Annotated in this window: 44 protein-coding genes and 6 pseudogenes (3 of these 50 running past the window's edge); 25 read left to right on the plus strand and 25 right to left on the minus strand. The window is 70.7% G+C overall.

Annotated features, from left to right (window positions below):
- Positions 1-6: the end of a thiazole synthase gene (locus ACZ5AJ_RS15300; protein WP_464135905.1), read on the plus strand. 837 nt of this gene lie to the left of the window's left edge; only the last 6 of its 843 coding nucleotides appear in the window; the start codon falls outside the window, past its left edge; its stop codon occupies positions 4-6.
- Positions 1-1,211, plus strand: the 3' portion of a protein-coding gene (locus ACZ5AJ_RS15305) for a ThiF family adenylyltransferase (RefSeq protein WP_464135906.1). Its footprint begins 1 nt before the window's first position; only the last 1,211 of its 1,212 coding nucleotides appear in the window; the start codon is cut by the window's left edge — 2 of its three bases fall inside, at positions 1-2; the stop codon is at positions 1,209-1,211. The genes ACZ5AJ_RS15300 and ACZ5AJ_RS15305 overlap by 7 nt, the downstream gene beginning before the upstream one ends.
- A 17-nt stretch (positions 1,212-1,228) precedes the next feature.
- Here the strand turns inward: ACZ5AJ_RS15305 and ACZ5AJ_RS15310 are convergent.
- Together ACZ5AJ_RS15310 and ACZ5AJ_RS15315 are read right to left on the minus strand one after the other, a co-directional pair.
- A pseudogene (locus ACZ5AJ_RS15310) lies at positions 1,229-1,593 on the minus strand (transposase); the annotation flags it as partial.
- Positions 1,594-1,648: 55 nt separating this feature from the next.
- Positions 1,649-2,933, minus strand: a pseudogene (locus ACZ5AJ_RS15315) (IS256 family transposase).
- A gap of 490 nt (positions 2,934-3,423) precedes the next feature.
- On the opposite strand from ACZ5AJ_RS15315, the gene ACZ5AJ_RS15320 reads away from it, so the two are divergent.
- Positions 3,424-3,897: a hypothetical protein gene (locus tag ACZ5AJ_RS15320; RefSeq protein WP_464135907.1), complete on the plus strand. Its 474-nt coding sequence runs from the start codon at positions 3,424-3,426 to the stop codon at positions 3,895-3,897.
- Between the two features lie 851 nt (positions 3,898-4,748).
- On the opposite strand, the pseudogene ACZ5AJ_RS15325 reads toward ACZ5AJ_RS15320, so the two are convergent.
- Positions 4,749-6,097, minus strand: a pseudogene (locus ACZ5AJ_RS15325) (IS1380 family transposase); the annotation flags it as partial.
- A gap of 160 nt (positions 6,098-6,257) precedes the next feature.
- Positions 6,258-7,220 (minus strand): NAD-dependent epimerase/dehydratase family protein, encoded by a 963-nt coding sequence (locus ACZ5AJ_RS15330; protein ID WP_464135908.1) that lies wholly within the window; start codon positions 7,218-7,220, stop codon positions 6,258-6,260.
- 145 nt (positions 7,221-7,365) lie between these two features.
- On the opposite strand from ACZ5AJ_RS15330, the gene ACZ5AJ_RS15335 reads away from it, so the two are divergent.
- Positions 7,366-8,250, plus strand: a complete 885-nt coding sequence (locus tag ACZ5AJ_RS15335) for a TetR/AcrR family transcriptional regulator (RefSeq protein ID WP_464135909.1) — start codon at positions 7,366-7,368, stop codon at positions 8,248-8,250.
- A 22-nt stretch (positions 8,251-8,272) separates the two neighbouring features.
- On the opposite strand, the gene ACZ5AJ_RS15340 is transcribed toward ACZ5AJ_RS15335, so the two are convergent.
- The gene (locus ACZ5AJ_RS15340; RefSeq protein WP_464135910.1) at positions 8,273-9,361 is read right to left on the minus strand and encodes a Sir2 family NAD-dependent protein deacetylase; all 1,089 of its coding nucleotides are present in this window, start codon (positions 9,359-9,361) and stop codon (positions 8,273-8,275) included.
- 509 nt (positions 9,362-9,870) lie between these two features.
- On the opposite strand from ACZ5AJ_RS15340, the gene ACZ5AJ_RS15345 reads away from it, so the two are divergent.
- From ACZ5AJ_RS15345 to ACZ5AJ_RS15380, 8 genes are all read left to right on the plus strand, one after another.
- Positions 9,871-11,172: an ABC transporter substrate-binding protein gene (locus ACZ5AJ_RS15345; RefSeq protein WP_464135911.1), complete on the plus strand. Its 1,302-nt coding sequence runs from the start codon at positions 9,871-9,873 to the stop codon at positions 11,170-11,172.
- 115 nt (positions 11,173-11,287) lie between these two features.
- Entirely contained in the window at positions 11,288-12,226 is a 939-nt protein-coding gene (locus ACZ5AJ_RS15350; protein ID WP_464135912.1) for a carbohydrate ABC transporter permease, read from the plus strand.
- Entirely contained in the window at positions 12,219-13,133 is a 915-nt protein-coding gene (locus tag ACZ5AJ_RS15355; RefSeq protein WP_464135913.1) for a carbohydrate ABC transporter permease, read from the plus strand. The genes ACZ5AJ_RS15350 and ACZ5AJ_RS15355 overlap by 8 nt, the downstream gene beginning before the upstream one ends.
- Before the next feature lie 40 nt (positions 13,134-13,173).
- Positions 13,174-14,538 (plus strand): Gfo/Idh/MocA family protein, encoded by a 1,365-nt coding sequence (locus ACZ5AJ_RS15360; RefSeq protein ID WP_464135914.1) that lies wholly within the window; start codon positions 13,174-13,176, stop codon positions 14,536-14,538.
- Positions 14,535-15,698 carry a Gfo/Idh/MocA family protein gene (locus ACZ5AJ_RS15365; protein ID WP_464135915.1) on the plus strand — a complete coding sequence of 388 codons (1,164 nt, stop codon included), beginning with the start codon at positions 14,535-14,537 and terminating at the stop codon, positions 15,696-15,698. The genes ACZ5AJ_RS15360 and ACZ5AJ_RS15365 overlap by 4 nt, the downstream gene beginning before the upstream one ends.
- Positions 15,695-18,373, plus strand: coding sequence for a glycosyl hydrolase (locus ACZ5AJ_RS15370; protein WP_464135916.1), 2,679 nt, complete (start codon positions 15,695-15,697; stop codon positions 18,371-18,373). The genes ACZ5AJ_RS15365 and ACZ5AJ_RS15370 overlap by 4 nt, the downstream gene beginning before the upstream one ends.
- A gap of 228 nt (positions 18,374-18,601) precedes the next feature.
- Positions 18,602-19,633, plus strand: a complete 1,032-nt coding sequence (locus tag ACZ5AJ_RS15375; protein WP_464135917.1) for a LacI family DNA-binding transcriptional regulator — start codon at positions 18,602-18,604, stop codon at positions 19,631-19,633.
- A gap of 30 nt (positions 19,634-19,663) precedes the next feature.
- Positions 19,664-20,653, plus strand: coding sequence for a LacI family DNA-binding transcriptional regulator (locus ACZ5AJ_RS15380; protein WP_464138787.1), 990 nt, complete (start codon positions 19,664-19,666; stop codon positions 20,651-20,653).
- A gap of 58 nt (positions 20,654-20,711) precedes the next feature.
- On the opposite strand, the gene ACZ5AJ_RS15385 is transcribed toward ACZ5AJ_RS15380, so the two are convergent.
- From ACZ5AJ_RS15385 to rhaI, 5 genes are all read right to left on the minus strand, one after another.
- Positions 20,712-22,268: an SLC13 family permease gene (locus ACZ5AJ_RS15385; protein WP_464135918.1), complete on the minus strand. Its 1,557-nt coding sequence runs from the start codon at positions 22,266-22,268 to the stop codon at positions 20,712-20,714.
- A gap of 139 nt (positions 22,269-22,407) precedes the next feature.
- On the minus strand, positions 22,408-22,575 hold the full coding sequence (locus ACZ5AJ_RS15390) for a hypothetical protein (RefSeq protein WP_464135919.1): 168 nt from the start codon (positions 22,573-22,575) through the stop codon (positions 22,408-22,410).
- 119 nt (positions 22,576-22,694) lie between these two features.
- Positions 22,695-24,191, minus strand: coding sequence for a rhamnulokinase (locus ACZ5AJ_RS15395; RefSeq protein ID WP_464135920.1), 1,497 nt, complete (start codon positions 24,189-24,191; stop codon positions 22,695-22,697).
- Positions 24,188-26,254, minus strand: coding sequence for a bifunctional aldolase/short-chain dehydrogenase (locus ACZ5AJ_RS15400; protein WP_464135921.1), 2,067 nt, complete (start codon positions 26,252-26,254; stop codon positions 24,188-24,190). The genes ACZ5AJ_RS15395 and ACZ5AJ_RS15400 overlap by 4 nt, the downstream gene beginning before the upstream one ends.
- 2 nt (positions 26,255-26,256) lie before the next feature.
- Positions 26,257-27,441: an L-rhamnose isomerase gene (gene rhaI, locus ACZ5AJ_RS15405; protein ID WP_464135922.1), complete on the minus strand. Its 1,185-nt coding sequence runs from the start codon at positions 27,439-27,441 to the stop codon at positions 26,257-26,259.
- Positions 27,442-27,973: 532 nt separating this feature from the next.
- Between rhaI and ACZ5AJ_RS15410 the strand changes: the two genes are divergently transcribed.
- Together ACZ5AJ_RS15410 and ACZ5AJ_RS15415 are read left to right on the plus strand one after the other, a co-directional pair.
- Positions 27,974-29,050 carry a hypothetical protein gene (locus tag ACZ5AJ_RS15410; RefSeq protein WP_464135923.1) on the plus strand — a complete coding sequence of 359 codons (1,077 nt, stop codon included), beginning with the start codon at positions 27,974-27,976 and terminating at the stop codon, positions 29,048-29,050.
- 70 nt (positions 29,051-29,120) lie between these two features.
- Positions 29,121-30,419, plus strand: coding sequence for an ROK family transcriptional regulator (locus ACZ5AJ_RS15415; RefSeq protein WP_464135924.1), 1,299 nt, complete (start codon positions 29,121-29,123; stop codon positions 30,417-30,419).
- Positions 30,420-30,445: 26 nt separating this feature from the next.
- Here the strand turns inward: ACZ5AJ_RS15415 and ACZ5AJ_RS15420 are convergent, their stop codons facing one another.
- Positions 30,446-30,706: an addiction module protein gene (locus tag ACZ5AJ_RS15420; RefSeq protein WP_464135925.1), complete on the minus strand. Its 261-nt coding sequence runs from the start codon at positions 30,704-30,706 to the stop codon at positions 30,446-30,448.
- 100 nt (positions 30,707-30,806) lie between these two features.
- Here ACZ5AJ_RS15420 and ACZ5AJ_RS15425 point away from each other — a divergent pair, with 100 nt between their 5' ends.
- Complete coding sequence (locus ACZ5AJ_RS15425) at positions 30,807-31,502, plus strand: metal-dependent transcriptional regulator (protein WP_464135926.1); 696 nt, start codon at positions 30,807-30,809, stop codon at positions 31,500-31,502.
- 40 nt (positions 31,503-31,542) lie between these two features.
- Here the strand turns inward: ACZ5AJ_RS15425 and ACZ5AJ_RS15430 are convergent, their stop codons facing one another.
- The 3 genes from ACZ5AJ_RS15430 to ACZ5AJ_RS15440 all read right to left on the minus strand — a co-directional run bounded on the left by ACZ5AJ_RS15430 (position 31,543) and on the right by ACZ5AJ_RS15440 (position 34,532).
- Positions 31,543-32,943, minus strand: a complete 1,401-nt coding sequence (locus tag ACZ5AJ_RS15430) for a sodium:proton exchanger (protein WP_464135927.1) — start codon at positions 32,941-32,943, stop codon at positions 31,543-31,545.
- 275 nt (positions 32,944-33,218) lie between these two features.
- Positions 33,219-34,241, minus strand: a complete 1,023-nt coding sequence (locus tag ACZ5AJ_RS15435) for an ABC transporter substrate-binding protein (protein WP_464135928.1) — start codon at positions 34,239-34,241, stop codon at positions 33,219-33,221.
- A gap of 54 nt (positions 34,242-34,295) precedes the next feature.
- A complete protein-coding gene (locus ACZ5AJ_RS15440; RefSeq protein WP_464135929.1) occupies positions 34,296-34,532 on the minus strand; it encodes a hypothetical protein in 237 nt (78 codons plus the stop codon).
- Positions 34,533-34,795: 263 nt separating this feature from the next.
- Here ACZ5AJ_RS15440 and ACZ5AJ_RS15445 point away from each other — a divergent pair, with 263 nt between their 5' ends.
- The gene (locus ACZ5AJ_RS15445; protein WP_464135930.1) at positions 34,796-36,292 is read left to right on the plus strand and encodes a BNR-4 repeat-containing protein; all 1,497 of its coding nucleotides are present in this window, start codon (positions 34,796-34,798) and stop codon (positions 36,290-36,292) included.
- Positions 36,293-36,356: 64 nt separating this feature from the next.
- Here ACZ5AJ_RS15445 and ACZ5AJ_RS15450 read toward each other — a convergent pair whose 3' ends face one another.
- From ACZ5AJ_RS15450 to ACZ5AJ_RS15480, 7 genes and pseudogenes are all read right to left on the minus strand, one after another.
- Positions 36,357-37,739 carry a glycoside hydrolase family 27 protein gene (locus ACZ5AJ_RS15450; RefSeq protein ID WP_464135931.1) on the minus strand — a complete coding sequence of 461 codons (1,383 nt, stop codon included), beginning with the start codon at positions 37,737-37,739 and terminating at the stop codon, positions 36,357-36,359.
- 7 nt (positions 37,740-37,746) lie between these two features.
- Positions 37,747-39,048, minus strand: a complete 1,302-nt coding sequence (locus ACZ5AJ_RS15455) for a D-arabinono-1,4-lactone oxidase (protein ID WP_464135932.1) — start codon at positions 39,046-39,048, stop codon at positions 37,747-37,749.
- 83 nt (positions 39,049-39,131) lie between these two features.
- The gene (gene araA / locus ACZ5AJ_RS15460) at positions 39,132-40,640 is read right to left on the minus strand and encodes an L-arabinose isomerase (protein ID WP_464135933.1); all 1,509 of its coding nucleotides are present in this window, start codon (positions 40,638-40,640) and stop codon (positions 39,132-39,134) included.
- Positions 40,641-40,672: 32 nt separating this feature from the next.
- Complete coding sequence (locus ACZ5AJ_RS15465; RefSeq protein ID WP_464135934.1) at positions 40,673-41,392, minus strand: L-ribulose-5-phosphate 4-epimerase; 720 nt, start codon at positions 41,390-41,392, stop codon at positions 40,673-40,675.
- 49 nt (positions 41,393-41,441) lie between these two features.
- Entirely contained in the window at positions 41,442-43,166 is a 1,725-nt protein-coding gene (locus tag ACZ5AJ_RS15470; RefSeq protein WP_464135935.1) for a xylulokinase, read from the minus strand.
- A 180-nt stretch (positions 43,167-43,346) separates the two neighbouring features.
- Positions 43,347-44,429 (minus strand): LacI family DNA-binding transcriptional regulator, encoded by a 1,083-nt coding sequence (locus ACZ5AJ_RS15475; RefSeq protein WP_464135936.1) that lies wholly within the window; start codon positions 44,427-44,429, stop codon positions 43,347-43,349.
- 330 nt (positions 44,430-44,759) lie between these two features.
- Positions 44,760-45,008: pseudogene (locus tag ACZ5AJ_RS15480) on the minus strand (AAA family ATPase); the annotation flags it as partial.
- An 86-nt stretch (positions 45,009-45,094) separates the two neighbouring features.
- Here ACZ5AJ_RS15480 and ACZ5AJ_RS15485 point away from each other — a divergent pair.
- The 4 genes and pseudogenes from ACZ5AJ_RS15485 (at position 45,095) to ACZ5AJ_RS15500 (ending at position 48,575) form a co-directional block, all read left to right on the plus strand.
- Positions 45,095-45,859, plus strand: a complete 765-nt coding sequence (locus ACZ5AJ_RS15485) for a MerR family transcriptional regulator (protein ID WP_464135937.1) — start codon at positions 45,095-45,097, stop codon at positions 45,857-45,859.
- 63 nt (positions 45,860-45,922) lie between these two features.
- Positions 45,923-46,327, plus strand: a pseudogene (locus ACZ5AJ_RS15490) (helix-turn-helix domain-containing protein); the annotation flags it as partial.
- Between the two features lie 115 nt (positions 46,328-46,442).
- On the plus strand, positions 46,443-47,762 hold the full coding sequence (locus tag ACZ5AJ_RS15495) for an ISL3 family transposase (RefSeq protein WP_464135938.1): 1,320 nt from the start codon (positions 46,443-46,445) through the stop codon (positions 47,760-47,762).
- 165 nt (positions 47,763-47,927) lie between these two features.
- Entirely contained in the window at positions 47,928-48,575 is a 648-nt protein-coding gene (locus ACZ5AJ_RS15500) for a uridine kinase family protein (protein ID WP_464135939.1), read from the plus strand.
- 338 nt (positions 48,576-48,913) lie between these two features.
- Here the strand turns inward: ACZ5AJ_RS15500 and ACZ5AJ_RS15505 are convergent, their stop codons facing one another.
- Positions 48,914-49,111 (minus strand): hypothetical protein, encoded by a 198-nt coding sequence (locus tag ACZ5AJ_RS15505; protein WP_464138791.1) that lies wholly within the window; start codon positions 49,109-49,111, stop codon positions 48,914-48,916.
- On the opposite strand from ACZ5AJ_RS15505, the pseudogene ACZ5AJ_RS15510 reads away from it, so the two are divergent.
- A pseudogene (locus ACZ5AJ_RS15510) lies at positions 49,107-49,520 on the plus strand (ABC transporter permease subunit); the annotation flags it as partial. The gene ACZ5AJ_RS15505 and the pseudogene ACZ5AJ_RS15510 sit on opposite strands and share 5 nt — an antisense overlap.
- A gap of 40 nt (positions 49,521-49,560) precedes the next feature.
- Here the strand turns inward: ACZ5AJ_RS15510 and ACZ5AJ_RS15515 are convergent.
- Complete coding sequence (locus ACZ5AJ_RS15515; protein ID WP_464135940.1) at positions 49,561-50,184, minus strand: GNAT family N-acetyltransferase; 624 nt, start codon at positions 50,182-50,184, stop codon at positions 49,561-49,563.
- Positions 50,185-50,331: 147 nt separating this feature from the next.
- Between ACZ5AJ_RS15515 and ACZ5AJ_RS15520 the strand changes: the two genes are divergently transcribed.
- The 4 genes from ACZ5AJ_RS15520 to ACZ5AJ_RS15535 all read left to right on the plus strand — a co-directional run bounded on the left by ACZ5AJ_RS15520 (position 50,332) and on the right by ACZ5AJ_RS15535 (position 54,503).
- Complete coding sequence (locus ACZ5AJ_RS15520; protein WP_464135941.1) at positions 50,332-50,916, plus strand: ArsR family transcriptional regulator; 585 nt, start codon at positions 50,332-50,334, stop codon at positions 50,914-50,916.
- Between the two features lie 257 nt (positions 50,917-51,173).
- The gene (locus ACZ5AJ_RS15525; protein ID WP_464135942.1) at positions 51,174-52,580 is read left to right on the plus strand and encodes an extracellular solute-binding protein; all 1,407 of its coding nucleotides are present in this window, start codon (positions 51,174-51,176) and stop codon (positions 52,578-52,580) included.
- Positions 52,581-52,611: 31 nt separating this feature from the next.
- On the plus strand, positions 52,612-53,595 hold the full coding sequence (locus ACZ5AJ_RS15530; protein WP_464135943.1) for a carbohydrate ABC transporter permease: 984 nt from the start codon (positions 52,612-52,614) through the stop codon (positions 53,593-53,595).
- Positions 53,592-54,503: a carbohydrate ABC transporter permease gene (locus ACZ5AJ_RS15535; protein WP_464135944.1), complete on the plus strand. Its 912-nt coding sequence runs from the start codon at positions 53,592-53,594 to the stop codon at positions 54,501-54,503. Before ACZ5AJ_RS15530 ends, ACZ5AJ_RS15535 begins: the two co-directional genes overlap by 4 nt.
- Positions 54,504-54,615: 112 nt before the next feature.
- Here the strand turns inward: ACZ5AJ_RS15535 and ACZ5AJ_RS15540 are convergent, their stop codons facing one another.
- Positions 54,616-56,292, minus strand: a complete 1,677-nt coding sequence (locus ACZ5AJ_RS15540) for a glycoside hydrolase family 43 protein (protein WP_464135945.1) — start codon at positions 56,290-56,292, stop codon at positions 54,616-54,618.
- A gap of 221 nt (positions 56,293-56,513) precedes the next feature.
- On the minus strand, positions 56,514-56,859 hold the 3' portion of the coding sequence (locus ACZ5AJ_RS15545; protein ID WP_464135946.1) for a TetR/AcrR family transcriptional regulator. 302 nt of this gene lie beyond the right edge of the window; only the last 346 of its 648 coding nucleotides appear in the window; the start codon falls outside the window, past its right edge; the stop codon is at positions 56,514-56,516.

The following is a 56,859-nucleotide window of genomic DNA, read 5'->3' on the forward strand; positions in this document are numbered from 1 at the left end:
TGGTGAGCCTCCCTCCGCTGGTCGAGCCCGGGCCCGAGCTGACCCCCGCCCAGATCGAGCGCTTCCGCCGCCAGATCACCCTCGCGCGCATCGGCACGCTGGGGCAGCGCCGCCTCGGGAACGCGCGCGTGCTGGTCATCGGCGCCGGAGGGCTCGGGACCCCTGCCCTGCAGTACCTCGCGGGGGCGGGCATCGGCACCCTCGGCATCGTCGACGACGACGTCGTGGACCTCTCCAACCTGCACCGCCAGGTCATCCACGGCACCGACGTGCTGGGCACGCCCAAGGTCGACTCCGCGGCCGCGGCGGTCGCCCGCATCAACCCCGACGTCCGCATCGAGACCCACCGCGTGCGCCTCGGCCCCGACAACGTCGTGGAGCTGCTGCGCGGCTACGACCTGGTCCTCGACGGGGCCGACAACTTCGCCACCCGGTATCTCGTCGCCGACGCCAGCGAGATCACCGGCGTGCCCGTCGTCTGGGGCGCGATCCTGCGCCACCACGGGCAGGTGAGCGTGTTCTGGCCGGGCCGCGGCGCTCACTACCGGGACGTGTTCCCCGAGCCGCCCGCCCCCGGCGAGGCGCCTTCCTGCGCGGAGGCGGGGGTCATCGGCACCCTGCCGGGCCTGATCGGCACGATCATGGCCTCGCAGGTGATCCAGCTGGTCACCGGCACGGGCGATCCGCTCGTCGGGCGGCTCGTGCTGTGGGACGAGGACACCTCCACCACCCGCACCCTGCGCATCGAGCGCGATCCCGCGCGCCCGGCCGCGACCGAGGTGTCGATCCCGCCTGCTGCGGATCCCGCCTGCCGCATCGGGGGCCCGGCTCCCGACGAGACCCTCGACGTCCCCGCCCTGCGCGCCCTGCTCGGCGGCGGAGGGGCTGAGGGCGGCGCCGGCGACGGGGGTGCGGGGATGACCCTGATCGACGTGCGCGAGCCGTGGGAGGTGCAGGCCGGCGCGATCGAGGGCGCCGTGAACATCCCCCTCGGCGTGCTCCTCGAGCAGGGGGAGAAGGCCCTGCCCGGCGGCGTCGGCGGCGGCGAGGTCGTCCTGTACTGCCAGGGCGGGGTCCGCTCCGCGCAGGCCCTCGAGCGGCTCCGGCCCGCGTGGAGCCTGCGCGAGGGGCGGCTGCGCCACCTCGACGGCGGCTACTCCGCCTGGGCGGCTGGGTCTGCTGGGTCCGTCGGAGCGGGAGGCGAGTGGTAGGGATCCTTCGGTGCTCGTCAGACCGGGCTGATGGCTGGCTCGGCGGCGTTGAGGATCAGGCAGATCTGGCGGGCGAGACCGCGCTTCAAGCAGCGGCGGATCTCCTTGGTGGTGCAGCCTCTGGTTCCTCGTCGCTCGGTGTAGGCCCGAGTCTCCGGGTCATGCGTCATGCGGGTGAGGACGGCGATGTGCAGGGCCCGGTTCAGATGTACATCGACACCACTGTTGAGGCGGTGGCGGACGGCCTTGCCCGAAGACGCCGGGATGGGGCCTGCGCCGGCCAGAGCAGCAGACGTGGCCTCGGAACGCCCCGGCGGTCATGGGGCCATGCGGTGAGGCATATGGCGGCAGTCACGGGTCCGATGCCGCTCTTCGCGAGCAGCGGCGGTCAAGTCCCGGGTAGTGGTGTAGCGGTCGGATTCTTCGGGTTCGGTGGTTCAGGCGGTCAGGGAGGGTGCGGGCTGGGCTGTGGCGGTCACCTCCGGGGTGGTGATGAGGTGGAGCTGGGAGCGGCGGAGGACGTCGAGGCTGAGGTAGCGGCGCCCTTCGAGCCATTCATCGGTCTGCTCGGCCAGGACTGCGCCGACCAGGCGGGTGATCGCCCCACGGGTCGGGAAGATCGAGACGGCGTCCGTGCGGCGACGGATCTCGCGGTTGAGGCGTTCTTGGGGGTTGTTCGACCGGTTCTGTCGCCAGACCTCCTTGGGGAACGCGGTGAACGCGAGGACGTCCCCGCGCGCGGCGGCGAGGTGGTCGGCGACCTCGGGCAGACGCTCGCTGGTCTGTTCCAGCAGCCGGTCGAACTGGTCGTTCACAGACGCCGCGTCGGGCTGGTCATAGACGGCGTGAAGACCGGCCTTCACCGCTGGCCAGGCCGCTTTCGGGCAGGTGCTCATCAGGTTTGCCGCGTAGTGGGTGCGGCAGCGCTGCCAGGCGGTGCCGGGCAGGTTCGCTGCGATCGACTCGACCAGGCCTCGGTGGGCATCGGAAGTCACCAGACGCACCCCTGTCAGGCCGCGGGCGACGAGGTCGGCGAAGAACGTATTCCATGCTGCTGCGGTCTCGCTGGTCGCGACCTGCATCCCGAGGCATTCGCGGTGCCCGTCGTTGTTCACCCCGGTCGCGACCAGCACGACCGCGTTGATGACGCGTCCGCCCTCGCGGACCTTCATCGTCAGTGCGTCTGCGGCGACGAACGTGAACGGGCCGGCCTCGCCGAGTGGGCGGTGGCGGAACGTCTTGACCTGTTCGTCGAGCTCGCTGGCCATGCGGGAGACCTGGGAGCGGGAGAGCCCGTCGATGCCGAGGGTTCTGACGAGCTGGGGCCCGGATGCTATGTGCGCGGAGCGTGCATCTGGGGAGCCATGCGGCGGGTGGAGAGACCGGCGAGGCAGCAGTCCGCGACGACCGTGATCAGTGCGGGCTCGGCGCGCTTGCGACGTTCGAGCAGCCATTCGGGAAGCAGGTGCCGGTGCGGAGCTCGGGGATCGCGACGTCGATCGTGCCCACACGGGCGTCGATGTCGCGGTGGCGGTAGCCGTTGCGCTGCGCAGATTGTCCCGGGCTGGGGCGGCCGTATTCCGCGCCGGTGATAGCGTCCGCGTCCGCGGGGAGCAGGGTGTTGATCACGTTCTGGAGCCGGCTGCGCATCAGGTCCGGGGATGCTTCGGCCGGGGCTTCACCGAGCAGGCCGGTAGGGTGGACAATGTGGGGAGCGGTCATCGTGATGACTCCGTTCGAGAGTGCTGTGAGAGGTTCACTCGAAGGATCACACGGTGGCCGCGTCCTTGTCCGGGACGATCACGGGCCACCGCGCTACACCACTATCGGGGACTCAACTCTCTCCGCAGCTGTAGGAGCCGTAGCGAGGTCGTCGTCACCACGCTGCGCATCCGAAGGCAATCCAAGGCGTTGTATATTGCAATATCCAATCTCAAGGAGTCGGTCGGTTGCGCAGATCGTTACATATTCGTTGCATTCGCCCAGCCCTGTCTGGCCGTGAGACTGGCATAGTCATTATGTGAGTTTCAGACCCTTCACCTCAATCCATAGTTCTGGTACTCGAAACCTTCGTGAGCGGCGAGCTTCGTACCCGGCTCGACTGCTGGCATTCACGTTCGTAGTTGCCGTACTGCTCTCGCTAGCAGCGCCTCCGGCTCGGGCTGAACCGTCGGACGGCGGAGGCGAAGGTCGCCCCGAGGTTCTGACTTCGGTGAGGTATATCCAGGCAGACTCGCAGGCTGAAGCAGATAAAATTTTCGAAGAGATGGACGAAGGAGAGAAGAACCCAAGCTCTCCGGCCGCGCGTGCCGCAAAGGTAAAGTATGGACCTTGCTCGCTAGAAGTCCAGGGGGTTCATTTTCGCAAATCCTCGAACTACAATTCTGTCGGATTTAGGTCGTACACGAAATGCGATGTCCGAGTCACCTCTATCACCCACTATATGCGACTCAAGATGAAGGAGGGTATTTACTGGAGGGATATTGTGCCGACGGAGGGAACCTCTAATGTAAATAGAGGTGAGGCAGCGTTGAGCAGTAAGGGCACCTCTTTTCTTTGCCCCAAGAAGTCTCCCAAGCACTGGTGGTCCGGCCATACCAAGGGAGTGATTGTTTACAAGGGTGAGACCTATTACGCCATCGGCAATGCTCCGGTCAGCCAGATGGAGCTGGAATGTCACGCATGAAGCGAAAGTCTCGCCGTGTTTATATCGTATTTCGAGAGGTGGTCGCCGCGTCATCTACAGCGTTTGGCCCTGACAGGCCGATTGTTGGCGCCACCTTTAGTGAGGCTAAGGCGTTGAAGTGCGAGCGTGAAAACCCTGATTCCGGAATACACTGGGAGGCCTTCGCGGTCCCCAATGGACCTCCAGGCGATGCCGTGAGTTCCGTCGTCATCGCCGTACGCAAAGGGCTATGGGGGGAAGATGTGTACCGCGACCCTTCCCCTGAGCGAGTGTTCTTGTCGGTCAGCGAGGCGCGATCCTGGATTTCTGATAGCATGGATCGCCGCCAGGAGTATGTTTTCTTGAATGCCCCTGTTGACAGGTTTGACCTAGAATCACTGACTAGCACTGAAATCATAATTTAGTCGCTTCCTGTGTGCGTCGACGCGCTCCCGGTGAACGGGGTGCTCGGCGGCGAAGTCCTTTGGCGGCAGAGCCGCCTCGGCCACTCGCCTCTCAGTTTGCGCAGATGGTCAGCAAGAATGGATGGTGGTATATTATGGGAGCAGCATTCCCGGTCGGCAGGGGGCGGTGAGGTGCACGGGTGGCGTGGGTGGGGACTGCCGTACCGATAGGTGACATCTTGAAGCGCCCTGGGTTCCGTTCCGTGGTTAACCTCGATCTCTCATGGAGTCGGTGAGCGGGGTCGACCCAGCGTCGTCACCGGTTCTCGTGGCGTGATTCTTGCATCGGGGTGTGACGGACCGTTGCAGTGTCCGTTGCGGGCGGCCCGGGTTCCACTCCCGAGAAGAAGCTGCTGCTGGTCGTAGGGGACAGGTGGTGTTGGCGGGTCAGGTCTGGGTGACGGCCGTACGGAGCTTGCTCACGCCGGTCAGGATGGTGCGGGCTTCGGGGGCGTGCTGGGCGAGATGGACGACCATGGCTCGACTGCGTCTGACAAGCGTCGCGGGGATCCTGAACAACCGCGTGGAGTCGTTTGGGCTCCCATCGTCTCGCCTCAGTGCTGGTCAGAGCGATCATCTGCATCCGGGCGACGAGCTCGCCGGCGAGCTGGACGACCTGGGTCCAGATCTGGTTCTGCGCGAAGCCCTGCAGCGGGAACCTCGCCAACCCCAGGTCCTTGGCGCCCCGGATCCGGTCCTCGCAGCGGGCACGGCGGCGGTGCCGCAGCTCCAGGGTCGGGAGCTGGCCTCTGGTCGTGTTGGTGGCGAACGCGGTGATCCGCATCCCCTGATGGTCGGTGACCCGTAGCTGCGCGCCGGGGTGGGGCCATTCCTTCCGGACGATCACCCGCATCCCCGCAGGCCAGTCGGAGAGGTTCAGCAGCCCGGTCAGCTCAGCCACGAACGCTCCGTCGCGGATCCCGCCCTCGGTGTCGTAGGCGGGGGTCCACGCCTTCGCCTCATCGAGGCGTTTCAGCAGTGCAGGAGCGTACGCGGGGAGGGGGAACCCGACCGAGTAGGCCAGACACCGCCTCGTCAGCCAGGCCAGGAAGTCTTTGGTGCCACCGGCTCCATCGGTGCGAATCAGGACCTTCTTCGACCCCCGCCCGGCCCGGCCCAGCAGACTCGGCGGGAACTGAGCGAGCGCGGCCTGGGTGACGGTGATGTGATCGGCAGCCGTGTTCGAGCCCGCATAGCCGGGCCGCAGCTGGATCGCCAGGGGCTCCCCGGTCCCGTCGCTGCCGTGGTCGAGGAACGCGCACAACGGGTGATACCCGAACCCCTTCGTGAACGTGGATGCGGCCCGCTCCTTCTCGCTATGAACATTCACGAGGGTGGCGTCGAGGTCGATGACCAGCGGATCCTTCGCACTCACTCCCGTAGCTGGAGAGTCGTTCCCGGTCAGGGCTCAGGCTCGTTCGCGCGCGGTGCGGCGGACCCGGGAGATCGCTGCGATCACGGCGGGCGCGTTCTCGGCGAGCGTGGTGAGCATGCGGGAGATCGTCGGGGTCGAGGCGACGGGCCCGAACAGCCATGGTCCGCACCGCAGCAGATCGGTATCGGAGGCGAACTTCCCCACCGATCGCGAGCGGGAGTGCGAGGTCCAGCAGGACCTTCGCCGCGTGGTGCTCGGCCAGCGGTCTCGTCCACGGCTCCAACGCCTCCCGCAACACCCCGGGAAGGCCCGTGGCGCTGAGCGTGTCGGTCAGCAGCACCGTACCCGCATGCGAGACCGCCGGCACCGCGGCGACGTCCATACGCGGACGAGGGGAGAAGAATAAGGAAGGGTGGGACACCTGAAAGGTGCTCCTTCCTGTGGACCGATACGAGCTTCAGCACCCCGCATCTTCCCAGCTCAGGAGCGCCTTTTGCAGTGCTGCGCACCCGCCGAGATCACACCCCAATGAAATCTCGAGGCTAGGCGGTCGCGCGAGCGGAGCGGAGGGTCGCGGCGACGGTCTCGTCGACCGCGTCCTCCCAGCTCGTCGCCGTCAGCCCCTCCTCGATCGTGAGGATCCCGGGGGCGAGACGGCACGGGCGGTACCAGAGGTCCCCGATGTCGGCGATCTCGCGCATCATCGTGCTGAACGGGGACGCCGCCCTCAGGGCTGCCCTCGGGATCGACCACGGGGCACGCGGCCGTGCCGACCGCTCCGCCTCCAGGCTGCGACCGGTGCGCGCGGCCAGCTCCCGCAGGCTGCGGGGCGCGGCCGTCGGCGCATGGAGGATGCCGTCGGCCGGGAGCCGGTCCGCATGCCGGGCGGCATGCAGCATCGCGCGGGCCAGATCGGGGGTGAAGGTCAGCGAATGGGAAGCATCGAGGGCGGCGGGAGCGATCACCCGTCGGCCGGCGACGATCGGCTCGATCACGAGGCTCCCCGCGACCGAGGCGCCGGTCCCCACCGAGGTGGGGCCCAGGAGGTCGGAGGCGACGATGCTCAGCGTGCGCGCCGCATGCTCCCGCCGTGCGTGCAGCAGTCCGGCGCGCACCTCGCCCTTGGGGTCCCGCGGACTGAAGGGGGCGTCCTCGTGCAGATCCTCGGCATCGCCGAGGAAGGCGTACATCGACTCGGGGAACACGACGGGGAGGTCGAGCTCAGCGGCCGTGTCCAGCACCGAGCGCTCCCGGACGGGCAGCTCCCGACGCCAGATCCGCACGTCGTAGGGCGCATGGAAGCAGGCGTGGATCGCGTCGGCGCCGTCGGCCGCACGCTCCAGGACGGCGCTGTCCAGGACGTCCCCGCGCACCCTGGTCAGGCCCGGCCGCTCGCCGTCCGTGACCGCGCTGCGGCGCAGCACGGTCACCGTGTCCCCGGCCGCGAGCGCCTGCTCGAGGATCTCGCGTCCGATCTGTCCCTCACCGATCAGCAGGTGATGCATGTCCGTCTCCTCCGACGATGCGCAGGCTCCGAGCGCGGGACGCTCTGAAGTGTGAGCACTGCTCTCTGAATGGGTCCACGAAGAGTGAACACTGCTCTCGGTCCGACGTCAAGAGCAGTGCTCTCGGTTCTGGCATCATGGCCTCATGGACACGACCACTGCGGATGCCGCGGAACCACCGGACGCCGCAGGCGCGGCGGAGCTGCCGGACCCGGCGGGGCCGACGGAGCCGACAGGCCCGCGAGCCCGAGCGCGGGCCCGGACCATGCAGCGGATCGTCGAGCTCGGGAACGCTCAGCTCGATCAGCACGGGCCCGAGGGGCTGAGCCTGCGCGAGGTCGCGCGAGGGCTCGGTATGGTCTCCTCGGCGATCTACCGCTATGTCGCCAGTCGTGATGAGCTGCTGACGCTACTGCTCGTCAGCGCCTTCGACGACCTCGCCGACGCCGTCGACGCCGCGCTGGATGATGACTCTCCGGCCGGTGAGGCAGATGAGGCAGGTGGGGCTGGCGGGGCTGGTGCGGAGGATCGGCTGGTGACGCTCGCGCTCGCGCTGCGCGCCTGGGCCATCGCCCATCCCTCCCGGTGGGCGCTGCTATATGGGACGCCGGTGCGCGGCTATGCGGCGCCCCGCGACACAGTCGGACCGGGGGTCCGTGTGATCGCCCGCCTGGTGCAGATCGTGGCCGACGCCGACGCCGACGCCGACGCCGACGCCGCCGCCGGTGCCGGCGGGATGGGCGGTGCGGCCGCCGGCGCGGAGGGCGGCGCGAGCACGGCCCGCGGTCGAGCCCAGGATTCGCTCCGCGATCCGTCGTTCGATCCGGCGCTCCTCGAGGTCCTCGAGGACGGTGCACGGGACCTGGGGATCGAGCTCTCCCCGGCGGCGATGCTGCGCGCGACGGTCCTGTGGAGCTCGCTCGTCGGCCTGGTCTCCGCCGAGCTCACCGGGCAGTACGGCCCGGAGACCGGACCGCTGGGCGAGGCCGTCCTGCGGGCGCAGCTGACGGTGCTCTCCGAGCTGCTGTGAGCGCCGGGCCGCGGGGCCCGGTTCAGGCGGAGGCGAGCCAGGCGGCGAGCACGGACTCCAGGCGGCCGTGGATGCGGGCGTCGGCGATGTCGTCGCCGCGGGTGGGGCCGTCGTTGACGATGACGACGCGTCGTCCGTCGCGGACGGCCGACCGCACGAACCGCAGCCCTGACTGCACCGTCAGGCTCGACCCCAGCACCAGCAGCCCCTGGGCGCGGGTGAGCGCGTCGAAGGCCGAGGTCACGACCTCGCGCCGTGCGGACTCCCCGAAGAAGACGACGTCGGGCTTGAGCATCCCCCCGCACAGCGGGCAGTCCGGGTAGCGGAAGCTGCTGGTGCGGTCGACCTCGGCGTCGCCGTCGGGCGCCTGGGCGGCGTCGGCTGCGAGAGCGGGCAGGTCGCGGGCGACCGCAGGGTTCATGGAGAGCATCCGCTCGTGCAGGCGCTCGCGCGACCACAGCGCGTCGCAGCCGAGGCAGCGCACCCGGTCGAGCCGTCCGTGCAGGTCGATGACCGGGTCCGAGCCCGCCGCCTGATGCAGGCCGTCGACGTTCTGGGTGATCACCGCGGTCGTCGGGAGGAGGGGGAGGCTGTGATGCTCGGCGAGGCGGGCGAGCAGCCGATGGCCCGGGTTCGGCGCCGCCCGTCGGAACTGGGTCCAGCCGACCGTCGAGCGTGCCCAGTAGCGCCGACGGGAGAGGTCGGAGCCGACGAACTCCTGGTAGGTCATGGGGGAGCGGGGCACGGCGTCGGGTCCGCGATAGTCCGGCAGGCCCGAGCCGGTGGACATTCCCGCGCCCGTCAGCACCGCCGTCGGCCGCCCGCGCAGCAGGTCGAGCGCAGCCTGGACCTGCTCCGGAGGGCTCACGAGGCCGTAGCGGCCTCCTTCGACGGGACCCCAGGGGGTCGCGCGAGGCAGGCCGCGGTGCGTGGGGCGATGCCGCGGGCCGTCGGGGCCCTCCGTCGGCTCAGGGTGCTCCCGCCCGCCGACGGCGGCGTGACGGCCCGACCGGGGGCGGTCCTCGGCGGGGCTCGCGGCGGTGGAGAACCAGCGTCCGACGTCGGCCGCGGTGAACCGGCTCGCCGCCTCCCCGTCCGTGGACCCGTTCATCCTCCCAGCGTAGGGCCGACGGCGGCGCCCGGCGAGGACCGACGGCGGGACAGGAGGCGGGGGAGAGGGCCGGCGGGCGGACCGGCAGGCAGGCGGGCGGGCGGACCGATGGATGGATCGGACTGCCGGTGAACGCCCAGTAGTGATCACAAGGCGGTCACGCCATGGTCCCGGGCTGATGAACGGAATTGACACGGACATCGTCAAGCGCTTTCCTAGGGGTGCTGGACCGGAGCGCCACCCCGTGTCCGCGGCGTGCGGCGGCACCACCGCGAATCGTCGATGAAACCATTCATAATGTGCGGCAACCGGGTTGCACGGCGTCACGAGCGTCTGCCCGGCCCTCGAGGATCCCAGCGTCGGGATCCTCGGCCCGCCGCTCATCGGCGCAGCAGCGCCGCCTCGCAGCACCGACAGGCAGTCCCTCACAGCCCGACACAGCCCGACTCGCAGTTCCCACCGACTCCCCCTTGCGGCTCACGTCCCCCACCTGGATCAAAGGAGATCTGATGTTCTCTCGACGGCATGCCCTCGCCCTCGGTCTCGCGGTGCCCGGCCTCGCCGGCCTCGCCGCCTGTGGTCCCAACGCCTCCTCCGGGGGTGACGACAGCGGCGGCGACGGCTCGGCGTCGCTGCGTCTGGCCTGGTGGGGCAACCCCACCCGCAATGAGATGACCGAGCAGGTCGTCGAGGCGTTCAAGGACGTCGACGAATCGATCAGCATCTCGCTCGAGCCCGGTGAGTGGAGCGGCTACTGGGACAAGCTGGCCACCCAGGTCGCCGGCGGCGAGACCCCCGACATCATCCAGATGGACGAGAAGTACCTCTCCGAGTACGGCGATCGCGGAGTCCTGCTGGACCTGCGCGAGGCCGGGCTGAACACCGACGACTTCGCCGAGGGATCGGTCGAGGTCGGCGAGGTCCCCGACAAGGGCCTGCTGGCCATCAACGCCGGCCTGAACGCCGTGGCCATGATCGCCAACCCCCACGTCTTCGAGGCCGCCGGGGTCGACATCCCCGACGACACCACCTGGACCTGGGACGACATGGTCGACATCGCCCAGAAGATCTCGGAGAACACCGACGACGGCGTCTACGGCATGACCCAGATCGCCACGGTCCAGGCCGTGTTCCAGGTGTGGATGCGGCAGAAGGGCCAGGACCAGTACAAGGACGGCGCGCCCGGCTTCGACGCCGCGACCGCGACCAGCCTGTTCGAGTTCGCGCAGAAGCTCCAGGAGACCGGCGCCTGCCCCGACGCCTCCACCTCGGTCGAGGACTCGGGTGCTGCGATGGACCAGTCGCTGTTCGCGACCGACCGCATCGGTCTGACGATGGTCTGGTCCAACCAGGTCGTCGCGCACGACGCCCTCATCGACGGTGGCGTCACGGTGCTGCGCCCGCCGTCGATGACCGGCTCCGCCTCCGACGCGCAGCTCTGGTACAAGGCCTCGATGTACTGGTCGGTCGCCTCGACCACGCAGAACCCCGAGGCCGCGGTGAAGTTCGTGGACTTCCTCGTGAACTCGCCCGACGCCGGGAAGATCACGCTCGTCGAGCGCGGCGTCCCCGGCAACCTGACCGTGCGCGAGGCCGTCGTCGCCGAGCTCGACGAGGCCAACACGAAGGCGGTCGACTACCTCGACGCGATCGAGTCCGAGCTGGGCGATGCCCCGGAGATCACTCCGCAGGGCGGCGGCGAGTTCGAGGACATCCTCAGCCGCGCCGGCGAGGACATGCTCTTCGGGAGCATCACGGCCGAGGAGGCCGGCCAGCGCGTCCTCGACGAGCTCGAGCAGGCGCTCGCCTGATCGGCGACATCGCCGTCCCGGGCACGGGCACTTCCGTCGTGCCCGTGCCCGGGACGCCGCCGCCTGATCCCCGACACCACCATCGACCGCACGAAACCACGAAGGGAGGCACCTCATGAGCGCACTCGGCGAGCTCACGAGCATGGCCAAGAACCGCACGAAGGGGGGTGCGAAGGAGAAGCACCCCGACAACCGGGCGGGCCTGGTGTTCATGCTGCCCTGGCTGGTCGGCTTCCTGGGCATCACGCTGATCCCGATGATCGCCTCGCTGTACCTGTCGTTCACCGACTACAGCCTGCTGGCCCCGCCGGAATGGGTGGGCCTGGACAACTTCCGTCAGATGCTGTCCGACACCCGGCTGCACAACTCCCTCAAGGTCACCTTCATCTACGTGCTGGTGGGCACCCCGCTGCAGCTCATCGCCGCGCTGCTGCTGGCCGTGCTGCTGAACCAGGGCATGAAGGGCCTCGCCTTCTACCGCTCGGTGTTCTACCTGCCCTCCCTGCTGGGCGGATCGGTCGCCATCTCGATCCTGTGGCGCCAGATGTTCGGCGCGAACGGTCTGATCAACCAGATCCTCGAGATGCTCGGCTTCACCGGGATGCCCGGCTGGGTCTCGAACCCGGACACGGCGCTCGGCACGATCATCCTGCTGCACGTGTGGACCTTCGGCTCGCCGATGATCATCTTCCTCGCGGGCCTGCGGCAGATCCCCGGCATGTACTACGAGGCGGCATCGGTCGACGGCGCATCGAAGATCGCGCAGTTCTTCCGGATCACGCTCCCGCTGCTGACCCCGATCATCTTCTTCAACGTGGTGCTGCAGGTCATCAATGCGTTCCAGTCGTTCACGCAGGCGTTCGTGGTCTCCGGAGGGAACGGAGGGCCGTCCGACTCGACGATGTTCTACACGCTGTACCTCTACATCAAGGGCTTCACCCAGTTCGACATGGGCTACGCCTCCGCGATGGCCTGGCTGCTGCTGATCATCGTCGCGATCTTCACGGCCATCAACTTCATCCTCTCCAAGTTCTGGGTGTTCTACGATGACTGATCTCTCCCGCTCCACCGCACTGGCCGACAGCCCTGCAGGGCCGGCCGATCGTCCCGTCGTCGAGACCCGTCAGCGGCCCCGCAGGCTGGGCCGACGCTTCCTGCGCCATGCCGTGCTGATCGTCGCGAGCCTCGCGATGGTCTATCCGCTGCTGTGGATGCTCGTCTCCTCGCTGCGCCCCAACGACGAGATCTTCCGCAATCCCAGCCTCTTCCCCATCAGCCTGGACTTCTCCAACTACGAGCGCGGCTGGAACGCCCTGTCCCAGCCCTTCTCGCACTATCTGATCAACTCGACGCTGCTGGTGCTCGGGTGCGTGGTCGGCAATCTGATCGCCTGCTCGCTGACCGCCTATGCGTTCGCGCGGCTGAGGTTCTGGGGGCGCAACGTCGCCTTCGCCATCATGCTGATGACGCTGATGCTCCCGATCCACGTCGTGATCGTCCCGCAGTACATCATGTTCAGCCAGACCGGCTGGGTGAACACGATGCTCCCGCTGATCCTGCCGAAGTTCCTGGCGACCGACGCGTTCTTCGTGTTCCTCATGGTCCAGTTCATCCGCGGCATCCCGCGCGAGCTCGACGAGGCGGCCCGCATCGACGGCTGCGGCCATTTCCGGATCTTCTTCCGGGTGATCCTGCCGCTCATGCTGCCGGCGCTCGCGACGACCACGATCTTCACCTTCATGTGGATGTGGAACGACTTCTTCGGCTCCCTCATCTACCTGACCACGCCGGAGAACTTCACCGTGCCGCTGGCGCTCAAGCAGTTCCTGGACACGCAGGGCTCCTCGGACTGGGGTGCGATGTTCGCGATGTCGATCGTCTCCCTGATCCCGCTGTTCATCGTGTTCCTGGTCGGCCAGAAGTTCCTCGTCAGGGGCTTCGCCACCACCGGCATCAAGTGACCCTCCGTCCCCACCACCAACCCTGGAGAGACACCGCACCATGCGCACGCGCTACGCCCTCATCGGCTCCGGGCATCGGGCCCAGATGTACCTCGACGCGATCGCCGGCGCCCACGCCGATGTCGCCGAGCTGGTCGCCCTGCTCGACACCAATCCCGTCCGCCGCGAATACCACCGCGATCACCACGAGGCCTTCGCGGACGTCCGCCTGGCCGGACCCGAGCAGCTCGAGGAGATCATCCGCGACCTGCAGGTCGACCGGGTGATCGTCACGACCCCCGACCGCTTCCACGCCGAGCACGTGGTGCGCGCGCTCGAGGCCGGGGCCGACGTCGTCGTCGAGAAGCCTCTGACGATCGACGCCGACAGCGCCCGACGGATCGAGGACGCCGTCCAGCGCACCGGCCGTGAGGTCGTCGTGACCTTCAACTACCGCTACAGCCCCCGCAACACCGCCCTCAAGCAGGTCATCGCCTCCGGCGAGATCGGCGAGGTGGTCTCCGTGAACTTCGAGTGGGTGCTCGACACGCAGCACGGCGCCGACTACTTCCGTCGCTGGCACCGCGACAAGACCAACTCCGGCGGGCTGTTCGTCCACAAGTCCTCCCACCACTTCGACCTCGTCAACTGGTGGACCTCCGACGTCCCCTCCCGGGTGTACGCGCGCGGCGGTCTGCGGTTCTACGGCGCCGACAACGCGCGCGCCCAGGGCCGCGCCGAGCTGCCCGAGCGTGGCACCCACGAGGGGGCCCACGACGACTTCGAGCTCGACCTGCGCGAGGACGAGCGGCTGAAGTCGCTCTACTACGACGCCGAGCAGCACGACGGGTACCGCCGCGACCAGTCCGTCTTCGGATTCGGCATCACCACCGAGGACAACCTCACGGCGATCGTCGACTACACCGGCGGGACCGTCCTCACCTATGCGCTCAACGCCCACTGCCCGTGGGAGGGCTACCGGGTCGCGGTCAACGGCACCCGCGGCCGCGCCGAGCTGGAGGTCGTCGAGCGCGCCGAGGTGGAGCCCCGCGCCGCGGGCGAGTCCGGCGGCACCCACCTCGATCCCAGCGCCGTCGCCGTGACCTCGGCGGATGCGGGTGCCCGCGAGCGCGGCGAGCGCCTCGTCGTGCAGCGCCACTTCGAGCCCGCCCGCGAGGTCGTGATCCCGCAGGGCGAGGGCGGTCACGGCGGCGGCGACGCGCTGCTGCTGCGCGACGTGTTCGTCGGCCCGGTGGTGGACGACCTGGGCCGTCCCTCCGACCACTACGACGGCCTGCGCGCGATCGCCGTCGGCGTCTGCGGCAACCGCTCCCTCGAGACGGGCCAGCCCGTCGACGTGCGCGAGCACCTGGGCATCGACCTGTCCCGTCGGCCCGCCGCCGCGGCCGAAGGGGTCCGCGCATGAGCGCACCGGTGCGGGTCGCCCTGGTCGGCACCCACGGGTACGGGCGCATCCATCGCGCGAACCTCGAGCGGCTCGCCGACGACGGCCTCGCCCGCCTGGTCGGCGTCGTCGACGTCGCCGAGCCCCCGGAGGAGCTGCGGTCGATCCACCACGCCTCCCTCGAGGACCTGCTGGCGGCGCTCGACGGCGACGAGGCGCCCGAGGTCGTCATCATCGCGACCCCGATCGACACCCACGTGCCGCTCGCCCTGACCGCGCTCGCGGCCGGCTGCGACGTCTACCTCGAGAAACCGCCGGTGCCCTCGCTCACCGACCACCAGGTGCTGCTCGACGCCGCGCGCGCGGCCGAGCGCTCCGTCCAGGTCGGCTTCCAGGCGCGCGGCGGAGCGGGCGTCGACGAGCTGCGCGAGACCGTCGTCCACGAGACCCTCGGCGAGGTCTCCGCGGTGCACGTCTTCGGCGCCTGGACCCGCGACCGCGCCTACTACCGGCGCTCCCGCTGGGCCGGCAGGCGGCGCCTGGACGGGCACCGGGTCGCCGACGGCGTCGCCACGAACCCCCTCGCGCACGCCGTGCACGCGGGGCTCGCCGCCGCCGGCATGACCCGCGTCGAGGACGTCGCCCAGGTGACGACCGAGCTGCGCCGCGCCCACGACATCGAGGCCGACGACACGAGCTTCCTGCGCATCGAGCCGACGGGCGACGGCCCCTCGGTCATCGCGGCGCTGACCACGACCTCGCCCGAGCAGGGCGCCCCGTGGGTCGAGGTCGTCGCCTCCGGAGGGACCCTGCGGCTGTTCTACACGGAGGACCGCTCCGAGGCCCGCGAGGCCGACGGCACCGTCACCACCAGCCGCTACGAGCGCACCGATCTGGTGGAGAACCTGCTCGCGCACGTGCGCGACCGCCGTGAGACGCTCATCAGCCCGCTCGCCTCCACCGGTGCCTTCAGCGCCGTGCTCGAGGCCATCCAGTCGGTCCCGGACCCCCTGCCGATCGATGCCGAGCACGTGGACTGGGTGGGGGAGGGCGATGCCGCGCATCCCGTCGTCCACGACATCCGCGAGGTCCTCGCCCGGGCCCTCGAGGCCGGTCGGCCGTTCAGCGAGATCGGGGTCGGCTGGGCCCGCGAGGACGCCGTCAGCACCTGGACGCCGTGAGCCCGACGACGGCGGACTCGCTCGCGAGCCTGAGGGCGGGCCTCGGGGAGACGGTCCCCGAGGCCCGCCCGCTCATGCGCTGGTGGTGGTTCGGTCCCGATGTGGAGACCGCCGAGATCGACCGCGAGCTGCGAGCCATGGCCGCGGCCGGCCTCGGCGGCGTCGAGGTCTCCTTCGTGCATCCGATGCGTCCGGGCGCCGGAAGGTTCCTCGACGAGCCCCTGCTCGGGGCGCTCCGGCACGCCGCCGGGACCGCTCGCGAGCTCGGCCTCCGCTTCGACGTCACCCTCGGCAGCGGCTGGTCCTACGGCGGCCCGCACATCGGCCCCGAGCATGCCTCCCGCTGCCTGCGCTGGGAGCGGCGGGACCTGCCCACCGAGGCCTTCGACCTCGACCTGGTCTCCCCGTGGCCCGGCGTCGAGCCCGTCGCCGCCTTCCTCGGCGACGGCTTCCCTCCGTCGGCCTGGGAGCCGCTCGCTCTGGAGCCGGCCGCGCTGGATCCGTCCGCGCTGGAGCCGTCCGGCCGGCCGGCCGACGGGGCGGCGAGCGCCGCTCGGCGCCTGCGCATCCCCGTCGGCCGAGGACCCCGCACCGTGCTGATCGCCTGGTCGGAGCCGACCGGGCAGCAGGTCAAGCGCGCCGCGCACGGGGCCGAGGGATATGTGCTCGACCATCTCTCGGCGGAGGCGACCCGCGCCCACCTCGAGACCGTGGGCGAGGCCCTGCTCGGCGCCGTCCCCGCCGAGCTGCTGGGCTCCGTCTTCTGCGACAGCCTCGAGGTCTACCGCGCCGACCGGACACCGCGCCTGCCCGAGGAGTTCCGGGCCCGCCGCGGGTACGAGCTGCTGCCGCATCTGCATCGACTGGTCGTCGACCTGCCGGGCGAGAGCGGGACGGGGAGCGGCGGCGACGGTCCGGGGCCGGGCGCCCCGAGCAGCGAGCGGCTGCGCATCGACGTCGGCCGCACCCTCTCCGAGCTCGTCGAGGAGGAGTTCGTGGCGACCTGCCGCGCCTGGGCCGCCGAGCACGGCGTCCGCTTCCGGCTGCAGGGATACGGGCAGCCGCCGATCACGCTCAGCGCGCAGGCCGGGGCCGACCTCATCGAGGGCGAGGGCTGCGGCTGGACGGGGCTGACGCAGACCCGCTGGGCATCGTCGGCCGCGCACCGCGCCGGGAGGCGGATCGTCTCCTCGGAGGTGTGGACCTGGGTGCATTCGCCCTCCTTCCGCGCCACCCCGATGGACCTCAAGGGGGAGGCGCACGAGCATCTGCTGCTGGGGATCGACCAGTTCGTCGGCCACGGCTGGCCGTACTCGCCGCCCGACGCCGAGGGTCTGGGATGGGTGTTCTACGCCGCCGGTGCGCTGGACGACCGCAACCCCTGGTGGCCGGCGATGCCGCAGCTCAGCGCCTATCTCACGCGCCTGTGCTGGTGGCTGCGCCACGGCGAGCCCGCCGCCGACGTCGCCCTGCTGCTGCCGTACGACGACGCCTGCGCGGGCACCGACCCCTTCGCCTCCGACGGAGCCGCGGGCGGCCGTCCGCGGCACGAACCCGACTCCGGGGCACCCGGCATCGCCGGCGGTCTGGACCTCTGGCGGACCTGCCGCGACCTCATCGGCGAGGACGTCCCCGCAGCGATCCGACGCGCCGGCTACGACGTCGACGCCGTCGACGACCGGGCCCTCGCCCAGCTCGTCGACCAGCTCGCCGGCCGGATCACCGCCCCGCGGATCCTCGTGATCCCCGGTGCCATGCGCATGCCCGAGAGGACCCGTGCCCTCGTCGAGCGCTTCCGGGAGCTCGGCGGCACGGTCCTGCACGCTCCCGCTGATGCGGAGGGACTGGTCGAGGCGCTCCGCGCGGTCACCGCCCCGCCCCTGGACATCACGGGAGGCGGTGGGGAGATCGGTGTCGTCCACCGCCGCTTCGAGGACGGCGATCTGCTCTTCGTCGCGAACACCGGCCCGGAGATCCGCACCCTGCGTCTCGGGCCCCGCACCGATCGCGGACGCTGGGAGATCTGGGACGCGGCCGACGGCGGGGCCCGCCCGGTGCACTGCGTCGACGGGGCCCTCCCGGTGACCCTCCATCCCTACCAGGCGATCGTGCTGGTGGGGACGGACGGGCCGGCACCGCGCGTCGGCGCCCCGGCTCCCGAGGACGGCGCGGAGCTCGTGCTGGATGCGCTGCAGGGGGAGGGGCCAGCGGCCGCGGGAGGGCGGGACGTCCGCGAGATCGTGCTCGACCTCGACGAGTCCTGGTTCGCGCCCGGGGCCCGGATCGTCCTCGATCTCGGACCGTGCACGCCGGCCCCGCGCCCCGCGGACGCCGACGGGTACCGCGTCGAGGTCGCCTCCCCGGTGCGGGAGATCGCCGTCGTCTCCGTGGGCGGCCGCGGAGCCTCGCCGGTGCAGGTCGGGGTGCTCTGGGACGCCCCCTTCACGCTCGACCTCACCGACCATCTGCTCCCCGGCCGCAGCCTCCTGCGCCTCGAGGTGCACGGTACCGCGGCCCCCGCCCTCGCCGCCGACGAGCACCTCGCCGGCACCGTTCGCGCCACGCACGAGGCCTACGGCGAGAGGTTCCAGGTGCAGCAGCTCGATCGGGCGCTCGACGGCGTCGGGCACGGCATCCCGCGTGCGCCGAGGCTGCGACGGATCCGCATCCGCTGAGGCGCCGCGCGTCGTGCGACCGAAGCCCTGAGTACCGATGGTATCGAACTGTGATGCCGGAGGGCCGGGCCGGCGTCCCCCGCCGGGTCGTAGGATCCTCACGCAGCCGATGCCGTGCATCACGCAAACGATTGCATAACTACGGCGTGCGGCATCGCCTCCCCTCTGGCGCATCCGCCGATTCTGTGCAAAAGTTGCGCAGGCGACGAGCGTGAGGAGGGCGACGGTATGGCGATCACTCTGCGCGACGTCGCCGCGCGCGCCGAGGTCTCCGTCGCGACGGCCTCCCGGGCGCTGCAGCGGCCGGAGATGGTGCTGCCGGCGACGCGCGATCGCGTCCAGCAGGCCGCCGCGGACCTCGGCTACACCGTGAACCGCTCGGCCCGCACCCTGATCACGGGGCGGACGGGCGTGCTCGGGGTCGTCGTCCCGGATCTGCTGAACCCCTTCTACCCGGCGGTGCTGAAGGGGGCGCAGGCGCGTGCCCGCCACCATGGCGTGCAGCTGCTGCTGGCCGACGCCGAGGAGACCCCCGAGGGCGAGCTGCCGCTCGTGCGGACCCTCGCCTCGCAGGTCGACGGCGTGCTGCTGTGCTCGCCCCGCATGGACGACGACAGTCTCGACGCCGCCTCCCGGCTGACCAGGATCACCCTCGTCAACCGCACTCACGCCACGCTCCCGGCGGTCTCGGCGGATGCCGTGACGGGCGTGCGGGGGGCGCTGCGGCATCTCGTCGCGCTCGGCCATCGCCGGATCGGCCTGGTCGGCGGACCGGAGGCCAGCCACTCCGACATCCGTCGGCGGGTGGCGGCGCTCGAGGTCGCCGAGGAGCTGGGCCTCGAGGTCGTCGACGTCGGCGCCTTCGCCCCGACGACCGACGGCGGACGGGCGGCGGCCGAGCCCGTCCTGCTCGCCGACGTGGGCGCCGTGCTCGTCTACAACGACGTCATGGCGCTCGGGCTGATCGCCCGGCTGCGGGAGACCGGCTTCCGCGTCCCCCAGGATCTCAGCGTCGTGGGCTGGGACGACATCGAGTTCGCGGCGATCGCGGATCCGGCGCTGAGCACCGTGCGCGTGCCCCGCTACGAGATGGGCGCGGCCGGGATCGATGCTCTGGTCGCCGATCCCGCACAGGAGGGCGGTGTGCGCTGGCGCTTCGAGACCGACTTCGTGGCGCGGGGGTCGACCGCCCGACGTCCGGGTCCATCGCCGCAGGCCGCTGCTCCGGATCGCGCGTCGGGAGGGGCTGCGCTGGGGTAGGTTCGGGCCGTGAGCACACGACCCATCGGGATGAAGGACGTCGCCAGAGCCGCGGGCGTGTCCGTCGGCACCGTCTCGAACGTCCTGAACCGGCCCGACATCGTCTCCCCGGACCGCCGCGCACGCGTCGAGGCCGTCATCCAGGAGCTCGGGTACGTGCGCAACGACGCCGCGCGACAGCTGAAGGTGGGGCGCTCGAGCACCGTCGGCGCGATCGTGCTGGACTCCGGGAACCCGTTCTATGCGCAGCTCGCCCGCGGCATGGAGGCCGCCGCGGAGGCCTCGAGCCTCGCCGTGATCGTCGGCAGCTCCTCCCATGACGAGGACCGCGAGCGGATGTACCTCTCGCTGTTCGAGGAGCAGCGGGTGCGCGGCATCCTGCTGGCCTCGACCGGTGGCCATGCCGAGCTGATCGCCGCGGTCCGCCGTCGCGGGACCCCCGTGGTGATGGTCGAGCATGAGCGTCCCGCGGGTGGCGGCTCCTCGGTCTCGGTCGACGACGCCGCGGGCGGCGCCATGGCCGTGCGCCATCTCGTCGACCAGGGCCGACGGCGCATCGCGATGCTGCTCGCCCGCCCAGAGCTCCACCAGGTCGCCGCCCGTCTCGACGGGGCCCGCCGCGCCGCCGCCGAGGCCGGTCTCGAGCTCGAGGTGATCGAGGCCGACGCCCTCGGCGTCCTCGCCGGCCGGGACGCCGGCGAGCAGATCGCCGCGCGCTCGCGCGCCGAGCGGCCCGACGGGATCTTCTGCGTCAACGACCTCCTCGCCGTCGGCGTCATGCAGGCCTTCGCCTACCAGCACCAGGTGGCGATGCCCGAGGAGATCGCCCTGGTCGGCTACGACGACATCGAGTTCGCCCGCAGCACGATCGTGCCGCTGACCTCGGTCTCGCAGCCGGCGGAGCTCATGGGCCGCACGGCCCTGGCGCTGCTCGAGGAGGAGATCCAGCGGTCCGACGCGCCGCGCCGGCACGTCTCCTTCCAGCCGGAGCTCGTCGTGCGCGGGTCCAGCGCGGGCTGAGCGGGCTGAGCGGGCTGAGCCGGCGGGGCTGTCGGAGCCGTCGGAGCCGTCGGGGCTGTCAGAAGGGCCAGATCACCGGCACCAGCACGGTGGCGACCAGGCCGAACAGGAGCAGGCAGGGCAGGCCCAGCTTCCAGTAGTCGCCGAAGCGGTAGGCGCCGGCATCCTGGATCATGAGGTTCCCGGGGGTCGCGACGGGCGTCAGGAAGGCGGCGGCGCCGGCGACGGCGATGCCCATCATGAGCGGCAGCGGCGAGATCCCGGCGGTCGAGGCGACCGCGTCCGCGACCGGGGCGACGATCAGCACGGACGCCAGGTTGCTGACGAACTGGCCGAGGATCAGCACGATCACCACGAGGCCCAGCAGCAGCAGATGCGGATCGCTCGCGCCGAGGCGGTCCACCAGCCAGTGCGAGAGCAGGTCGGCGGCCCCGCTGGTCTGGATCGCCGTGGACAGCGGGATCATGCCCGCCACGATCACGAGGGTGCTCAGGGAGATCGACCGCTGGGCCTGCTCGAAGGAGACGATGCGGCACAGCATCAGCGCGCCGGCCGCCAGCAGCACGATGATCGACGGCGGCAGCGCCTGCAGCGCGAGCAGGACGCACATGATCGCCATCACGATGAGGGAGACCGCGGCCCGTCGGCCCAGGTGGACCGTCTGCCGACGCAGCAGGTCCGGGTCCTCGACCCCCAGCACGCCGGCGTGCCGGGTGCCTCGGGCCAGAGCCTCCCAGGCGCCGCGCAGAACGAGGACGTCGCCGACCTCGAGCTCGGCATGCTCGACCGGCTTCCCCCGGCGCTGCACCGAGGTCACCACCAGGTCGCCCGACTCCATCATCATCCCCGGATGCACGTCGTCGCCCAGGAAGCTCGAGCGCGGCGGGATCACCACCTCGATCGCGCCCGTGTGCGTGGACAGGGCGGTCTCGCCCTCCATGAGGCCGTGCTCCTTCGCGAGGGTCTCGGCGTATCGGCTGAGGTCCCGCGGCGCGTTCTCCGGCTGACGCTGCGGCAGCAGGCGCGGTCCCAGCAGCAGCGAGATGAGCAGCACCCCGGTCAGCAGCGGCACCCCCACCAGCGCGAACTCGAAGAACCCGAAGGCTCGCCCGCCCGCGTCCACGGACAGCTCGTTGATCAGCACGTTCACGGGCGACCCCAGGAGCGTGAGCATCGACCCGGCATGTGCGGCGAAGGCCATCGGGATGAGGATCTGAGAGGGCTTGGTGCGCGTGCGCGCCGCGAGCACGACGCCGACCGGCAGCATCGCCGCCACCGCCCCGTTGACGCTGATGAACGCCGTGAGCAGGGCGGACAGCAGCATGATCGCGATCAGCACGCGGGAGCGACCCTCCCCGGCCCGCACGGTCAGCTGCTGCCCCGCCCAGGCGGTCACGCCCGTCGCATCCAGCGCCTCGGAGACGACGAACAGCCCTGCGATGTACACGACGATCGGGTCGCCGAATCCGGCGAGGGTCGCCGAGAGGTCGTTGACCCCGGTGAGGTACAGCGCGAGGGCGACGCCGAGCGCGACCAGCGGCGGCGAGATCCTCCCGCTGAGGAACGCCACGACGGCGGCGACGAGCACGAGGACCGTGATGATCAGGGGACTCATCGCGCCTTCCGGGTCGACGGGCTGGCGGGTGCGGGCACCAGCAGGGTGATCGCCCCTGATTCAATGCCACCCGGGGCCGTCGAGTCCAGCCCGAGGTCCTGGACGCTGCCTGCCTGGACCTGCGCGGGCCGGGGAGAGATCAGCCGAGGAGGGCGAGAGGGACGACGGCGCGGCGCCCAGCGGCTCCCATTCTCCCGACGCCGCGCGGGCCGTCGAGGGAGATCGCACGGAGATGAGGGAGGAGCTCATCGAGCTCGTCATCCACGTAGCGGCGCAAGTATCCATCGTCGATCTGGTTCAGTGCCATCGGGCCTCCTACCAGCGATGATACTCAGTATTGGGCGCCTTGCCAAGACGCTATTGGGCGTCCTGCCAAGTCGCTATTGGGCGTCCTGCCAAGCGTCTATTGGGCGTCTTGCCAAGCTGTTATTGGGCGTCCTGCCGGCTCGCGGGGCGGAATCGCTCCAGCTCCACGCTCTCGCGCACGAGCGCCCGCATCGCGCCCGGCTCCTCAGGCACCGCGCCCAGGGTCCGCGCCTGCAGGGCCACGTTCCCCAGCGCCGTCGCCTCCATCGGCCCGGCGACCACCTCGATCCCGAGCGCGTCGGCCGTCAGCTGGCTGAGCAGGGCGTTGCGAGAGCCTCCGCCCACGACGTGCAGACGCTCGGGCAGCGGGACCCGGGCCAGGCGGCAGGCGGCATGCAGCTCCTCGTGGTAGGTCTCCGCGAGGGACTCGAGGATGCAGCGGACCACGTCGGCTGGCGTGCGGGGTCTGGGATCGTCCCCGCTGATCGGTCGCGCTGCGGCGACCACCCGGTCCGCCATCCGCCCCGGCGCGAGGAACTGCTCGTCGGTGGGATCGATGCGGAACCGATTCGGCGGCACCACCGCGGCGGCGGCCAGCAGATCCTCGAGGACGACACGGGCACCCTCCTGCTCCCACTGCCGGATCGACTCGCTGACCAGCCACATCCCCGCCACGTTCTTGAGGAAGCGGACGGTGCCGTCCACGCCGGCCTCGTTCGTGAAACCTGCTCTGCGGGCATCCTCCGTCGCGACCGGGTCGGGCAGCTCGAGACCGATCAGCGACCAGGTGCCCGAGGAGATGTACGCGACCGGCCCGCCGTCGTCGGCGGCGGGGACGGCGACGACGGCGGAGGCCGTGTCGTGGGAGCCGATCGCCACCACCGGCACCTCCCCGATCCCGAGCTCGATGGCGAGCTCGGGATGCACCGTTCCCAGCTGCTCGCCGGGCGAGATGAGGGGGGCCAGAAGATCCGGGGAGACGCCCGCGACCTCGAGCAGCTCAGGACTCCAGCGCCCGTCGAGGCTGAGCATCCCGGTGCTCGAGGCATTCGTGCGCTCGGTGCGCCGGACGCCCGTGAGCAGGGAGCCGATCAGGTCCGGCACCATCAGGAGCGCGCTGCCGGGCGGCAGGTCCCCGAGACGGTCGTCCATGGCGAGCTGGTACAGCGTGTTGAAGGGGTGCTGGGCGATGCCCGTCAGCGCGAACTGCCGCTCCCGGGAGACACGCTCGGCGAGACGGTCCGCGACGCCGTCGGTGCGGGAATCCCGATAGGCGATGACCTCGCCGATCCGCTCGCTCGATGCATCGGGTGGTCTGAGGGTCGGGCCGACGAACCCGTAGTCCACGGCCCAGGAGTCCACGCCGATCGAGGCGAGCCTCGGAATGCCGCGCACCGCGGCGAGGTCGTGCGCCTCGGTCAGGCCCCGACGGATCTCGGTCCACAGGGCGCCGAGGTCCCAGCACAGGTGACCGTCGCGCTCCACCAGACGGTTCTCGAAGCGGTGGGCGGGGACCAGCTCGATCCGACCGTCGGCCACGACCCCGAGCATCACTCGGCCCGAGGTCGCGCCGAGGTCGATCGCGGCGACACCGATCCGGCCGTCTGCGGCGCTCATCGCAGGAACGCGGCCGCGACCCCGGCGTCGACCGGGATGTGCAGGCCGGTGGTGTGCGAGAGGTCGCCCGCGGTCAGGGCGAACACGGCGTTCGCCACGTTCTCGGGCAGCACCTCGCGCTTGAGCAGGGTGCGCTGGGCGTAGAACTCGCCGAGCTTCTCCTCCTCCACCCCGTACACCTTCGCGCGGCTCGCTCCCCATCCTCCGGCGAAGATGCCGGAGCCGCGCACGACGCCGTCGGGATTGATGCCGTTGACGCGGATCTGGTGGCCGCCGAGCTCCGCGGCCAGCAGCCGCACCTGATGAGCCTGATCCGCCTTCGTCGCCGAGTAGGCGATGTTGTTGGGGCCCGCGAACACGGAGTTCTTCGAGGAGATGTAGATGATGTCCCCTCCCATGGCCTGGTCGATCATCACCCGTGCTGTCTCGCGGGAGACCAGGAAGCTGCCGCGCGCCATGACGTCGTGCTGCAGGTCCCAGTCCTTCGCGGTGGTCTCCAGCAGCGGCTTCGACAGCGACAGGCCGGCGTTGTTGACGATCAGGTCGAGACCGCCGAAGGCGAGCACCGCCTCCTCGACCATGGCCACCACGGCCTGCTCGTCGGAGACGTCGGCGCGCAGCGCGACGGCCCGGTCGGGCCCGCCCAGCTCCGCGGCGGTCGCCTCGGCGTTCTCGAGGTTCAGGTCCGCGATGACGACGCAGGCGCCCTCGGCGACCAGGCGCTCGGCCGTCGCCCTGCCGATCCCGGATCCGCCACCGGTCACGAGCGCCACCCGGGTGGCGAGCGGCTTGGGCTTCGGCCGCCGCTGCAGCTTCGCCTCCTCGAGCGCCCAGTACTCGATCCGGAACTTCTCCGACTCCTCGATCGGCGCATAGGTGGAGATCGCCTCGGCGCCGCGCATCACGTTGATCGCGTTGACGTAGAACTCGCCCGCCACGCGCGCGGTCTGCTTGTCGGCCCCGAAGGAGAACATCCCCACGCCGGGGATCAGCACGATCGCCGGATCCGCACCGCGCATGGCGGGGGAGTCGGCATCGGCGTGGCGCTCGTAGTAGGCGGAGTAGTCGGTCCGGTACTGCTCGTGCAGCTCCTTCAGCCGGGACACCGAGTCCTCGATGCTCGCCCCCGCCGGCAGGTCCAGGACCAGCGGCTTCACCTTCGCGCGCAGGAAGTGGTCGGGGCAGGACGTACCCAGCTCCGCGAGCTGCGCGAGCTTCTCGGATGCCAGCAGCTCATGCACCGCCTCGGTGTCCGTCCAGTGGCCCACCATCGGCGCATCGGTCGAGGCCAGCCCGCGCACCACCGGGAACAGGGCCGACGCCTTCGCCCGGCGCTCAGCCTCCGGCAGCGCCTCCCGGGACGCGTCGTGGGCCCCGAACGGCTCCGCCGAACCGGTGCGCTCGATGAACGCGGTCGCCTCGGCGATGATCCTCAGGGAGTTCGCCTCGGCCTCCTCGGAGGTCGCGCCCCACGCCGTGATGCCGTGCCCGCCGAGGATGCAGCCGATCGCCTGCGGGTTCTCCCGCTTGATCGCGGCGATGTCCAGCCCCAGCTGGAAGCCCGGCCGACGCCACGGCACCCAGACGACCGCCTCGCCGAAGCACTCGCGGGTCAGACGCTCGCCGTCGGCCGCGGTCGCCAGCGCGATCCCGGCATCGGGATGCAGATGGTCCACATGGTCGGCGTCGACGAGCGCATGCATCGCGGTGTCGATGCTGGGGGCTGCGCCGCCCTTCCCGAACAGGCAGTGGTCGAAGGCCGCGACCATCTCGTCCTCGCGCTCCACACCCGGGTAGACGTCCTGCAGGGCGCGCACCCGATCCAGCCGCAGCACCGCCAGGCCCTCCTCCCGCAGCGTGCCCAGGTCTCCGCCGGAGCCCTTGACCCACAGCAGCTCGACGTCCTCGCCGGTCACCGGATCGGTCGCGGAGCCCTTCGCGGAGGTGTTGCCTCCCGCGTAGTTCGTGTTCCTCGGGTCCGAGCCCAGCTCGTTGGAGCGGGCCAGGAGTGCGGCGACGGTCTGCGCCGCAGTGCCGCCGACGGTGGTGTTCGTGCTGGTCATGCTCAGGCTCCCCATCCCATCTGGTTCTTGCCGACACGCTCGGCGGCGATCTTGTCCTCGTAGCCGCTGGCCCGGAAGGCCTCGAACGGATCGGCCGGCAGGCCGCTGTCCTCGCGGAAGGCTGCGAGCGCTGGACGCACATCGGTCCAGAACGCGTCCATCAGGATCGCGTTCGCCTCGAGCACATCGCAGCGCTCCTGCGCGGAGGCGAGCGCCTCCCGGTCCACCAGCAGCGCCTTCGCGAGCGTCTCCTGCACGTTCAGCACCGAACGGATCTGGCCCTGGATCTTCGACTCCAGGTTGTGGCACTGGTCGAGCATGAAGTTCACGCCCGACTCCGGGCGGTGCGCATCCTGCTGCACGATCTCGAAGAGGATCCGGAACAGCTGGAACGGATCCGCGGCACCGACGATCAGATCGTCGTCGGCATAGTTGCGGGAGTTGAAGTCGAAGGCGCCGAGCCGACCCTGCCGCAGCAGCTGCGCGACGATGAACTCGATGTTCGTGCCCGGCGCGTGATGCCCGGTGTCGAGGACCACCTTCGCCCTCTCGCCGAGCGCCAGGCAGTGCAGCAGGCTCGTGCCCCAGTCCGGGACATCGGTGTGGTAGAACGCCGGCTCGAAGAACTTGTACTCGAGGACCAGGCGCTCGTCGTTGCCCAGGCCCGTGTAGACCTCCGCGAGGGACTCCGCCAGCCGGTCCTGGCGGGCCCGGATCGAGTCCTGTCCCGCATAGTTCGTGCCGTCGGCGAGCCAGATCTTCAGCTCCTTCGACCCGGTGGCGCGCATGACGTCGATGCACTCGAGATGGTGGTCGATCGCCCGACGGCGCACGGTGGCATCGCCGTGGGTGAGGGATCCGAACTTGTACTCGTCGTCCTGGAAGGTGTTCGAGTTGATCATCCCGATCGTGACGCCCAGGTCCTCGGCATGCCGGCGGAGCGCCCCGAAGTCCTCGACCCTGTCCCACGGGTAGTGCAGGGAGACGCGCGGAGCGGAGCCCGTGTGCGCGTGGGTCTGTGCGGCGTCGGCGATCTTCTCGAACGGGTCGCGCGGGGTGCCGGGCGTGGAGAACACCTTGAAGCGGGTGCCGGAGTTGCCGTAGCCCCAGCTGGGGACCTCGATCGAGAAGTCCGCGAGGTCGCGGGCGACGGACTCGGGCAGTGCGGTGAGCGGAGCAGGAGGCATGAGGGGCTCCTTCGGAGAGTGGTGACGTCGATGGTGGTCGGGGTCGGTGCAGGTGGTGCAGACGATCGGGTTCGGCGGGACGGTGCGGCGGTGAGCGCCGGCGTCCCCTGCCGCGGACGCGGCGGCGATGCCTCGTCCGGGCGGGTGCGCGGGCTCTCAACCGACGACGTCCCGTCCGGCGTCGTTCCATCCGATGTCGTACAGCGGCATCGGTCATATGTTGAAACGACTCAACCCAGGCTAGCACGGTTGCGGCCGTCGAGGGTAGGCGGTTTCCGGCGAGGTGCGCCGCGAGAGGCGGCTGCAGGCTGTCGTGGCCGCTGTCGTCGCCATGGGCGGCGGGCGGTCGGTGTTCTCTGATGGGTTCTCCCGATATTCCGTACGCATTGTTCCGCCGGATTCTCTACCTTGTTTCCGGTTTTTCTTGGCGCGGGGTGGGGGTTGTGGATGGGTGGTGGGTGGGGAGGGGTGTGGGGGAGTGGTCGGTGTGGGGTGTGGCCTGGGTGGATGGTGTGCTCGTGGGTTTCTGGAGATGGTTCTGATGGGGGTGTTTGGTGGGGTGTTCCTGGTCCGCGTCGTCCTCGACGGCGCCGACCGCGGGGTGCACGTCCCTCACGGTGCCCCGCTGTCCTTCCCGCTCGCGCCGGGGAGCACCCATGACGTCCGCGTCACCGCGGAGATCTGGGGGCGGGCGAACTTCGACGAGGTCCGTCGGCCGTCGCTGCGGCTCGGCGCGGGCCGCGGGGTCGGCCGACCCCTGGCCGTGACGGGCGTCGAGGACGTGACCGACCTGTGGAGCGTGCGCTCACTGCCGGACCGTCGGACCGACGGTCCGCTCGCGCAGCAGCCGCTGCGGGGCCTGGGCGGCTGGTCGAGCACCCGAGCCGGCGTGGACGCCGTCTACGTCCGGGACCTCGAGGTCTCCGCGGGCGGCGGGCTCGTGCACGTGCTGCGTCTGGTCGGGCTCACCCATCCGGTCCGTGCGAGCGTCGACGGCGGACCCGAGCAGATCGTCATGCCCGCGGCGCCCGTGCTCGTCCTCGAGCGTCGCGGTGCGGATGGGCCGGATGCTGCGGATGCTGCGGACAGGGCGGCAGATGCTGCGGTCGAGGTCGCGGTGCGCGCCCCGCACGTGCCCGGCGGGCTCGTCGAGCGCGTGGAGCTGCTGACCGCCGTCGACCTCGCACCCCGGGCGATCCGTGCGCAGACCGCGCAGGAGCTGGTCGGCGAGGCCCGGCGCGAGGTCCGTCATCGGGCCGCGCATCCCCAGGCCCGCACCGAGCTGCCGCTGCGCGTGCGGCCCGGACGGCCCGCCGTGCTGCGGCTGGGGGCGCCCCCGGTGCCTCCGGTGCCCGGCCATGACGCACCGCCGTCCGGTGCGCTGCTCGACGTCGCGGGCGAGGACGTCGAGGTGACGGTGATCGCCGGGGAGCGCCGCGTCTCGCGGCACGTGCTCTCGTCGGCCGCCGTGTCCGGGGGCGATCCGCATCGGTCGTGGATCCCGGCGGGCTGGGCGGGGTCGTCGGACGATGTCCTCCTCCTGGTCGAGGCGATGTCCGCCGACGGCGGGGTGCTCGAGGGCGTGAGCTGGTCGGCCGTCCCGCGCTGAGCGGCACAATGGCAGTCGACCCCCTCGCTCCCTCGGGTGCGAGGGCGGTCGACCCACCGGGAGGAGAACGATGGCCGCGAAGACGTCGAAGGACATCCGCAACGAGAGCCGCTTCATGGTGCTGCGCTCGGTGTATGCGCGCGGGACGATCACCCGAGCGCAGATCAGCACGGAGACCGGGCTCAGCGCCGCGACGGTGACCACGCTCGTCGGCGAGCTCGTCGAGGAGGGCGTGCTGCGCGAAGCCGGACGGATCTCCTCCCAGGGCGGACGCCCCACCTCCACCTTCCAGGCGAACCCGCGGCGAGGCACGCTGCTGGCGGTCGACGTCGCCGAGACCTATGTGCGCGTCGAGCTGTACGACCTCGCGCTGACCGCGCTGGATGCGGAGCAGGTGGAGCTGAGCGCAGGGGTGGGGGAGAGCATCGCGACGATCGCCGAGCGCATCGGTCGCTGCGCCCGGGCGCTCCTGGCGCGAAAGGACCCCGATGCGGGCGAGGTGCTGGGGGCCGGGGTCTCCCTCCCCGGTCAGGTGGATCCCGTCCGCGGGGTCGACGTGTTCGCACCCAACTGGGGCTGGCGGGACCTGCCGGTCCAGGACGAGCTGGAGCAGGCTCTGGGCGTGCCCGTGCGCATCGACAACCCGCTGATGGCGCTCGCCACCGGCGACCTCTGGTTCGGTGCGGGACGCCGCTTCCGGGACATGGTCGCGGTGAACCTCGGCACCGGCGTCGGCGCCGGGATCATCATCGACGGGCAGCTGCTGCGCGGCCTGGGCAACTCCGCCGGCGAATGGGGGCACACGACCCTGTGCTGGGGCGGACGCGAATGCGGATGCGGGCGCAGCGGATGCGTCGAGGCGTATGTCGGCGTCGAGGGGATTCGTCGGACGCTCGCCGAGATCGCGCCCGCCCATGAGCTCTCCGCCGTCGAGCATCATCGCGAGTTCATCGAGCGGCTCACGCGCGCCGAGGCGGCGGGGGACGAGGCCGCCGGGGAGGCCCTGCGCCGCACGGGCGACTATCTCGTCGCGGGCATCGGGAACCTCGTCAACCTGGTCAACCCCGAGCATGTCTCCATCCTCGGCTGGATCACCCGCTACGCGGGCACCGAGCTGCGCGAGCGGGTGCGCGAGCGCATCGCCGAGGAGTGCCTGCCCGGTCCCGGCTCTCTCGTGAACCTCGAGTTCACGGAGGCCGACGGCGAGGTCGTCTCGCTCGGCATGGCGGTGCTGGCCCTCGAGGCGTTCCTCGAGAGGGTCGGCCTGCCCAGCTCGACGAGCATGCCCGCCCCGACCGCCATCGGTCGGGGCGAGCAGCCCTCCACGGCCTGGGCCTCCCCGGGGAGGGCCCGACGCGCAGTCCGCTGACCAGGGTCAGCTGAGGCGGGTCCGGGTCAGGAGGAGGGCGCCAGGTCCAGAGCGGCGCGAACGCGAGAAAGGGACTCTCTGCCGTCCACGACGTCGACTCCGCCCTGGTCGATGTCACGCAGACGCCTCTGGATCTCCCGGCGCCAGCCATCGCTCAGCTCAGCCGAGTCGGACGGGTGCTCCGGCCGTTCATCGAGCACATGGATGAGCTCCTCCACGAGCTGCGCGAGCTCATCGTGCTCGAGCATTCTGGCGTGGCGGAGGATCTCTGCGGCATCGGGAGACATGCTTCGAGCGTAGGACCGCTCCCGCTCATCGCCTATGCACTGTCGTCCGCTGTGGATGACCATCTGCGTCCTCGTCCCCGTCGCCGACTACCATCGAGCCATGCCTGCCGACCGACCCAGCACCATGGTGCAGGACTATCTCAAGGTCATCTGGGGCGCCCAGGAATGGGACGACGGCTCCATCACCACCAGCGAGATCGCCGAGATCCTGGAGGTCACGCCGTCGTCGGTCTCCGGGAACCTCAAGCGCCTGGCCCGCGACGGGCTGATCGAGTACGAGCCCTACGGGGCCATCGAGCTGAGCGAGTCCGGTCGTGCCGAGGCGGTGCGCATGGTGCGGCGCCACCGGGTGCTCGAGACCTACCTGGTCGAGCGCCTCGGCTACGGCTGGGATGAGGTGCACGACGAGGCGGACCTGCTCGAGCACTCGGTCTCCGACCGTCTGCTGCAGAGGATGGACGACGAGCTCGGGAACCCGACCTCGGACCCCCATGGCGACCCGATCCCCTCAGCGGACGGGACCGTCCATCGGCCCGACGCGGGCCGCCTGTCGGACCTGGCCTCGGGCTCCTGCGGCCTGATCGCCCGCATCTCCGACCGTGACCCGGGTCTGCTGCGCTATCTCGATGCGCGCGGCATCGGCGTCGGCACCCACCTGCGGGTCCATGCGCGCTCGGAGGCCGCGGGGGTGCTCGCGGTCTCCTGGACGGCCGACGACGAGGATCGCGAGCTGGACCTCTCCCTGGTCGCCGCGCGCGCCATGCGCATCGCCCCCGACGAGCACGCCGCGGGCTGAGCGGCTGAGGCCGGCGTTCGGGTCAGGCCGTCCGCCCGGCTCAGGCGGTCTGCAGCTCCCTGCCCGACGGACCGGCGTCCGACGATCCGGCGCCTCGCCCGTCGGCCGAACCGCCGTCGGGCCCGTCCCCGCCGTCGTCCCCGTCGTCTGCCGTGCCCCCGCTGTCGGCCTGCCTGCGGCGGAAGGGTGCGGCGAGGGTCGGCCCGATGTGGCGGCGGTTGATGATCAGGAAGCCGATCGCGATGGCGATCTGCAGGATGCTGAGCACCCAGCGACCCTCGGTGCTCGTGATCGCGAACTGGGCGGCGAAGATCGCCAGCAGGGCGATCGCGGCGCTGCGGTGGAAGCGCAGACCCAGGAGGATCGCCACGCCCATCACCGTCTGGCTCGCGGTGAGGGTGAACTCCTCGATCTGGCGGGCGTCGAGCGCGAGGTCCGTCCCGCCTCCGCCGAGCAGGTGCGCGATCGGGAGGGAGCCGACCAGCAGGCTCCACTGGTTGATCTTCGAGGCGATGAGCGTGCAGATCGCGGCGGCGCCCATGCCGCGCAGGGCGAACAGCACGGCGACGATGAACTCGGGGGCCTCAGAGGCGAGCGGGGCGAGCCACTGCACCAGGAAGTAGCTGTCGATCCCGAGCGAGGACCCGGACTCCACCAGGGCGTTCGCGAAGGGCTCGGCGCTCGCGAGGATCACCGCGGCCGACGCGACGAACATGCTCACCACGGTGATGCGGCGGGAGCGTCGGGGCATCTCCGCGATGATCCTCGAGGCGCCGACGAACTCCTCCTCGCCGTCCTCGTCGTCGGCGCTGACGCCGGCGCGCCACATGTAGAGCGCGAACACGAGGATCAGCGCGATGCCGAACCAGAGGGGGATGCGGCCCATCACGGGGATCGCGAAGGCGATCACGGCGAGGATCGCCAGGAATCCGATGTCCAGGCGTGCGGCGGCCGGCAGGATCAGGGCGCGCAGCGGTCCGACGGGCCGTCCCGGCTCGGAGCCCGGCCCCTGAGCGGCCCCCAGCTGCGACTCGTGCGCAGCCTGCTGCGCGAGGCCGGCGCGGCGCGCCACCAGCAGCGAGACCAGCACGATCAGCGGCCAGCCGAATCCCAGCAGCAGCCGGTTCGAGCCGGTCATGTTCGCGGCCGCGAACTGCTCGTAGGAGGGGTCGGAGCCAGAGCGGAAGGCGTAGTACAGGTCGACGGCGTACTCGGGCAGCACGGCGATCAGCGCGAGGATCGCGATCGCCAGCGCGCCGGAGATGTCCTTCTGCGCGGCCTCCGCGGCCCAGCACAGCGCGAAGGAGGCGGAGACGACGGCCGCGCCGAACAGCAGCAGCTCGACGACGGGATGGGCGGAGGCGCCGGAGATGCGCAGCACGATCGCCGGGGCGGCGATCGCGAGGCACAGCGCGATCCGACGGAGCAGGGGAGCGGGCACGGGAGTCCTTCGGGAAGGGCCCGGGGAGCGGGCCTGTCACAGTGGGACGCGGCGGGGACCAAGGTCCTCGCCGCGTCGCATCGGAGACTGTTCCACCAGGTCAGGCCATGAGTCCAGAGGCATCGGAATGTTAGGCGCGCCTGAATCGCGGATGTGGTGAGCCCCGCCGCTCCGGCCCCGCCATGCCCACCGCCACGCCATCCGTCATGCCACTTGCCACGCCACTCGCGACGCCGCCCGGCATGCCGTTCCCGTCGGCCGCCCGGCCCGGCGGATCAGCCCTCGCCCTGCATGCCCTCCAGCGCGGTGAGGATCTCCTGGGCCGCAGTGTCCAGGTCGGTGTCGCCGAAGCAGTAGGTCTGGCTGATGCGGGTGACCTCGTCGCCGAAGCCCACGCCGGAGGCGGGCGTGACCAGCGGCGCCCGCACCACCTCGGACTGCATCGTGAGAGCGAACTCCAGGCAGATCGTCTCGATGTCGTCGAGCTCGGGCTCGACGGCGTCCTGCATCGAGGGGATCGCCGTGACACCGCACTCGATCTTCAGGACCTTGGCGGCCTCCGGGTCGGTCAGCAGGAAGTCCATCAGTGCCGCGGCGCTCTCGGCCGCTCCGGTCTCCGCCGAGGCCTGCGCGATCGACCAGTGCATCGACGCCTTGTTGACCATCTGCGGGTTCCCGCTGTCGAGGGCGGGCAGGCGCAGCAGGTCCATGGTCGCCCCGGAGGCCTTCTGGAAGGTCTGGACCTGGGTGTGGAACTGGAGGTGGAGGACGGCCTTCCCGGTGCCGAAGCGGCCCTGCTCGACGCCCGCGCCGAAGTCCTCGATCTGGTCGGAGGCCGACGGTGCGGCACCGGACTCGATGAGACCGCGCGAGTAGTCCAGGTACTCCTTGACCGTGTCGATGCTGATGAGCGTCTCGTCCTCGCGGGGGAAGATCTGCTGGCCGGCCTGGCGGGCCCAGGCGCCGAGCTCGGCCGCGCTCTGGCCGAACATGTCCAGGGCGACGACGCCGTCCTCCTTCCCCCAGGCGCCGATCTCGGCGCACGCCTCCTGCAGATGCTCCCAGGTCCAGGCGGTGTCCTCGGGCAGGTCGACGCCCGAGGCCTCCAGCAGGTCCGTGTTCACGCCGATCGAGAGGATCCCGACCCCGAGCGGTGCGCCCACCAGGGTGCCGTCGGCCAGTCGTCCCGTGTGCAGGACGTTCTCGTCCATCTCGGACAGGTCCAGCACGTCCCCGAGGGTCTCGAGGTCCAGCAGCGTGCCCTGGTTCCCGTAGGAGTCGATGTAGGCCTCGTCCATCTGGAGAAGATCGGGCGGGGTGCCGCCGGCGGTCTGGGTGGCGAGCTTGTCCCACTAGCCGGTCCATTCGCTGTACTCCTCGGCGACGTCGAAGCCGGGATCGGTGTCGCGGAACAGATCGAGCGGCTTCTGGGTGAGGGTCAGGCGCAGGTCGCCGCCCCACCAGCAGATGCGGACCGACCCGTCGGATCCGCCGGACGACGAGTTGGGGCCGCAGGACGACAGGACGGGCAGGGCGGCGGCGGTGTCGGCGGTGGCCAGCAGGGCGAGGGACTGACGGCGGGTGATCACGGGGGAGACCTCCGGGGGTGCGCGGTCGGGTGCATCGTCGCGGTCCCGACGGCCCCCCACGCTACGAGGTCCGGGCGGCCTCGCGCGATGGGGATCCCGATCGGGTCCAGGATCGGATGCGGCATCGGGTGCGCCATCGGACGCGCGATCGCAGAGGGCGTCCGGGACGGGCGGGCCGTCCGCCGTAGGCCGTCTCCCGAGTTTCCGGACGAATCCGGGGCAATCGCTTTCCATCGCGCTCGCGGTCTGGGATCCTGGTGGGCATGTCTGCACTCCGCGATGATGCGAGATCCCTGTCCGACGTCCGCACCGCCGTGGTCGACTCCAACGGCGCCTGGTGCTGGTTCCAGGATGAGCGCGCCCTGGTCGACCCCGACGGCGACCGTCTGCTGATCGGTGCGGTCGCCTCCGTCGCGGGGCGCGACGGCGCGGCCCGCGGCGGCGACATCGACCTCGTCGTCGTCGACCTGGAGCGTCTCGGCCAGCGGGCCGACGGCGGAGACGGGGCCGACGGCGCGGCCGGGGCGGATGGAGGCGCCGCGGGCGAGGTCGATCCGGCCGCCCGCACGATCGTGCTGCATCCCGGTCTCGAGTCCGACGATCATGATGACCCGGCCCTCTGGCATCGCGAGGACGGGCGCTGGCTCGCCGTCTACAGCCGCCACAAGAGCGACGACCTCACCCGCTGGCGGATCTCGGAGACCGACGACCCCGCCGGCGCCTGGGGGCCCGAGCGCGCCTTCGACTGGCGGACCCTCTTCGCCGACGAGGAGGAGGCCGCAGCCCTCGGCGGGCACCGCGGCGTCACCTACCAGAACCTGCACCGGCTGGACGGTGTGCTCTTCTGCTTCGTCCGCGCGATCAACGACGACCCCTGCTATCTGGTCTCCCATGACGACGGCGAGAGCTGGGAGTTCGGCGGTCGCCTGCTGACCCGCGAGAAGATCGGCTACGTCAACGGCTATGCCCGCTACGCCTCGCCCAACCGCTTCGCGGCCGACGACCGCATCGACCTGATCATCACCGAGCACCACCCGCGCGACCATGCGACCTCGATCTGGCACGGCTATCTCGCGCAGGGCTCCCTGCACCGGGCCGACGGCACCGTCGTCGGCGAGCTCGGGCGGGGCCTGACCGAGGCGACCCCGCGCGCCGAAGACCTCACCCGCGTGTTCGCGAGCGGCTCGACCTGGGGCGGCAGCGTCATGACCCACGCCTGGACCACGGACCTGCGCTCCTTCCCCGACGGGACCGTGGTCGCCCTGTTCACCGCCCGCGCCGACGACACCCTGGGCACCTCCTTCGACCGCGAGGCGCGCGCCGCGCGAGGAGAGGAGGGACGCCCGGCGGACGAGCCCATCGACCATCGGTTCTTCCGGGCGGTCCTGCGCCCGGGCGCCGGGGAGTGGGAGGTGCGCGAGCTCGCGGTCGCGGGACCGCAGCTGATGCCCCATGAGGAGGACTACACGGGTCTCGGCACGATCGACCCGGACGACCCCGAGCAGCTGTGGATCTCCACGGTCGTCGACCCCCGCGACGGCTCCGACCTCGATCGGCACGTCATCTTCCACGGCCGCCTGATCGCCGCCGACGAGCGCTGGGAGTGGATCCCGATCACCGCCGACTCCGCGGCTGACAGCTTCCGTCCGATCGCCGTGCCCGGGGACCCCTCCCGCCAGGTGCTCGCCTGGTACCGCGGCACCATGGATGCCTCGCAGCGCTACGACACGGAGATCGTCGTCCGCGTCGAGCCGCGGTGAGGCGGCGGCCCCTCCGCCGCCTCACCTCCAGCTCCGATGGGCAGGCCCGTGAGGACTCCTCCCGTCACCGGGCGTCGACGGGCGGAGTCCAGCGCAGCAGCACCGTGCCGTGGGGCTCGATGCGCACATCGATCGCGGTCGATCCGGGGGCGACGCCGCGCGCCTCGTCGGACTGCACCGAGACGGCGCGGACGGGGACGTCCTGGCCGCTCCACAGCTCGCGCAGCTCGCCGTCGACCTCCGCCGGGAGGCCGACGTTCCGGCTGTCCAGGGATACGGGCAGCGTCTGATCACCGAGGTTGAAGGCGGCGACATAGCGGACGCCCTCCCCGAGCGCTGTCCACAGCACCAGCGGACCCTCGCGGAAGACCTCGCGGCCCTCGCGGGAGGAGGCCTGCACGGCCAGGACGTCGGCGTTCGTGAACAGTGCGATCGTCCCGGGATCGGACTCCGGCAGATGACCGCCGATCATGAGCGGCGACCGGGCGATCGACCACAGCGTCATCAGGGTGCGGCGCTCCGCCGGGGTGAGGAGGTCGTCGCGGGGCTCGCCGCGCTCTGCCCGCAGACCGATCCGGCCCAGCGGCAGCATGTCGCCGTCGGGCCATCCGCCCTCGCCCGCGAACGGTGCCCAGCGCGCGAAGCGCGCGAAGTTCGCCTCGACGTCGGCCCAGGAGTCCCACAGGTCGTCGCAGATCCGCCACATGGTGGCGTGCTCGCGCAGATGGTCGAAGCGGGTGAGGGAGAGGTCCCTGCCGGGGGACAGGCTCAGCTCGATCGGCCGCACGCAGCGGTCGATCGCTGCGGAGAAGGCCTCGATCTCCGCCGCCTGGTACGGCCACAGCATGTCGTCGACCTTGAGGAAGTCCACGCCCCAGGACGCATACAGCGCGAGGATCGAGTCGTAGTAGGCGCCCGCGCCGGGGACCCCATGGTCGATGCCGACCATATGCGGGTTCCACTCGCACGAGTTCTCCGGGTCCGCGATCTGCGCCGCGGAGAGCGGCGCGCCCGTCGTCAGCACCGGGCTGTCGGCATCGACCGCGAGGCGCGGGATGCCGCGCATGACATGGATGCCGAACCGCAGACCCAGGTCGTGGATCTGCGCGGCCAGCGGTCCGAAGCCCGCCCCGTCGGCGGCGGAGGGGAAGCGCCCCGGATCGGGCAGCAGGCGCCCGTGATCGTCGATCACCAGGGGAGCGGACTCGTTGTAGCCGTGGGAGCGGGCCGACGGGTCCGACCAGTCGATGTCGACCACGATCGTGTCCCAGCCGAAGGGCGCGAGGTGCTCGGCCATGAAGCGCGCGTTGGCCAGCACCTCCTCCTCGGTGACGGTGGTGCCGAAGCAGTCCCAGCTGTTCCAGCCCATCGGCGGGCGCGCCGAGGGCGCGCGATGGCTCCGGAGGGCCGACGACGGGGCGGCGGGCGACGAGGGTGCGGAGGTCATGGGCGGGTCACTCTCCGAGCAGGCGGTCGACGTAGGAGTTGGCGAAGACGCGCTCGGGATCGAGGCGATCGCGCAGGGCCTGGAAGTCCCCCAGGCGCGGGTACTGCGCTCGCACGGCCTCCGGGGCCATCGTGAAGACCTTGCCCCAGTGCGGACGGGCGGCGAAGGGCGCCAGGCGCTCCTCGACCTCCGGCAGCAGGGCCTCGACGGCCTCCGGCTCGCGCGCCCAGGTGAAGTGGACGGCGGCGCTGTCGCGGCCGTGCATGGGGGAGAGCCAGAGGTCGTCGGCGGCGATCGTCCGCAGTTCGGAGATCAGCAGCAGAGGGCGGATGCGCTCGCCGATCTCGGTGAGGGAGGCGACGGCCTCGGCCAGATGCTCACGGGCGATGAAGAACTCCGACTGGATCTCCTCACCGTTCGAGGGCGTGAACTCGAGCTTGAAGTGGGGCAGCCGGTCGAAGTAGTGGCCGGGGGCGCCGGTCTGGTCGGTGCAGAAGTCCGCCGGCATCGAGGGCAGCGGGTGCACGCCCGCCTCGGCGCGCCGTGCGCCGAACCAGGAGCCGTCGGCGCTGAGATCGTCGTCGGAGCTCTCGTCGTCGACCAGCTGCTTGCGCCAGATCTGGGAGATGGTGCCGTCGAAGGTGTGGAACAGGCTGACGCTGCGGCCACCGGCGTGCAGCGCCCGCAGCCCCTCGGAGGTCATGCGCTCGGCGGGCAGGTCGAGGTGGACGCTCTGGCGGATCCGGTAGTCGGGCACCAGGTCGAGCACCAGGTGCGTGACGACGCCGAGGGTCCCCAGCGACAGCACGGCACCGGGGAAGACGTCGGCGTCGGCGTCCCGATCCAGGGTCACGAGATCGCCGTCGGCGGTGACCAGCTCGATCGCGCGCACGGCGGCCGAGAGGGAGCGCTGATCGTCCCCGGAGCCGTGGGTGCCGGTCGCGGTCGCGCCGCCGACGGAGATGTGCGGCAGGGATCCCATGTTCGCGAGCGCCAGGCCGTGCCGCTGGACGGCGATCGCGAGCTCCCCGTAGCGCACCTGGGCGCCCACGCGGACGGTGCGCGCGACGGTGTCCACGGAGATGTCGGGGGGCATCCGCTCGAGGGTCACGAGATCGGCGTCGGATGCGGCGACGCGGGAGAAGGAGTGGCGGGTGCCGAGCGCCCGCAGGCGGCGGCTGCGGCCGACGAGCGCCCGCAGCTCGTCGACGGTCCGAGGGGAATGGAGGGGACCGGGACCGTAGTCCACGGTGCCTGACCAGCTCATTCCGGGGCGGCGGTCGACGGCGTCGGCGGATCCGTTGCTCATGGTTCGGGGATCGTCTCTCTGGGGAGGGGCCCGGTCGAGGGACCGGGGCGGGCGGGTCCGGAGGCCGGACCCGCCCGTCGGGCTCAGAAGCCCTGGGCCAGGCGGTGGAAGACCTGGTTGGTGCGCAGGTCCTGCGCGAAGGAGCGCACCGTGGTGCCCTCGTCGATGACGGCGAGCTCGATGTCTCCGATGGTGGCCAGATCCTCCCACGTCTCGAGATCCACGGCCGAGGTCATGACCGTATGGTGGGCCGCTCCGGCGGTCAGCCAGCACTCGGCGGAGGTCGCGAAGTCGGGCTGGGGCTCCCAGACGGCGCAGGCGACCGGCAGGTTCGGCAGGTCCTCGTCGGGCTCGACGACGTCGACGACGTTCGCGATCAGGCGGAAGCGCTCGCGCATGTCGCTCATCGCGACCACGACGGCGGGACCGGCGTCGGCCGAGAACTTCAGGCGGACCGGGTCCTCGCGGTCGCCGATCCCCAGCGGGTGGATCTCGAGGGTGGGCTTCTGCGTGGTCAGGGAGGGGGAGACCTCGAGCATGTGGGCGCCCAGGATCTTCTCCTTCCCCGGGGTCAGCTCGTAGGTGTAGTCCTCCATGAGGGAGGCGCCGCCGGGCAGGCCATAGCCCATCACGTTGGCGACGCGCACCAGGATCGCGGTCTTCCAGTCGCCCTCGGCGCCGAAGCCGTAGCCGTCGGCCATGAGGCGCTGGACGGCGAGGCCGGGCAGCTGGCGGAGCCCGCCGAGGTCCTCGAAGTTCGTGGTGAACGCGCCGAATCCGCCCTCCTCGAGGAAGGAGCGCAGACCCAGCTCGATGCGTGCGCCGTAGCGCAGCGACTCGTGGCGCTCGCCGCCGGCCCGCAGCTCGGGGACGACCTCGTACTGCTCCTCGTACTCAGCGACCAGGGCGTCGATCGCGGCGTCGTCGACGGCATCGACCACGGCGACCAGGTCGTTGACGCCCCACGTGTTCACGCTGACGCCGAGGCGCAGCTCGGCCTCGGTCTTGTCGCCCTCGGTGACGGCGACGTTGCGCATGTTGTCGCCGAAGCGCGCGAGCTTCAGCGAGTGCATCTCGGCCCAGCCGGTGACGGCGCGGGCCCAGCGGCCGATCTTCGCCTGCACGGCCTCATCGGTCGCATGGCCGACGACGGTCTTGCGGTTCACGCCGAGGCGGGTGGCGATGTACCCGAACTCGCGGTCGCCGTGGGCGGCCTGGTTGAGGTTCATGAAGTCCATGTCGATCGTCGACCACGGCAGGGCGACGTTCGCCTGGGTGTGCAGGTGCAGCAGCGGGGTCTGCAGGGCGTCCAGGCCCTGGATCCACATCTTCGCGGGGGAGAAGGTGTGCATCCAGGTGATGACGCCGACGCAGGCGGGGTCGGCGTTGGCGGCCAGCGCGGTCTCGCGGATCGCGTCGCGGTCGGTGAGGACCGGCTTCCAGACGATCTTCACGGGGATGCCGTCGGCGGCGTCGAGGGTCTCGGCGATGACGCGGGACTGGTCGGCGACCTGCTCGAGCGTCTCGGGCCCGTACAGGCCCTGGCTGCCGGTCAGGAACCAGATCTCGCGGGTGTCGAAGGGATTCTGCATGGTGATGTCCTCTCGGGCGGTGGGTGCCGGCATCAGTGCTGGCCGTAGACGTTCTGGTAGCGGTCGAAGAGCGAGTCGACGTGCTCCTGGGCGATCGGCAGGGGGTCGCCCAGCTGGCGGGAGATGTGCACGGTGCGCGCCACCTCCTCGCACATCACGGCGGCCTTCACCGCGTCGCGGGCGTCCTTGCCGATGGTGAACGGGCCGTGGTTCTGCATCAGCACGGCCCGGGAGCGGGAGTCGCGGAGGGTCCCCACGATGCCGCGGCCGATCGAGTCGTCGCCGATGATCGCGAATGGGCCGACGGGGATCGGGCCCCCGAACTCGTCCGCCATCATCGTCAGCACGCACGGGATCTCCTCTCCGCGCGCCGCCCACGCGGTCGCGTAGGTCGAGTGGGTGTGCACGACCCCGCCGACGTGGTCCATGTGCGCGTAGACGTAGGCGTGGGCGTCGGTGTCCGAGGAGGGGACCAGGGCCGCCGGGGTGCCATCCTCGATCTTCTTGCCGTCGAGGGTGCAGACCACCATCGCGTCCGGCGCCAGCTCGTCGTAGGAGACGCCGGACGGCTTGATGACCATCAGGCCCGGCACGTCGGGGTCGACCGCGGGCACCCGCTCGGAGACGTTGCCGGCGGTCCACACGACGAGCCCGTTGCGGGGCAGCTCGGCGTGCAGCGCGGCGACGCGCTCGCGGGTCTCGGCCACCGCGCGCTGCGTGGCGCGGGGCAGGTCGGCGAGGACGAGGGGCATGGGGTTCCTTCCGAAGGGGTGATGCGGCCGACGGGGCGGGCCGACGAGGTCAGTCGAGGAGCTCGCCCGCGAGGCGCTCGACGGGGAGGGCGGCGCGGTAGCCGGCCAGCCACGTGGCGTGCCCGGCGGAGCCCGCGGGATCGGGCTCGAGCGTGGTGAGCTCCTGACCGGCGAAGACGACGTCGGAGAGATAGGTGCTCAGCGCGCGGCCGGCGCTCGAGCCGGCGAGGCGGCCCGCGCCGGCGGTCGCGCCGGGGCCGGCGTCAGCGCTGGTCGTGACGTCGGCGGGGGTGACCCCGTCGGCCGTGCGGGCGGTGTGCGCGGCGAGCAGCGCCATTCCCCATGCGCCGCCCTCGCCGGCGGACTCGCCGAGCGCGACCGGGGTGCCGAGCGCGTCGGCGAGGACCTGCTGGGCGATGCCGCGCGTGCGGAAGATGCCGCCGTGCGCGTACATGACGTCGAGGTGCACGCCCTCGTCCTTGAGCAGCACCTCCATGCCGACGGCCAGGGCGCCGAACGCCCCGTACAGCTGCGCGCGCAGGAAGTTCTCCAGGGTGAAGCGGGCGGACTGCTCGCGGACCACGAGCGGCCTGCCGGAGGCGACGCCCGTCTGGTGCTCGCCTGAGACGTAGTTGTAGGTGAGGATCCCGCCCGCATCGGCATCCCCCGCGGCGCCCGCAGCGAAGAGCGTCGCATATAGGTCCTCCGCGGACTGCGGGGCACCGATCAGCTCCGCGAACCGGGAGAACAGGCCCAGCCAGGCGTCGAGATCGGTGGTGCAGTTGTTCGTGTGGATCATCGCGACGGGATCACCGGCCGGCGTCGTGACCAGGTCGATCTCCTCGCGCGGCCCGGACAGCGGGCGCTCGAGGACGACCATCGCGAAGGCGCTCGTGCCCGCCGAGACGTTGCCGGTGCGCGGCTCGACGGCCTGCGTCGCGACCATGCCCGTGCCTGCATCGCCCTCCGGGGGCGCGGTGATCGCCCCGGGCTGCAGAGCGCCGCTCGGGTCGAGCAGGGCCGCGCCCTCGGCGGTGAGGCGGCCTGCGTCCTGTCCCGCGACGAGCACCTCGGGGAGCAGATCCGGCAGCGACCAGGGCATCTCCGCGACCGCGTCGAGGGCGGCGAAGCGCTCGAGCAGCTCGGGGTCGAAGGCGTCGCCCGCGGCGGAGATCGGGAACATGCCGCTCGCATCGCCGACGCCGAGCACCCGGCGCCCGGTGAGCTTCCAGTGGACGTAGCCCGCGAGGGTGGTGAGGTGGGCGAGGCGCTGGACGTGCTCCTCGCCCTGCTGCACCGCGTGGAGGAGGTGGGAGACGCTCCAGCGCAGCGGGATGTTCTGCCCGAACGTCTCGCTGAGCAGGGCGGACGCCTCGGTCGTGAACGTATTGCGCCACGTGCGGAACTCGGCGAGCTGCTCGCCGGTGGCGTCAAAGGCCAGGTAGCCGTGCATCATCGCGGAGATCCCGAGGCCGCGCAGGGAGGTCAGCTCCACGCCATGGTCCTCGCGCACCTCGCGGGCGAGATCGGCGAAGCAGCCGGCGACCCCGGCCCATACGGAGTCCAGCGAGTAGGTCCAGGTCTCGCCGACCAGCTCGTTCTCCCAGGCGTGGGAGCCCGTGGCCAGCACGGTGCCGGTCTCGTCGATCAGGGCGGCCTTGATGCGGGTCGAGCCGAGCTCGAGGCCGAGGTGGGCGTCGCCGGCGGCGATGGTCGCGGCGGCGGCCGAGCTCTCGGCGGCGGGGCTGTTGGGGGACACGTCGGCGTGCGTCATGGGCCCATCCCATCAGGTGTGGCCGGCCGATGTCAACGTTCACATTCCGGAGGGGCGGGGCTTGCGCGCCGGCGAGGTCGACAGTGTCGACTGGCGAGCCAGAAGGGGCCCCGAAGCGGCTCGTGAGGCGACAGTGTCGACCTGGCGCGCCGTGAGGAGTGGGCTGTGGGGCGCCCGCCGTCAGTGCGTCCGCTCGGGGCGGGTCGAGCGGCGGACCACGAGCCGAGGCGGCAGGGTCGCCGGCGCGTGCGGCGCAGGCTCGGAGCCGTCGAGCACCTCCAACAGCCGGTGCAGCGCAAGGCGGCCGAGCTCGGCGAAGGGCTGCGAGACCGTGGTCAGCGACGGGATCAGGTACTCCGCCCCGACGGTGTCGTCGTAGCCGACGACGGCCACGTCCTGCGGCACTCGCACCCCGTGCTCGTGCAGGGCGTGCAGAGCGCCGATCGCCATCATGTCGTTCGCGGCGAAGACCGCATCGGGCAGGCCGGACTCGAGGAGTTCGCAGGTCAGCTCGTAGCCCGAGCGGGGCGTCCAGTCGCCGGGAGACGTGGTCGCACCGTCGATCCCCAGCTCGCCGAGCGCCTGCTCGAAGCCGTCGCGCCGAGCGCGGGCGTCGAACCAGTCCGACGGCCCGGGCAGGTGCGCGACAGTCCGCACGCCCGTTCGCGCCAGGTGGTGCACGACCTCGCGGGCGCCCCGATGCTGGTCCACGCCCACCACCTCGACCCCCGGCGTCGACGTCGGCTGCGCCGAGACCGCGACCACCGGGATCGAGGCGGCCGCCCCGGCGACCACCGGCAGCATCCCCTCGTGCGCGGCGACGACGAGGATCCCGTCGACCCCGGAGCCGATGAGGCTCGCGCCCGCTGAGGCGTCGGCCGCTCGGGGCGCCCCGTCGGCCGCCCCGCGACGCGCGCCGTCGGCCGCTCCTGCCGCCGCGCCGGCGGCGGTCCCGACCGTCGTGAGCAGCACCGAGTAGCCGGCCTCGCGCGCGGCGGTCTCGATCGCGGTCGCCGTCTCCGCGGGGCCGAACAGCGAGGATCCGTCCGTGAGCAGGCCGATCAGCGAGGAGCGGGTCGTCTTCAGGGCGCGCGCCGCACGGTTCGGGGTGTAGCCGAGGTCGTCGATCGCCCGCTGCACCCGGTCGCGGGTCTCCGGGCGCACGATCCCCGGCTCGTTGAGCACGCGCGAGACCGTCTGGTACGAGACGCCCGAGCGCGCGGCGACATCCGCCATCGAAGGGCGTCGCGTCGTCGATGCCATGAGCGGTCCTTGGTCGTCGTAGGGGAGAAGGTGCTGGTGGGAGGGGGGAGGCGGGGTCAGGGTCGGAGGGTCGTGGCCGGCGTGAGGAACGGCCTCGCCGGATCGGAGGGGGCGAGACCGCGGAGCCCGGGGAGGCGATCCCGCCGGGCTTCGTTGTCGAGTCGTGACCCCCTCGTAGTCCGCCGGAGGTCCCGGCCGTGCTTCCCTGTGAACGTTAGCATCGTGCATCTCGCCGGTCTCAGACAGCAGTCGTCGGACACGAGGCGCATGACCCGAGCCTGTGACTTCGTCTGCTGAATGGCGGGGTTCTTCAGACGCTCCGTGGCGGGGTCAGGTGACGCCGATGACCAGGGTGCTCTGGGCGGCTTCGATGACGTCGTTGGTGATGGTGTCGAGTTCGTTGATCTTCAAGACGCGTTGAATCTGGGGGAAGAGGCGTTCGAGCAGCCGGAAGTTGCCGCGCGTGATCCGCACGATGGCGGCGATGGCTTCGGCGTCGGTGAAGTCTTCGGGGTCGAGGGTCCTGCCGAGAGAGCGCCAGTGCCGCTCGAGAACGAACAGCAGTTCGTCCCGGGCTAGGTGTACTGACCGGAGACGTTGGTAGAGCGACTCTCTCTGGGAGCATTGACCTTGACACTGTGTGATGCGGTCTGGTGGGGGTCGACATGTTGAGTATCGGAGAGTTCGCGCATAGCACTGGTGTCTCGCGGCGCATGCTGCGGCACTGGGAAGGCGAGGGGTTGCTGACCCCAGCTATTACCGACCCTGTAACCGGCTATCGGCGCTACCAGGACAGCCAGCTTGGGCGCGTGCGTGCCATTGCGGAACTGCGCGCGCTGGGGTTCAGCTTGGCCGAGATCGGGCAGCTGCTCGATCCGCATCTTGAGCAGTCCACTCTGGAAGTGCTTCTCACTCACCAGGTAGACGCCCTGCAGCGGCAGATCACCGAGGCTTCAACACGTCTGGTCCACGTTCAGCACCGGCTGGACATCATCCAGAGCAAGTCCATGGAGATCATAATGAATCTGTCCATCACCGCACTGCCCAGCCTCAATATTTGGGGGCTGAGCACCACCGTCCTTGACGAGACCGAGATCGGTCACGCCGTCAAACAGTTGCACCGGGACCTCCCTCACACCGATGAAGAGATCGTGCTTCTGTATGACGGTACGGACGACGACCAGATCACCGTCTCAGCCGGGATTACGACGCGCCCCGAATCTGAGGCGGTCAGCAGGATCGTCGTGCCGGAGGCCTCGGAAGGCGTAACGGTCACCTTCGATGGACCGCCAGAGAGCATCGGGGATGCCTGGGTCCTGATCGATGCCGAGCTAGAGAAGCGACACCTGACCAGTTTCGGCATCTATCGGCAGGTCAACAGCGTGACGGGACACGTTACCCTGCAGGCCCCTGTTCGCGAGCGACACTGATTTGCGGACCACAGCAAGGGAGGCCAGCGGCGACGTCGAGCCCCCGCCTGGAGGTGTGTCTCAATGAGCCATGCGAGTGCGGCTCTCACCCCGCGCCACAGACTGAAGGTTGCCCGGCTGGTTGTCGACCAGGGGTGGCGGATCAGTGAAGTGGCGGCCCGCTTTCAAGTGTCCTGGCCGACAGTTAAGCGCTGGGTCGATCGATACCTCGCCGGCGAATCGATGCAGGATCGCTCCTCGCGGCCACGGAGGTCTCCTGGCAAGACGTCCAAGACCGTGACTAAGAGGTGCGTCAGCCTACGAATGCGTCTGCGGGAAGGTCCGGTCCAGCTCGCTGCGAGACTCAACATCGCGCCGTCGACGGTTCATCGAATCTTGCGATCAGCCCGCTTGAACCGACTCTCTCATGTCGACCGCGAAACAGGTGAGCCCGTCCGCCGCTACGAGCACGATCATCCGGGATCAATGGGGCTCTTCGGACATCCGGTGGGGTGAGGGTGGCCGGGCGGTGATTCGGCGGTAGGGGTCGAGGTCCCCGAGGATCAGAAGCGCTAACTCTCTGATTCCGACCGAGGACCTCGACGTGCTTCACCCTACTTCGGGGTGCGCTGACGCGCGCCCCGCCGACTGTCCGTGTGCCCGCTGCGACCTGCTGCTCGGCCTCGACGGCGTCCATGTCGAGCACGTCGAGCGTCGCGACGGACTTCTTGTGGTGACCGTTTCGACTCCGGCGTCCCCGACGGGCTGCCCGGGGTGCGGCGTGCTCGTGACGAGCCGTGGTCGGCGCCTTCGGGTGCTGCATGACGTGCCGGGTGTGACGCGGGTGAGGGTGGTGTGGCGGCAGCGGATGTGGCGGTGCGGCGAGTCCGGCTGTCCGCGGAAGACGTTCGTGGAACAGGTCCCGTCGCTGGTCGCGCCGCGCGGGTCGATCACGAAGCGCGCCGTCGCGTGGGCGATCGGGCAGCTGCGTCGCGAGCTCGCCACCATCCAAGGACTCGCCCGGCAGCTCGGGACGTCGTGGAAGACGGTGTGGCGGGCCGTCGAACCCGAACTGGTCAAGCTCGCGGCGGACGAGTCCCGGTTCGAGAATGTCACCAGCCTCGGCGTCGACGAGCACGTCTGGCATCACGTCGACCCGCGCCGACGGGGGCCGAAGGAGCTGACCGGGATGGTCGACCTCACCCGCGACAGCCAAGGGAAGACGCGGGCCAGGCTGCTGGATCTGGTGCCCGGTCGGTCCGGGAAGGCGTACGCGACCTGGCTCGGTGAGCGCGGCGACGCGTTCCGGAAGCAGGTGAAGGTCGCCGCGTTGGATCCGTTCGCCGGATACAAGACCGCGATCGACGACAAGCTCGACGACGCCGTCGCCGTCCTCGACGCGTTCCACGTTGCGAAGCTCGGCACCGCCGCGGTCGACGAGGTCCGCCGTCGCGTTCAGCAGGACACCCTCGGGCACCGCGGACGCAAGGGCGACCCGCTCTACGGGGTGCAGACCATCCTGCGCGCCGGGGCCGAGAACCTCACCGAGAAGCAGCGGGTGAGGCTGACCGCGGCGATGGAAGCCGACCCCGCGCACGACGAAGTGTCCGTCGCTTGGCAGTGCGCGCAGCAACTCCGCTCCGCCTACCACCAGGGCGATCTGGCTGCGGGGCGGCGGATCGCTGAGCAAGTCGTCGACACGTTCCACACCTGCCCGATCCCCGAGATCGCACGACTGGGCCGCACCCTCCGCCGCTGGCGCGACGCGTTCCTGGCGTACTTCACGACGGGGCGGTCATCGAACGGTGGCACCGAGGCCGTGAACGGGATCATCGAGCTCCACCGCCGCCTCGCCCGCGGCTACCGCAACCGGCACAACTACCGGCTCCGCATGCTCCTCGCCGCCGGCGGACTCACCCCATGACCCCCACCGGATGTCCGAAGAGCGCCTCTGGCCGCCGTGGGTAGCCCGACGCCTGGCGGCAGAATCGGAAGCGTTGTAGCGGCAACTCGATGCGTGATAGTGCATGCTGAGTCCATGTCTATGAAGTTGCCCCCTGAGGAGCCTGCTGCTGGCCCTTGGAGCGCCATGACTCAGGCCGACCTCGTTCACCTGTTGTTCCGGGCAGCGGGAACGCCGGCTGAGCGGCCGCGAATCGTGGCTGTAGACGGCCGCAGCGCGTCCGGCAAGTCAACGTTAGCTAAGCGGCTCTGCCAGCAGGTGCCTCGTTCAGCGATCATCCACACAGATGACGTCGCCTGGCACGAGCCCTACTTCGCGTGGGGCCATCTTCTGGCTGACCACCTCTTACGACCCTTGCACCGCGGGGAAGACGTCTCCTTCCGCCCACCTGCCTGGGCACTCCACGGACGGGACGGGACGATCGATATCTCCTCCGACCTGGATTTAGTTGTCGTCGAAGGTGTAGGAGCCAGCCAACGAGAGCTGGAAGACCTCATTGATGTCACGGTGTGGGTGCAGTCCGACTTCGCCGCAGCCGAGGAACGCGGCATCGCTCGCGACATCGCGGAGGGGGTCAACGGGGACACCGAGCAAACCATCGCTTTCTGGCACGAGTGGATGGCGGAGGAGTTGCAGTTCCTGCGGCGACAGCGACCGTGGGAACGAGCCGGCGTGGTCGTCGCAGGAACCCCACCCATCGTGCTCGACGACGGCGAACTCGCTGTCGCACCCGGTGCGCGATCCTTGAGGATGCAGGGTTCACGCAGCACCTGAGACGCTCGTGCGGAGGTTGCGGACCCGCCAATAACCCCACGCGCACACCGGTCTCAGAAACGGTCACCGAGTCATAACCCCGTTCCGGGGGAAACGCCATTTCCGACGCCGGCTGGCAGGTGTTGCGCTTCCCGATACCGGAAATGTTCGTTTGTGGGACGCCCATCGCCCCATGGTCCTGGTCCAACTTCGAGCAACTGCCGCGTGACTTCGTCCGCTAAACGGCGGGGTTCTTTCTCTGCTCGGCGGCGGCATCCCCTCCCTCTGGTGAGCGGTCGCTGCCCGCGAAGCTCGCGTTTTGGTAGGGCGCTCGCGGAAGGTGGCGGACCGTCCCTGGTTCACACCAGCAGGTGGAGGGCGGCCTTGGCGGCTGGGCTGGGCTGGAACCTGTTCCAGATGAGGAACTCCCGAGCCCGACGGGCCCACCGCTCCACCGACGACCCGTCGGCCGCGACGGCACGGATGCCGCCCGGCCACACGTCACCCCGGAGCACCGCGAGGAACACGGTTACGACGTCGTACGCATGCCCGCGCATGATCTTCGGCCGGCACATCTACGCGATGGGCGGCAACCTGCAGGCCGCGAAGCTCTCCAGCGTGAACACCAAGCGCGTGAACACGCTCCTGCTCGTGAACATGGTCCTGCTCTCCGCGGTCCCCGGCATCGTCTACTCGGCCCGCTCCAACAGCGCGCAGCCGGGCGCCGGCAACATGTTCAAGCTCGACGTGATCGCCGCGGCCTTCATCGGCGGCGCCGTGGCCACGGGTGGTATCGGCAAGGTGCAGGGCGCGATCATCTGTGGCCTGATCATGGCGGTCATGTCGAACGGCATGCAGATCAGGGGCATCGACCAGTCGACCCAGTCGGTGGTCCGAGGCGTGGTCCTCGTGCTCGCCGTCGCCTTCGACGTCTACAACAAGAAGCGCTCCGCCGTCGGGGCGTGAGGGCCGACGGCGGGGCGCCCCGCCCCGCCGCGACAGGAGCTCAGCCCGCCGCGGGCACGGTGCGGCGGACCAGCCAGGCCCACTTGCCGAGCTGCCTCACGCGGTGGAATCCGTGCTCCTCGAACAGCTCGACCGAGGCCTGGAACAGGAAGCGCCCGTGCGCGGTGCGGCCGGTGACGATCTCGGGGATCGACTCGACGGTGCCGCCCCCGTCGGCCGCGATCATCTCCAGCGCCCCGGCGAGGCCCGCCCGCGCGACCCCGTCGCGCCGATGACGCGTGTCCGTGTAGAAGCAGGGGATCCGCCACTGGGGCAGCGGCTCCTCGGTCGCGCGCCGCTCCTTCTCGAAGGCCCGACGGTGCTGCGCCAGCAGCGGGACCTCGTCGAGCCGCCCGAACTTGGTCCAGCCCTGGGCGACGCCCTGGTCGTCGTAGACCAGGGCGGCATGGGCGCGGCCCGCGCGCACCAGCTCCTCCTTCGCGCCGCGCTTGTCGAGGCCGCGGATCTCATGGAACGAGGTGCCGTCCTCGGTGGCGTGGTGACCCATGCACCAGCAGCCGCCGAACACGCCGCCGTTGCGCTCGACCAGCTCGGCGAAGTCCTCCCAGGTGTCGCCGTCGAGGAGGCGCACCGTCCAGGCGGTCGGGGTCTCGGGCGCGGTCATCGGTGCGCCTCGCGGCCGTCGCTGTTCCGGGATGTCATCTCGCGTCCTCGCTGTCCTGCCCGGGCGGACCCGGGGTAGGGTCGGCCGACTGATCCATTTCTGTCGATCAGTCGCGGTCTGGAGTGACTCTAGGGGCGTGATCGAACGATGTCGACCAGTGGGCTGCCCGACTATGAGCTGGACGAGGTCCGCGTGCTGACGGATTCGCGGGAGGTCCGCGCGATCTTCGATCCCCTGCGGGGGCAGCTGCTCGAGCTGCTCCTGGAGCGTGCGGCCAGCGTTCAGGAGCTCGCGGCCGCCGTCGGAGGACCGCGGAGCAGCATCGCCCACCACGTGGGCGTCCTGCACGACGTCGGGGCGTTGAAGGTCGTGCGCACCCGGCGGGTTCGTGGGCGCGAGGAGTCGTACTACGGCCGCAGCGCCCGGCTCTTCTCCGTGGGGGACGTCCGCGTCCCTCCGCGCCCGGAGGCGCCGGGGCTCCTCGAGGCCGCGGCGCGCGAGGCCGAGGATGCGGTGCGGGACGACGACCTGCGCGGCCTCGTCCGCTACGCCTGGATCGACGACGCACAGGCCGCCGAGTTCTGGGAGCGCGTGATGGCGCTGGTCACCGAGTACTCCCAGCTGCCCAGATCCGTCGAGGGCCGACGCGCCCATGCGCTGCTCACCGCCATGTATCCGACGGACCGCGCCCGCCTCGGCGCCCCCGAGCACCCGGGGGAGGGGCCGGGGTGAGGCAGGTGCCTACCGAGCGGTAGCGGCGTCTGAGGGCAACCCGCGGATGGCGGCGGCGGGGGTGTGTGCCGCGCGGCGAGGGCTTGCCCCGCCGGGACCGCAGGCAGGTCGCGGCGCGGGCTTACCCGCCCGAGCCCTCGGTGTGTTGACCCCCACTTTGCAACGATGTAAATTCTGGGGCAGCAGACGGACGACGATCGGATGCCCCCGCGCCGCAGAGGTAGCGAGCGGGCCCCGACCACGAAGAGGTGGACCGCATGACGCCGACATCCCCACGTCCCGGGACCCCCGCCCCGGGCTCGATCCCCATCCCGGGCGGAACCCCCGCCGGGTCCAGTCCCACCCGGCCCAGCCCTGCCGGCCCCACCCGCCGCACCCTGCTCAAGGGCCTCGGCGGGATCGGAGCCCTCGGTGCGGCGGGCTCGCTCGCCGCGTGCTCCGGCGCGAGCGCCCGCGGCACTGGGGACATCGCCTACTGGCACCTGCTCTCCGGCCCGGACGGCGTCACCATGAGCGAGCTGATCGACGGCTACATGGCCACCGACGGTGCCGCGCGCGTGCAGCAGACCGTGCTCGGCTGGGGCGCCCCGTACTACACGAAGCTCGCGATGGCCTCGGCGGGCGGCCGCGCCCCCGACCTCGCGGTCATGCACGCCGCACGCGTCCCCGGCTACGCCCCGGGCGGCCTGCTCGACGAGTGGGACCTCGACCTGCTCGGCGAGTTCGGCGTCCACCAGGAGGACTTCCCGGAGCTGATCTGGGAGAAGATGGTCGTGGACGGCACGCTGACCTGCATCGCGCTCGACTCGCACCCCTTCGTCCTCTACTACAACACTGAGATCGCGGAGGCGGCGGGGGTGCTCGGCAGCGACGGCCTGCTGCTGCCCACCGACACCCCCGACGACTTCCGCGCCCTCGCCCTCGAGCTCGGCGCGAAGTCGCCGAGCGGCTACGGGCTCAGCTGGGGCTATCTCGGCGACGGGTCGAACCAGTGGCGCATGTTCTCGACCTACTACACGCAGCTCGGTGGCACGATCGACCTGCCCGTCGGCGGGACCATGGGCTACCAGGAGGAACTGGTCGTCGAGGCGATCGAGTGGATCCTCTCGCTGATCGACGGCGAGGTCGGCAACCCGGGTCACGACGGCGGCACCGCCATCTCCGAGTTCGCCACCGGCGGCAGCGGCGCGTTCTACGGCGGCGTGTGGGAGACCGGCAGCTACAAGAACGAGGGGCTGCCCTTCGACATGACGGTGATCCCCGGGGTGTTCGGCGAGCCGACCGCCTACGCCGACTCCCACTCCTTCGTGCTCCCGCACCAGAGCGATCCCGATCCCGAGCGTCGTCGCGCCGTCCACGGCCTCGTCGCCCACCTGCTCCAGAACTCCCTCGCCTGGGCCGGAGCGGGCCACATCCCCGCCTACACACCGGTGCTCGAGGACCCCGGCTATGCGGATCTCGTGCCGCAGTCCCACTACGCCGACGCGATCGACCACCTGGTCTACGACCCGCCCGCCTGGTTCACCGGCTCGGGCAGCGACTTCCACACCTACTTCGGCAACGACATGCAGAACGTCTGGGCCCGGCGCACCGACCCGCTCGACGGGTGGAACGCCTTCGTCGCCCGCATCGACGACCTGCTCGCCAAGCCGAGCCCGATGTGACCGCCCGACCGACCGTCGAAGGAGACGACCGATGACCACCGCAGACGGCCTGGCGGGCGCACGACCCGCCGCCGCGACCACGACGACGGAGGGGACGCCGCGCGCGTCCGCGTCGGCAGAGATGTCGGAGAGCCGACGCCGCCGACGCCGCAGCGAGAACCTGCGCGGATGGCTCTACTGCCTGCCCTTCCTGATCGCCTTCGGACTCTTCCTCATCTGGCCCACGATCTACGGGCTGTGGATGAGCTTCACCGGCACCAGCCTCGCCGGCACCAAGACCGACTTCATCGGCCTGGACAACTGGGCCGAGGTGCTCGCCGACCCCAACGTGTGGACCTCGCTGGGCAACACCGCCTGGTTCACCGTCCTCTCCACCATCCCGCTGGTGATCGTGGCCATGCTGCTCGCCGTGCTGGTCAACACCGGCCTTCCCGGTCAGTGGTTCTGGCGTCTGGCGTTCTTCATGCCGTTCCTGCTCGCCTCGACCGTGGTCTCGCAGTTCTGGTCGTGGATGTACAACCCGCAGCTCGGGCTCATCAACACCTTCCTGGGATGGTTCGGCATCACGGGGCCCGCATGGCTCCAGGACCCGAACACGGCGATGATCTCGGTGGTCGTGACCACCGTGTGGTGGACCATCGGGTTCAACTTCCTGCTGTACCTCGCGGCCCTGCAGAACATCCCTGATCAGCTCTACGAGGCGGCATCGCTCGACGGCGCCGGCCGCTGGCGCAAGTTCCGCTCGATCACGCTGCCGCAGCTCGTCCCGACCACCGTGCTCGTGCTGGTCCTGCAGCTGCTGGCATCGCTCAAGGTGTTCGACCAGATCTACCAGATGACCAGCGGCGGCCCCGGCGGCAGCACCCGACCCATCCTGCTGTACATCTACGAGGTCGGCTTCACCGGCTACCGGCTGGGCTACGCCTCGGCGATCTCCTACATCTTCTTCTTCATGATCATCGCGGTGTCCATCGCATACATGGTGATCTCGTCCCGACGGAGCGTGAAGGCATGAGCGCAGCGACCCCCACCACGACCCCTGTCGACCTGTCGGCCAAGGGAGGACGGCGCCCGGCATCGCCGGCCCGCCGCCGCAAGAAGGTCGACCCGTTCCGCGTGGCCGCCTTCGTCGTCCTCGCGGTGCTCGCCCTCATCTGGCTGGTGCCGGTGCTGTGGGCGGTGCTCACCTCGCTGAAGACCGAAGCGGAGGCCGCTGCGGTCCCCGTGACGATCATCCCGGAGAGCGGGTTCTCCCTCGCCGCGTACGTCGAGACGCTCACCGCCAGCATGGTTCCGCGCTGGGCCTGGAACAGCCTGCTGACCTCGACGCTGGTCACCCTCATCACCGTGGTGATCTCGGCGCTCGCCGCCTACGCGCTCTCGCGGCTGGACTTCACGGGTCGCAAGATGCTGATCTCCGTGATCGTCGCCTCGATCATGATCCCCGGCCAGATCCTCATCGTCCCGCTGTTCCACCTGATGCTGGGCCTGAACCTGGTGGACACCTACTGGGGGATCATCCTCCCGCAGGTGGTCGCGGCCCCGATGGTGTTCATCCTCAAGAAGTTCTTCGACCAGATCCCCACCGAGCTCGAGGAGGCCGCGCTGGTGGACGGTGCGAGCCGTCTGCGGATCCTGTGGAGCATCGTGATGCCGCTGTCGCGTCCGATCCTCGGGGCCGTGTCGATCTTCGTGTTCATCGGCGCCTGGAACAACTTCCTGTGGCCGTTCATCGTCATCAACGATGCGGACCTGATGACGCTCCCCACCGGTCTGCAGACCGTGGTCAGCGCCTACGGCATCCAGTACGCGCAGAACATGGCCCAGGCCGTGCTCGCGGCGCTGCCGCTGATCGTGGTGTTCCTGTTCTTCCAGCGGCAGATCATCAAGGGCATCGCCACCACCGGCATCGCCGGCAGCTGAACCGGCGCCCGTCGCCCGTCGGCCGACGCCCGGCGCAGGCATCGGCCCCCGGTCCGCTCGCATCCCTGCGAGCAGGCCGGGGGCCGACGGCGTCCCTCGCCCTGAGGCGCTGTCAGACCTCGCGGGATCCCCACAGCGCGCGGCCGTCGGCGCCGAGGACGCTGAACGTGAGGGTCCAGGCGTCCCAACCCTCATGCCAGCCGATGTCGAAGACGCCGTCGAAGCGCTGTCCGTCGAACGTGATCACCGCGCGGTCGGTGCCCTCGAGGCGCCAGCTGCCGGAGACCTCGCCCGAGAGGGAGCCGTCGCGCTCGAGGCGGACGGGCACCGACTCGACGATGTCGGCCGAGATGGCGCGACCGTGGTCGACCAGCTGCCAGTCCCCGGCCAGCGCATCGCGGCGCAGGCAGGACGAGCGGCCCCGGCCGAAGCGCCCGCCGGAGGTCCTCGAGGACTCGCCGCCGTAGCGGTGCGGAGTCACCACGAGCCATCCGGTGCTGGTCATCCGCAGACGATGCACCCGCACCTCGTGCATCTCCCCGGTCTCGGGGAAGCGGGTGTGGAAGAACAGGTAGGACTCGCCGTCGGCCGGATCGGTCCAGGCGGAGACATGGCCGGGGGAGACGTAGCCCTGCCCGACGGTCTCGACGGCGGAGCCGTCCTCGGCCGTGCTCTCCATGGTGAAGCGGTGGTTGCCCATGAGCTTCGCCGCGTACGGCTCGATGCTCGCATCGTCGAACAGCGGCAGGCTCGGATCGGAGCGGCACTCGCGCAGGTCCTGGCCCATCGGGTCGAGGTACGGGCCCTCCACGTCCTTCGACCGGCCGACGCGGACGTTGTAGCCGCCGTCCGCGCCGAGCCCGCCGAAGGTCACCAGCAGGTAGTAGTAGCCGGTCTCCTCGGAGCGGATGATGTAGGGCGCCTCGATGCGGGCGTGGTTGCCGCCCATCAGATGGGTGCCGTAGCCCTGGCCCGGCAGCGGATGGCCCGTGTCGGGGTCCAGCTCGAGCAGGAAGATGCCTCCCGAGTACGAGCCGTACACGAGGCGGTGGGTCCCGTCGGCGTCGACGAAGTGCTGAGGATCCACGGCGTTGGGGTGGACCAGCGCATCGTAGATCGTGCCGTCGGGGCTCTCCTCGTCCCATATGCCCGAGCGCAGGTAGATGCCCTCGTCGACGTAGGGGCCCTCGATGTCGTCGGCGATCGCCGTGCCCATCGCGGAGCGCGGGGACGAGCCCTCGCAGGCGCAGTAGTACATGCGGAACCGCCCGTCGGGCGTCTCGGCCACGTCCGGCGCCCACAGGGTGTCGGTGCTGGCCCAGTCGAACGCCTCGGCGAGCTCCTCGGTGACGTCGTCGAACAGGGGGTTCTCGGGGGTCACGAGGTCCGCGACGGAGGTCCACGCCTGGCGGTCCTCGGTGCGGGCGGCCGCGAGATGCGAGCCGAAGACATAGGTGGTCCCTCCGGTGACGATCACCGAGGGATCGTGGACGGAGACGTCGACCAGCTCGGGATCGGGAAGGTCCGCGAGGTCCTCGGGGGCCCGGTCGCCGGGGCGGTGGCCCGGGCGACCGCCCGAGCCGTGGCCCCCGCCTCGGCCGGCCGGCGCGGAGGCTGCTCCCGAGGAGGGTGCGGCGGCGGCCGACGGCGCGAGCGCCGTGATGCCTCCGACCGTCGCCAGCGCCGTGGTCGCCGCGAGCATGCCGCGGCGGGAGAAGCGGGAGGGGGAGGAAGGGGAGGTGCGGGTGAGGTCTGCGGCGGGAGTGGGGCCGGGGGCGGGTGTGCTCATGCTCGGCTCCTTGCTGGGTCCCGGATCGGGGCGTCATCGGTGACGCCGTGGATTCCGCTGTCATGATCCGGCGCCGACATTACAGCGTTGAAATCCCGCTGTAAAGGAACGACGCAGGACGAACGCGGATGATCCGTTGCAGCGTGGCAGGGACGAGGCGGCGCCGATCGGCGGCCCGGGGCGCTGCGCCCCGCCCGGTCAGCGAGGCGCGGTCCGGCCGGTCAGGGAGTCGTGCCCCAGAGGCGGCGGATGTCCTCGATGACGGCGAGGAGGTCGGCCTCCATGTCGACCGAGGGGTCCAGCAGCCACTGCACCTGGAGGCCGTCCATCTGCGCGATGACCTCGCGGGCGATCCTCTCCACGGGGGCGTCGGCCCGCACCTCGCCGCTGCGCTGACCGGTCCGCAGAGCGTCCTCCACCACGCCCCGGGCCGACGAGTAGTGCCCGAGCATCCACTCGTGGGCGGGGTGGTCGGGCTGCACCGCCTCGCCGACCATCGTCGTGTAGAGCGCGACCAGCTCGCGACGGCCCATGTTCGCCCGGGCCAGTCGGGCCATCGCCTCGAGA

It is taken from the genome of Brachybacterium zhongshanense (assembly GCF_055385755.1).

Bases quoted from the DNA above. Each gene is read 5' to 3' on its own strand.
- ACZ5AJ_RS15335 (WP_464135909.1), top strand. From the start codon at position 7,366: ATGGACACGACCACTGCGGATGCCGCGGAACCACCGGACGCCGCAGGC.
- ACZ5AJ_RS15455 (WP_464135932.1), bottom strand. From the start codon at position 39,048: ATGAGCAACGGATCCGCCGACGCCGTCGACCGCCGCCCCGGAATGAGC.
- ACZ5AJ_RS15380 (WP_464138787.1), top strand. From the start codon at position 19,664: ATGAAGGACGTCGCCAGAGCCGCGGGCGTGTCCGTCGGCACCGTCTCG.
- ACZ5AJ_RS15330 (WP_464135908.1), bottom strand. From the start codon at position 7,220: ATGCATCACCTGCTGATCGGTGAGGGACAGATCGGACGCGAGATCCTC.
- ACZ5AJ_RS15500 (WP_464135939.1), top strand. From the start codon at position 47,928: ATGACTCAGGCCGACCTCGTTCACCTGTTGTTCCGGGCAGCGGGAACG.
- ACZ5AJ_RS15385 (WP_464135918.1), bottom strand. From the start codon at position 22,268: ATGAGTCCCCTGATCATCACGGTCCTCGTGCTCGTCGCCGCCGTCGTG.
- rhaI (WP_464135922.1), bottom strand. From the start codon at position 27,441: ATGCCTCCTGCTCCGCTCACCGCACTGCCCGAGTCCGTCGCCCGCGAC.
- ACZ5AJ_RS15535 (WP_464135944.1), top strand. From the start codon at position 53,592: ATGAGCGCAGCGACCCCCACCACGACCCCTGTCGACCTGTCGGCCAAG.
- ACZ5AJ_RS15435 (WP_464135928.1), bottom strand. From the start codon at position 34,241: ATGGACGAGGCCTACATCGACTCCTACGGGAACCAGGGCACGCTGCTG.
- ACZ5AJ_RS15360 (WP_464135914.1), top strand. From the start codon at position 13,174: ATGCGCACGCGCTACGCCCTCATCGGCTCCGGGCATCGGGCCCAGATG.
- ACZ5AJ_RS15425 (WP_464135926.1), top strand. From the start codon at position 30,807: ATGCCTGCCGACCGACCCAGCACCATGGTGCAGGACTATCTCAAGGTC.
- ACZ5AJ_RS15375 (WP_464135917.1), top strand. From the start codon at position 18,602: ATGGCGATCACTCTGCGCGACGTCGCCGCGCGCGCCGAGGTCTCCGTC.
- ACZ5AJ_RS15525 (WP_464135942.1), top strand. From the start codon at position 51,174: ATGACGCCGACATCCCCACGTCCCGGGACCCCCGCCCCGGGCTCGATC.
- ACZ5AJ_RS15465 (WP_464135934.1), bottom strand. From the start codon at position 41,392: ATGCCCCTCGTCCTCGCCGACCTGCCCCGCGCCACGCAGCGCGCGGTG.
- ACZ5AJ_RS15505 (WP_464138791.1), bottom strand. From the start codon at position 49,111: ATGCGCGGGCATGCGTACGACGTCGTAACCGTGTTCCTCGCGGTGCTC.
- ACZ5AJ_RS15420 (WP_464135925.1), bottom strand. From the start codon at position 30,706: ATGTCTCCCGATGCCGCAGAGATCCTCCGCCACGCCAGAATGCTCGAG.
- ACZ5AJ_RS15470 (WP_464135935.1), bottom strand. From the start codon at position 43,166: ATGACGCACGCCGACGTGTCCCCCAACAGCCCCGCCGCCGAGAGCTCG.
- ACZ5AJ_RS15415 (WP_464135924.1), top strand. From the start codon at position 29,121: ATGGCCGCGAAGACGTCGAAGGACATCCGCAACGAGAGCCGCTTCATG.
- ACZ5AJ_RS15365 (WP_464135915.1), top strand. From the start codon at position 14,535: ATGAGCGCACCGGTGCGGGTCGCCCTGGTCGGCACCCACGGGTACGGG.
- ACZ5AJ_RS15400 (WP_464135921.1), bottom strand. From the start codon at position 26,254: ATGACCAGCACGAACACCACCGTCGGCGGCACTGCGGCGCAGACCGTC.
- ACZ5AJ_RS15540 (WP_464135945.1), bottom strand. From the start codon at position 56,292: ATGAGCACACCCGCCCCCGGCCCCACTCCCGCCGCAGACCTCACCCGC.
- ACZ5AJ_RS15340 (WP_464135910.1), bottom strand. From the start codon at position 9,361: ATGAACGGGTCCACGGACGGGGAGGCGGCGAGCCGGTTCACCGCGGCC.
- araA (WP_464135933.1), bottom strand. From the start codon at position 40,640: ATGCAGAATCCCTTCGACACCCGCGAGATCTGGTTCCTGACCGGCAGC.
- ACZ5AJ_RS15445 (WP_464135930.1), top strand. From the start codon at position 34,796: ATGTCTGCACTCCGCGATGATGCGAGATCCCTGTCCGACGTCCGCACC.
- ACZ5AJ_RS15485 (WP_464135937.1), top strand. From the start codon at position 45,095: ATGTTGAGTATCGGAGAGTTCGCGCATAGCACTGGTGTCTCGCGGCGC.
- ACZ5AJ_RS15520 (WP_464135941.1), top strand. From the start codon at position 50,332: ATGTCGACCAGTGGGCTGCCCGACTATGAGCTGGACGAGGTCCGCGTG.
- ACZ5AJ_RS15350 (WP_464135912.1), top strand. From the start codon at position 11,288: ATGAGCGCACTCGGCGAGCTCACGAGCATGGCCAAGAACCGCACGAAG.
- ACZ5AJ_RS15395 (WP_464135920.1), bottom strand. From the start codon at position 24,191: ATGAGCGCCGCAGACGGCCGGATCGGTGTCGCCGCGATCGACCTCGGC.
- ACZ5AJ_RS15390 (WP_464135919.1), bottom strand. From the start codon at position 22,575: ATGGCACTGAACCAGATCGACGATGGATACTTGCGCCGCTACGTGGAT.
- ACZ5AJ_RS15410 (WP_464135923.1), top strand. From the start codon at position 27,974: ATGGTTCTGATGGGGGTGTTTGGTGGGGTGTTCCTGGTCCGCGTCGTC.
- ACZ5AJ_RS15355 (WP_464135913.1), top strand. From the start codon at position 12,219: ATGACTGATCTCTCCCGCTCCACCGCACTGGCCGACAGCCCTGCAGGG.
- ACZ5AJ_RS15530 (WP_464135943.1), top strand. From the start codon at position 52,612: ATGACCACCGCAGACGGCCTGGCGGGCGCACGACCCGCCGCCGCGACC.
- ACZ5AJ_RS15515 (WP_464135940.1), bottom strand. From the start codon at position 50,184: ATGACCGCGCCCGAGACCCCGACCGCCTGGACGGTGCGCCTCCTCGAC.
- ACZ5AJ_RS15450 (WP_464135931.1), bottom strand. From the start codon at position 37,739: ATGACCTCCGCACCCTCGTCGCCCGCCGCCCCGTCGTCGGCCCTCCGG.
- ACZ5AJ_RS15345 (WP_464135911.1), top strand. From the start codon at position 9,871: ATGTTCTCTCGACGGCATGCCCTCGCCCTCGGTCTCGCGGTGCCCGGC.
- ACZ5AJ_RS15475 (WP_464135936.1), bottom strand. From the start codon at position 44,429: ATGGCATCGACGACGCGACGCCCTTCGATGGCGGATGTCGCCGCGCGC.